This is a genomic window from Escherichia sp. WS3227_2 (genome assembly GCF_046486495.1).
Taxonomy (GTDB): domain Bacteria; phylum Pseudomonadota; class Gammaproteobacteria; order Enterobacterales; family Enterobacteriaceae; genus Escherichia; species Escherichia coli.
This window is the reverse complement of record NZ_JBJQLG010000013.1, coordinates 57,672-115,342: the sequence shown is the minus strand read 5'-3', so window position 1 is coordinate 115,342 and position 57,671 is coordinate 57,672. Positions and strand designations below refer to the sequence as shown.

Here is a 57,671-nt window from a genome sequence, read left to right as displayed (position 1 = left end):
TGAAAAGTAAAACAATTCTCAACAGCAAACCGTCGTAACGGATTACGCGATACGATATAACATCTGGAACTTTATTATTACAACTCAGGCCGTATGAGCACTTTTAAACCACTAAAAACACTCACTTCGCGCCGCCAGGTGCTGAAAGCCGGTTTGGCTGCCCTGACGTTGTCAGGAATGTCGCAAGCCATCGCCAAAGACGAACCTTTAAAAACCAGCAACGGACACAGCAAGCCGAAAGCAAAAAAAAGCGGCGGCAGACGTGTCGTTGTTCTCGATCCAGGCCACGGCGGGATTGATACCGGAGCGATCGGACGCAACGGTTCGAAAGAAAAACATGTGGTGCTGGCGATTGCTAAAAACGTCCGTTCCATTTTGCGTAATCATGGGATTGATGCGCGTTTAACGCGTTCTGGCGATACGTTTATCCCACTTTACGATCGCGTTGAAATCGCCCATAAACATGGCGCAGATCTGTTTATGTCAATTCATGCCGACGGCTTTACCAACCCGAAAGCTGCCGGTGCTTCGGTATTTGCCCTCTCTAACCGCGGTGCAAGTAGCGCAATGGCGAAATACCTGTCTGAACGCGAAAACCGCGCCGATGAAGTTGCTGGTAAAAAGGCGACTGACAAGGATCACCTATTGCAGCAAGTGCTGTTTGATCTGGTGCAAACCGATACTATTAAAAACAGCCTGACACTCGGCTCGCATATTCTGAAGAAGATTAAGCCGGTGCATAAACTGCACAGCCGCAACACCGAACAAGCCGCGTTTGTGGTGTTGAAATCGCCGTCGGTTCCTTCGGTGCTGGTGGAAACCTCGTTTATCACCAACCCGGAAGAAGAGCGGCTGTTAGGCACGGCGGCATTTCGCCAGAAAATCGCCACAGCGATTGCCGAAGGCGTGATCAGTTATTTTCACTGGTTTGACAACCAGAAAGCACACTCGAGAAAGCGGTAAGTGATGAAACCCGACGCACACCAGGTTAAACAGTTTCTGCTCAACCTTCAGGATACAATTTGTCAGCAGCTGAGCGCCGTCGATGGCGCAGAGTTTGTCGAAGATAGCTGGCAGCGCGAAGCTGGCGGCGGCGGACGTAGCCGGGTGTTGCGTAATGGTGGTGTTTTCGAACAGGCGGGCGTCAACTTTTCACATGTCCACGGTGAGGCGATGCCTGCTTCTGCCACCGCTCATCGTCCGGAACTTGCCGGGCGCAGTTTCGAGGCGATGGGCGTTTCACTGGTAGTGCATCCGCATAATCCGTATGTCCCCACCAGCCACGCGAATGTGCGCTTTTTTATTGCCGAAAAGCCGGGTGCAGAGCCCGTCTGGTGGTTTGGCGGCGGCTTCGATTTAACCCCTTTCTATGGTTTTGAAGAAGACGCCATTCACTGGCACCGCACCGCCCGTGACCTGTGCCTGCCATTTGGCGAAGACGTTTATCCGCGTTACAAAAAATGGTGCGACGAATACTTCTACCTCAAACATCGTAACGAACAGCGCGGCATTGGCGGGCTGTTCTTTGATGATCTGAACACGCCAGATTTCGACCACTGTTTTGCCTTTATGCAGGCGGTAGGCAAAGGCTACACCGACGCTTATTTACCAATTGTAGAGCGACGAAAAGCGATGGCCTACGGCGAGCGCGAGCGCAATTTTCAGCTCTACCGTCGCGGTCGTTATGTCGAGTTCAATCTGGTTTGGGATCGCGGCACGCTGTTTGGCCTGCAAACTGGCGGGCGCACCGAGTCGATCCTGATGTCAATGCCGCCACTGGTACGCTGGGAGTATGATTATCAGCCAAAAGATGGCAGCCCGGAAGCGGCTTTAAGTGAGTTTATTAAGGTCAGGGATTGGGTGTAACTCCCTCACCCCCACTCTCGCATCCGCTGATGCAGCGTCAGTGACGGCTTCTCGGCAAACAGTTGCTGATAATCCGTGGCAAATTGCCCAAGATGCCAGAATCCCCACTGCATGGCGGCGTCTTTTACCGTTGTGCTTTGTGACCACGGACTTATGAGTTCGCGGCGCACGGCGTTCAGGCGAATACGTTTCAGCCACGCGTTCGGACCAATGCCCAAAATGGCGTGAAACGCGTTTTGTAGCGTGCGGCGGCTGACATGCAGTTGATTACACAAGTCCAGCACCGTCACCGGTTCGGACATGTTTTCCAGCACATATTCACGGGCGCGGGAAAGCAATCGACGGTAACTCTGATGACTGATGCTTTCCGCCGTCATCATCGGCTGCGCTTCTTCCAGCATCGCCCCCATCGCCATTAGCAAATTATCCCCCAGCACTTTTCGCACTGCAGGCTGATGGAGATTTTCCGGGTTCTCGCAAAACGTCGCCAGCGCCTGTTGGACAAAGCCCCACAGCGCGGCTTTATGCTGCTCTTTCACTTCCAGCGCCGACTGGCTACGCAGCATATGTAATACCCGATCCGGATTATGCAAAAAGTTAGCCTGACGGGTGATGACATCTTCAGAAAGCACTACGCCCAGGATCGTGTAATCGTCCGGCGTACTTAATTCAAACTCGGTTCCTCCAGGGCGCGTCGCAATTTCTGCGCTTCCCAGACATTGCGAACCGATAAATCCCTGCTCACCGCGCGTCGCCGGAATGCCAAACCAGAACGAGTTCGGCCAGACCAGGCACGACTGACGCAGCGCCAGACCGGTGTATTCACGAAAAACCTGAATATCATCGAGTAGAATTTCCGTAAATTCACCATGAAACTTGCCCGGATGCAACTGATCGTAAATCTGCTGCCAGGCGGTAATCGTCAAAGCATGTTCATAGACATCCGTTGTCTGTCGTTGATGAACATTATCCACTTCGACCTTCGGCGTGAGCTTCAGGTTTTCGGGTAAGGGTTCATGATAAAGATGGTGCAAATTGGCTGTACGGGTCTTTTTCATGATGTTAATGCCGGGTGTTGTAGGACACCCGGCACCTCCGACAGGTTAATGGGGCTTGAGACGATAACGACTACTGCGTTTACGTAACGTCCCGGCAGAAAAGAGCTGTTCGAGCGCATTTCTGGCTTTTTCGAGCGGCCAGCCAAAGTGGGCTGCCACTTCTCCTGCCGTCATTCCCTGACGTACTGATGTTAACAGCGCCAACAACTCGTCAGCAGATTCCGCGACGATAACTGGCGCGTCGGGTTCCTTTACGGGTTGCTTCGGCTGGCGGTTAAAGCCAGTAACCAGCCACTGGGTGTCATCGTCTGGCCGACCGATCTCCTTACGGCTGATGACACGCCCGGTACGCATCGCGGCAGCACAACCTGCGTCCAGCGCCGCACGACACGCCGCCAGATCGCCTTCCACCACCAGCGTTAGGCGACCAGGGTCAAGCACTTCGTGACTGAGCAGACGAACGTTAGCTGCTTTGAGCATGGCATCAGCTGCATCTATCGCGGCGACCATGCCGTCCACTTCCAGCAATCCCAGTGCATTGATCATCGGCAACCTCCGTTACGCACGCTGGATTGGATTACGCGCGATTTCCAGCACTGCATCGGTAAAGGCGTTACAGGCTGCTTTACACGCGGCCTGGCTACCGGTTAAAAATGCTGCCGAGTAGTTGGTTTCAGACGGTGGCGGGACATAGGTCACCAGCTGTACGTCGGCAGATTTCAACGCTGCATCAATGCTGTAGGTCGCTTCCAGCGGCGGTGCCACCAGATACGCCATCGGATCGCCAAGCGTGATCCCGGCGGTTGATGAGAGATAAGAACCGGTACGCGAAACTACATGTGCCAGGAATGCCGTATCTTGCGCATCATTAGCCCACTGGAAAGCCGCGCCATTTTCAATATGCGCAACCATCGCATCCAGACCAGCACGCACTTCCGCCGGGTTTGGCCCACCGAGCATAATCAGCACTTCACCGGCAGTCGGTGACGGTCCGTGTGCAGCTCCCGCATACAGCGAGCGACCATATACCACTTCGACCATCGCCTGCTTGGTCGCTTCGTCAGCCGCAATGTAGGTGACGTCATCGGAGTCGGCAGAAATCAGCCCAAGGCTACGAATATGCGGCGGCAATTTCAGTTCACGCGCAAATTCGGCGTTAACAGAGGCAATCACCCGCATGGCGGTTACCGACGGTCGAATCAAATCTAAAGCTGGCATGATGCCTCCTTATCGGGTCATGTTGATGCCGGATGCTTTCTGCTCCAGCATACGTTTCGCCAAATCCACAATGACGGCTGCGGCTTCAACCGGCGGCGTGCCGCCCTGGTGAATGTTAGAGATGCAGGTGCGATCGGCCTCAACGGTGGTCGCCATACGCGGCGAGTAAACGGCGTAGCAGGAGAGACTTTCTGACTGCCCTAATCCCGGGCGTTCCCCCACCAGCAGGATCACTACTTTCGCGCCGAGGATCTCACCGATCTGATCTTCAATCTTCACGCGACCATAACGAACAAAGAATGGCGTACCGACTTTCAGCCCGGCCTGTTTCAGGCCCGCCATCAGCGGTGGCAGGATCTCTTCGTAGTTCACGGTGATCGCATCAGTTGACAGGCCATCAGAAATAACGACCTGCACGTCCGGATTGGCAACACACTGCGCTTTCAGCGCTTCAACAGCTTCTGCACACAGGCGGCGGCCCATATCCGGACGAGTCAGGTAGAGATTTTTGTCGCTGATTTCGGAGCGTACTTCCAGCAAGCCCTGCGCTTTCACCCACTCTTCCGGCACTTCTTTCAGTACGGTATCTTTCGAACGAGAGTGATCGGCCAGGAAACGCAGCAACGCCTGGGTACGCGGACGCGGACCGGCACGACCGGTACAAACGCGGGCCACGGTGCTGCGACGCAGTTCTGTTAATACGTCTGCGCGATGCGGGTTTTCAACACCAATCCACGCTTTTGCTTCCGCAGAGCCTAAGTCCAGCGCGCAGCTTTCCGAGGTCACCGGTGCCGCACAGGTGGTGGTGGCGCACTTTGCTTCTGACGGCGCGGGGGCCGCTTGTCCCATTGACGCCATCACGCTGCGTACAATTTCTTCAATCTGTTTTTGATCCATGATGTGTTATCTCCGCGTCATCAGAAGAACAGTGACGGATCGCCCGCCCGTTTGGTCAGGCGACCGTTTGCCATAATGCCCATGCTTTCCAGCCAGCGTTCAAACTCCGGTGACGGGCGCAGGTTGAGTAACTGACGCACAGTGGCAGTGTCGTGGAATGCGGTGGTCTGATAGTTGAGCATGATGTCATCGCCCAGCGGCATCCCCATGATGTAGTTGCAGCCTGCGGTGGCGAGCAGGATCATGAGGTTTTCGTTGAGGTTCTGGTCAGCGTCAGCGTGGTTGGTGTAGCAGCAGTCACAGCCCATAGAGATGCCGCTCAGCTTACCCATAAAGTGATCTTCTAAGCCCGCACGGATAATCTGGCGGTCGTTGTAGAGATACTCCGGCCCAATAAAGCCGACCACGGTGTTGACGATAAATGGATCGTAATGACGCGCCAGCCCATAGTTACGCGCTTCCATCGTCACCTGGTCTGCGCCGAAGTTAGCGCCAGCGGACAGCGCAGAGCCTTGTCCGGTTTCGAAGTAGAGGCAGTTTTCCCCGGCGATACGGTTGAACTCCGCGCCCACTGCGCGTGCTTCATCGAGCATCGCCAGTTCCACGCCAAACTCTTTCAGCCCTTTTTCGCTGCCGCAGATACTCTGGAAAATCAGCCCGCCTGGTGCGCCACGACGGATCGCTTCAATCTGGGTGGTGACGTGCGCCAGCACGCAGCCCTGGGTCGGAATGTTGAATTTGTCGATCACGCCGTAAATGGTGTCCAACACGCGGCTTAAGTTTTCCACGTCATCCGTCACCGGGTTGACGCCGATCACCGCATCGCCCACCCCGAAGGAAAGCCCTTCGTAGATTTGCGCAGCGATACTTTGCACGTCGTCACGGGTGTCATTTGGCTGCAAACGGGCGCTGAAGGTGCCCGGAATACCGATGGTGGTATTGGCCTTTTTGATTACCGGCATTTTCTTCGCGCCGTAGATCAGGTCCGCGTTGGAGCAAATCTTCGCTACCGCCGCGACCACTTCCGAGGTCAGCCCTTTGCGGGTAAAGGCAATGTCGTCCACGCTGGTTTCATCGCTCAGCACATACTCACGCAGTTCGCTGATGCTCCAGTTTTTAATCTGGTTGTAGGCCGTTTCGTTAACGTCGTCCTGAATCAGCCGCGTCACGCAGTCATCTTCATAGGCAATCACCGGATTATTGCGGATGTCCGCTACGGTCATTTCCGACAACACCTGCTTTGCCGCCACGCGCTCCTGTGAGCTTGCCGCTGCAACGCCCGCCAGCACATCCCCCGAACGCAGTTCGTTGGCTTTAGCCAGCACCTCTTTTACATCCTTAAACTGATATACATTGCCGAACAATGTGGTCTTTAGTTTCATAAGTCGTTCCCTCAGGAAGGAAATGCGAGTGATTTCACCGTCACCGGCACAACCGATCCGCCAAAAAGAGGCGTACCAATGTCGATATAGTCCCCCGCGCGGACAATCACTTCGTCAATGACTGCCAACGGGAGTTGTTGTAGCTGTGGGCGCAACAACATGCCCAGAGCTTTACCAAAGTCCTGCCCGGCCACCACCAGCAGGGGATGCGGATTCGGAAAACGCGCGACGAAATCGACCAACGCGTTGATGACCGTCAGTACCGCGGCGTAACGCACAGGCAGCGAGGCGGGAAGCGCCAGCACGTACGCGTCAGTTTTAGGATCAAGATCCAGCTGAATCAGCGCCTGTTGCCAGGCACTCACCAGATCCGTTTCATCAATCGGGATCGCCACCGGCAAATTGCGCAGCGGCAGTTGTACGCCCTCCAGCCAGATCGTGCTGCCAGAGAGTGAAAGGGTATGTGCACCCGCACCAATCACCGTGGCGCGCACGGTTTGCGCCGGAAACTGCACGTTCATCTCACGCAGGCGCGGATGGTCATGCAGCGCCGTTGCCAGAAGCGGGCCAATATCGGCAAAACAGAACGGGTCGGCGAGCTGGTGGCGATAACATTCGCCCACGCCGCCAGAAAGCGTAATGATTTCGGGCGTAACACCTGCGGGCAGCAAACTGGTTTGCATTAATGCCTGCGCGAGCGGCGAGAGCGTTCCGTCAATCACTTCGACAATCAGCTCTGCCATCCGACGGGTAACCTGCACCAGCTGCGCGCCGGTCAGCGAACGGGCGTCAGTGCCTGCACCGAAGCACTCATCCACTATCATCTGCCCCGGTTTATGAGCGTAAACCACGCGCCCCTGGCTGTCGGTTTCCAGCAGGCGACCACCGACGTTGAGGCAGGCAGTGCCGCTGATTTTTCCGGCATCGAACAGGGCGTAGTTCGCGGTGCCACCGCCGATGTCGATATTCAGTACCCGACACAGCCGTTGTTCAGAAAGGGTTTGCGCCCCGGCACCGTGACCGGCGATCACGGATTCGAGATGCGGCCCGGCGCTGGCGACGACAAAATCGCCCAGCGACTGGGAGAGCGTCATCACCGCCGGGCGAGCGTTGCGGGTTTTCGCGCTTTCACCGGTGATGATGATGGCACCAGAATCAACACTTTCCGGCGCAATGCCCGCAGCCTGATATTGCTCCAGGATTAAGGTTTTCAGTTCCGCTTCTTTTAAACCACCCTGTTTATCGACAGGGGTAAAGAACACCGGGCTTTGCCAGCTAATTTCGCGTTTGATGAATTCGTAGCGCGGCACCTGCGACACCGCCGCACGGTTAACCAGCTCCAGGTGGGAGAAAATCACCTGGGTGGTGGTGGTGCCGATATCGATACCGACGCTCAGTAGCTGGCGAGTGTTCACGATTGTGCCTCCGCTTCGGTTTTAGCCGCGGTCGCATCTTCTTTTGGCACCAGCATCATCGCCACGCCAATTGCCGTTACGCCGCCGATCAACTTGCCGACAATCATCGGGAAAATCATGGCGTTCATGTTGGCAGCGGCGAAGCCTAAGTGGTCACCCAGGGCGAAAGCAGCGGAAACGGCGAAGGCACAGTTGATCACTTTGCCGCGGGTATCCATCTGCTTCATCATGCCGAACATCGGGATGTTGTTGGCAAGCGTTGCCACCATGCCGGCTGCCGCGATGTTGTTCATATTCAGCACTTTACCGACGCTCATCAGCGGTTTTTCAAACCAGCGGGTCAGCAGCAGTACCATCGGATACGCCCCTAACAGAACGCAGGAGATAGAACCGATAACTTCAATGGCGCGCATCACCTCACCGGGTTTATCGCCAGGGGCCATAAAGATAGGGTCCAGACCGGGGATCAGTTCCCAGCCAAGCAGAAACTTAACTACCGCAGCGGCAAGACCGAGGGTGATCAATGCAACGAGGAATTTGGCGAAGATCTGGAAGCCGTTGATCATTTTTTCCGGGATGAATTTCAGCCCCAGCGCAACCAGTACCGCAACGATAAGTACCGGGATCATGTTCATCAGGATGAGCGCAAAGGTGAATTCCACCGGCTGGCCGTTGATCTGTACACCGGAGTACATAGCCACCAGGCCACCGGCGATACAGCCAATTGGAATGGTCACAATGCCCGCCAGCACGCCGAGCGCCAGATAACGACGGTCAGAAGGTTCGATAATGCCGAGCGCCACCGGAATGGAAAACACAATCGTTGGCCCCATCATCGACCCGAGAATTAATCCAGAGTATAGCCACGCTGCTACGTCGCCGCCCGCCAGCTCTTTGGCGAGGAAGAAGCCGCCCATATCGCACGCCAGCAGTGTTCCGGCGAACATTGACGGGTTTGCGCCGAGCATTTCGTAAACCGGGATAATCACCGGTCCGAGTACGTGGGCCAGAACAGGTGCCAGCGCGGTCATACCAACCATCGCCAGGCCCAGTGCGCCCATTGCCATAAAGCCTTCTTCGAACTGCCCGCCGGATCCTTCGATACTTTTACCGAACTTACCGAGGAAACGAGCAGAACCGCCGAACTGCGACAGGATCCTGTCTACGGCAGCTATCAGCATAAAGAACATCATGATGTACATGATGATTTCGTTAATTCCCATCGCCTTTACTCCCTGTTAGTTGTTATTTATTGCCAATGCTGAAAGTGGGTTTTTCCCTCACTCTGGAAGCCGAGGGGCCGGGGTGAGGGTAATTGTTTGCACCGGCGCGACTCTGTTCCCCTCACCCTAACCCTCTCCCCAAAGGGGCGAGGGGACTGTCCGTACACTTTTATTGCGCCGCAGCATACAAACCAATAATCTGCTCCAGGCTGGCGGTACGCGGGTTGCTGCGCAGACAAATATCTTCCAGCGCGGCCTGCGCCCATGCACCGTAATGCGCAGATGTCGCACCAATATCGCCCAGTCGTTTACCAATCCCGACTTCCGCAATCAGCTCACTTACCGCGTTAATAGCGTCACGATCGTCGGATTTTTTAGTTCGCAGCGCCCGACCAATCTGACTAAAGCGTTCACGACAAACCATCCGGTTAAATTCCATCACCGTTGGCAACAACATGGCGTTCGCCAGACCGTGCGGAATATGCAGCGCCGCCCCCGGCTGATGCGCCATCGCGTGGCATAACCCAAGCCCCGCACTGGAAAACGCCATTCCCGCCATGCATGAAGCCAGCAACATGCTCTCGCGCGCGGCAAGGTCATGACCGTAGCCCACCGCTTTCGGCAGTGATTTACCAATCATCGCGATTGCGCCAATCGCCAGGCTGTCGGTAAACGGTGTAGCGTTCAGCGCGCTGTACGCTTCAATAGCATGGGTTAACGCATCAATGCCGGTCATCGCCGTGACATGCGACGGCACGCCTTCGGTCAGCGCAGCGTCGAGAATCGCCACATCCGGCATCAGCGAGGCGTGGGCTAACACCTGCTTGCGCCCGCTCACAGCGTCGATAATCACCGTTACGTTGGTGGTTTCAGAGCCGGTTCCGGCGGTCGTTGGAATGGCAACCAACGGCAGGCGCGGTTGCAGAATGCTGGTTTCTGACATTTCTGCCAGCGTGCTATCGGGATTCGTCACCAGCAACGCCACGGCTTTTGCTGCATCCAGCACCGAGCCGCCGCCAAACGCAATCACCCCGTCACAGCCTGATTCACGCAACTGCGCCACGGCTGCACACACGTCGGTGATGCACGGTTCGCCCACCGGACATGGCCAGAGCGTCATGGCGATACCTTTAACGGCCAGGCTACGCGTCAGCCCGGCGGTCATCCCCGCCTGATGCAAAAAGCTGTCTGCCATCACGAACAGATGTTTCAGCCCACGCGTTTGCGCTTGCTGCCCGCAACTGCTCACCGCGCCCGGACCGCAAAGCGTCACCGGTGGAACGCTAAATGTTTTTACCCGTTGCAGATTCAGGGTATCGAACGCCTGAAAGAGCGCGGCCTGCAATTCATTTTGCATAGATCCCCTCCGCTTTCTCTCGCCCGCTACTGGCGATCGCCAGCGGGGTCATAAACAAACTGTGTTGCGGTAGATGCACCTGTAACGCCGGGAATTGTTTGCAAAACAGTTCCGCCACGCCCGGTTGCATACAGGAGCCGCCCGCCAGCCATAAATCAGTAATGCCCTGCCCTTCAATATGCCGGGCGACAATGTCCGCCATTTTTTCGTACACCGGTTTCACCGCAGGCCAAATCTCGTCACCGTGACCGCGTTTGTACTGCTCTGCCTCTTCCAGCGAAATACGGCGATTTCCGGCGAGAGTCAGAGAGATATGATGTCCGCCGGTGGCTTCATCTGCCGAGTAAGTCACCTTGCCCTTTTTCACGATGGCAATGCCGGTGGTGCCGCCGCCGATATCCACTACACCGGCGTTGTCCAGTTGCAGCAGATCCGCGACTGCGGTTGGCTCATCCAGTACATGGCTCACTTCCAGTCCGGCAGATTCCAGCACGTTGATGGAAATACGCGGGTCCGTACCTGGAGGAAAAGAGGTCGCCGCATGGCTAAAACGGCGACCGAATTGCTGCTCAAGGGTGTCGAGATGGCGACGAACAATGGTGACCGCACCGAAGAAATCCCAGACGATGCCGTCGCGGACCACATCGGCCCAGTCGAGGCATACCGCCACCGGCTGACCGTCGCGGTCGACAACCATCGACACCACATCGCAGGTGCCCAGATCCACCCCCAGCCACAGCGGAGATTCCGTCGCGGCGGGCGTCTGGTTACACAGCGTTGCCGCCGTTTGCAGTCGAGGGGTGAGCCATTGTTCGTCGTGCGCCATCGGTTACTCCTTAAACAATGCGAAACGCATCGACTAATACACAGCGACGCAGACGGACAAACGTCCGCGCGCTGGTTACCCCTTCACCGGTTGGCGTGGTGATGGTCATGGTGGTCCAGCCTTCCCCGCCCAGCCCCAGCCCGGCAATGCACGGTCCGTTCTTAACGAAAATGCTGGTATCAATGGCGTTCGCCATCTGGTTCATGTTCTCGATATTGCGCGAGTGCATTGCCGCCGTGTGGTGGCAACCGCCTTCCAGTTTCACCGCCAGCGCAATGGCATCCGCCACGTTGGCGACGCGCACGACGGGCAGCACCGGCATCATCAGTTCAGTCACGGCAAACGGATGTTCTGCAGTGGTTTCCACAAACAGCAGTCGCGTTTGTTCCGGAACTTTAAGGCCGATTGCCGCCGCGATTTTCGCCGCATCGCGACCAACCCAGTCACGGCTGACGGTGCCTTTTCCGCGCTCGTCGATATTTTTCAGCAACACCGGTTGTAGCTGCTGCGCCTGCTCTGTGGTCAGTTTCACCGCGTGCTGGCCTTCCATCAGACGCATCAGTTCATCGGCTACGCTATCAACAACAATCAGTACTTTTTCATCGGCACAAATGATGTTGTTATCGAAAGATGCGCCTTTGACGATGGACTGAGCTGCACGGGCGAGGTCAGCGGTTTCATCCACCACTACCGGCGGGTTGCCAGCACCTGCGGCAATCAGACGTTTATTGGTGTGTTTACGCGCCGCTTCCACTACCGCTTCGCCGCCGGTCACCACCAGCAGGCCGATACCCGGGAACTTGAACAAACGTTGCGCGGTTTCGATATCCGGATTGGCCACAGTAACCAGTAAGTTTTCCGGCCCGCCTGCGGCAACAATCGCCTGGTTGAGCAGCGTAATCGCCCGCTGGGAGACTTTTTTCGCCGCCGGATGCGGGGCAAAAATGACGCTGTTGCCCGCGGCAATCAGGCTGATGGCGTTGTTAATTACGGTTGCCGCCGGGTTAGTGGAAGGCGTCACCGAAGCCACCACGCCCCAGGGCGCGTTTTCAATTAAAGTCAGGCCGTTGTCGCCCGTCAGCACTTGCGGAGAGAGACACTCAACGCCTGGCGTGCCGCGTGCCTGAGCGACGTTTTTGGCAAATTTATCTTCGACGCGGCCCATGCCGGTTTCACTGACGGCAAGTTCCGCTAAATCTCTGGCGTGTTTTTCGCCTGCTTCACGAATGGCAGCAATGGCTAACTGGCGCATTGCCACGCTCTTTAACCCTTGCTGGGCAATTTTGGCTGCCGCAACGGCGTCATCCAGGGACGCGAAAACGCCCATCTCATGAACGGCGGCGGGCGGCGTGTCACTGCTTTGCATTTTCAGCAGTACCGCTTTCACCACCTGTTCAATATCCTGTTGATTCATGATGTTCTGCCTTATTTGTGGAAAATTACCTGACCGCCAGACACCACCTCATCGACGATGCCAATCACGCACAGATCGACCGGTGACGTTTCGCTTTTATGCGCCTGGCGGGCGGAACTGCCACTCACCAGTAACACCCACTCCCCGGTTCCCGCGCCAATATTGTCGATGGCGACGGCACATTGCCCGTCAGGATTACCTTGTGGATCAATCATTTCCACCATCAGCAATTTGTCATGCGCCAGTCCGTGATGGCGTACGGTACAAACAATTTGTCCAGTGACGACTGCCAGTTTCATACCCGCCTCCGTGGCGTATTTCAGGTAAAAGCTCCCCCTACCCTCCGCGGAAGGTAAAATGAAAAAGGAGAGAGCGTGACGCCCGAATCGACGTCACACAGGGTGATTACAGGTTGCTGCTATCGCCTTTCAGGCCGATCGGGAAGACTTCTTCCAGGTCACCGTGCGGACGCGGGATAACGTGTACAGATACCAGCTCGCCGATACGCTGTGCCGCTGCGGCACCGGCATCGGTCGCGGCTTTACAGGCTGCAACATCACCGCGAACCATGGCAGTACACAGGCCGCCGCCAATCTGCTTAACACCAACCAGCTTGACGCGCGCAGCTTTCACCATCGCGTCAGAAGCCTCAATCAGTGCAACCAGGCCCCGGGTTTCGATCATTCCTAATGCTTCCATTGTGCTTTCCTCTTTATCAGGGTCCAGAACGGGACCGTTCATTCAACCAGTGTTTGTAAACTGCTTTCGCGGTTCACTTCTGTCTGACGCGGCACAGCTGCCACCAGCGCCAGCTCGATAATTTCCTGCACGCTACAACCACGAGAGAGATCGTGCATCGGCGCGGCAAGCCCTTGTATCAATGGCCCGACGGCACGATATCCGCCGAGTCGTTGTGCGATTTTGTAGCCAATATTTCCGGCTTCCAGCGACGGAAAAACCATCACATTGGCCTTGCCTTGTAGCGGGCTGGCAGGCGCTTTTTGCGCCGCCACTTCCGGCACGAAGGCGGCGTCAAACTGCAACTCGCCATCGACTACCAACTGCGGCGCGCGCTCACGGACGATTTCTGTCGCCTGCTGGACGTTGGCAACGCAGGGGTGACGGGCGCTGCCGTTACTGGAAAACGACAACATCGCCACGCGCGGTTCTTCTCCGGTGATGGCCTGCCAGGTTTCGGCGCTGGCAAGCGCGATATCCGCCAACTGCGCCGCCGTCGGCTGTGGCACCACGCTGCAATCGGCAAAACCCAACGCCGGACCGCTGTACTGTGGCAGCATCAGGAAAATGGATGAGAGCGTTTTACAGCCTGGCTGCAAGCCGATAATGCGTAATCCGGCACGCAGCACATTCGCCGTGGAAGAGAGATTGCCCGCGATACAGACATCCGCTTTACCGGCGCTAACCATTGCTGCGGCGAACATCAGCGGGTCGGTAAGTTTTTCCAGCGCATCCGGCGGCGTTTTTTCGCCCGCGCGGGCCAGCCAGCGATGAGCAAATTCTTCCCGCATTGCGAGGTTGCCATGCGGATCAATCACCTGTAGCCCGTCCATCGCTACGCCATGACTGAGCGCAAACTGACGAAGTTCAAACGGATTAGCGACCAGAATGGGCGTTGCCAGACCTTGTTGATGTAAATATTGCGCCGCTTTCAGCACACGCTGATCTAACGCATCCGGAAAAACCACTCTGGCGGGCGCTCGCAACGCCAGTTCACGACAACGTTCAATAATCATTGCGTTTCCCCCAGTCGTTGTTGGATCTGCTTCACCGTTAGCGGCGGCTTCGTTACGCTCAGGATCATCATCACGTAGACCGTGCTGGAAAGGCGGTTCAGCGCCTGCAAGATGTCCGGGCGTAATACTTCAAAACTGCGGGTTATAAACACCTGCGCCGCTACGGTTTCGGTTTCCCGCACTTTGGTGCGTAGCAGATTGAGCAACGCAGCATCGCGCCCGTGGCTGGCTTCCGGCACCAGATGATCGTGGTCGAGATAGCGCAGCGGCTGATGAGAAAGCCGATGCAGATCTTCGTCAGAAAGCCCGACAATCGCCTGGCAGCCCAGCGGTTCCCCCAGCGCATCGGCACGCATAATGTTGCCAAGACGCGAACGGATATCCGCCAGCCACGGCTGCCACGGTTCCGACAGTTCAATTTGCAGCCACACTGCCAGCGCAATGGTGCTGTCGAGAACCGCGCGAAAACCCAGACGCGGATCGCTTTTGGCAACCATTTTTTCCGCCGACAGGTGAGTCAGCGTGTCCGGCTTTTTCGCCACTGGCTGGCGGCACAGTTCGCAGCACGCCTGCGGATGTTCATCACTACTGGTCAGCCCGTGAACGGGCTGCGGCTGCTGCTGTTCATCGTCAACAAACAGGCGGCCCTGCTCGTCAATAAACTTGATGCGCAGATGGCGGCTTTCCAGCAACTCCCGGGCAGAGGGCGTCAGGCGACTGTCCGCAGGGAGATGGATCTCTGCGCCTTCGCTGAGCGTATGGTTCGCTCTTAGCCATGCTTCGGTGATGAAATCTTTCATAGGGATTGCCAGTTAGCCGGCCAGGCGACATACAGGAATTTCACGCTGGATGTCGTACCAAATTCGATGCTGGAGCCTTTCGGGATAAACATCACGTCGCCTGCTTTGGCGATCATGGTTTCGCCTTCGTGGCGAACGTGCAGTTCCCCTTCCAGTACCATGTCGATTTCGTCATAGTTCAGGGTCCACGGGAAGAATGCGTTCTCCCACTGCATAAAACCAGCGGCCATACTGCTGCCGTCGTCTCCGGTGACCAGATCCGTTAATCCGACGCAGTGTGGCTGTGCTCCGTCGAAACGACCAAACTTGACGCTGCTGCCATCAATAACTTTGATGCCGCCTTTGCCGGTCACCGATTTGAAACTCGGCTGCATTGCACCCTGCTCCAGCGACAGTTTTTCCTTCATCACTTTTTCCATCAGCTGCGCGACCAGGCTTTCGGTAAACTGGCCTTCCGGTAGCTGGGCGATGATGGTTTCGCGGATGCGCTGGCTTTCGGTTTTATCGGCTGGCACGCTGGCGGGAACGGACGTCGTTACCGCAGTCGATTCATCACATTCGGTGATGGTAAAACCCAACAGATCCGCCACTTCACGGGCTTCCGGAGTAATAATGCTGGCGCGCAGAACCACGGACATTGCCTGTTCGCCGCGCGCGTGTGCTTCGCGAATATCATTCGCTGTGATGAGTTTTTTCACCTGCTTCCTCCTGTTTGGTGAGAGATGCCAGATAATCCACCAGTTGCTGCACGCTTTGCGGGTCGTGGCTGTTTAGCTCGAAAATCGGCTCTTCGAAGCCCGTCTCAAGCAATAACTTTCGCGTTGCGGCGACGTCAGCATCTGGCATGTCCGTTTTACTGATGACGGTGATTTGCCGTTTGCTGACACCAATATCCAGCAACCCGGCAGGCAACCGACTTTCCGGGTCATTCGCGCCGTGGACATAGATCAGCATGTCCACATCCTGTAGCGTGGTAATTAAGGCGTGATACCAGCGGGGATGGCTAAAATATTCACCCGGCGTATCAATATCGCCCTTATCATTAAATTCCACGGCCTGTGTTTTTCTGGCGAGGGTATAATTCCCCTGCAACGCATTAAATAACGTTGTTTTTCCTGCCCCGACGGTACCCACAAACGCAATTCGTTTCATGAATGCCTCGTATTAACTTTTGGTCATTTCACAAAGCGTATAATTTAATAAGCGACCTAAACCGCTGACGGTTTGTGATAACGCTTCTTCTACTGCACCCACCGAGCCATAAATCACCAATGCACCGCTGAAGCGGTCGAGAAAACCGATATGCACATCGGCGGCTTTCAGCGCTAAATCACCGGCGATCATCGCCGTTTCGCCGGGAGTTAGCGTCATAATGCCGATTGCGCCCGCATCAGGAACGCCGATTTTCTTCGCCAGTTCCTCGCCGGGATGCGCGATGAGATGCGCCAGTGTGACCTGTTTACCGGGCACAAATTCCTGAATGATGCGTTCTTTATCCATGAGTCGCCGCCTTTGAAAAACTTTCGTGTATCGTGACAATTTTTCGTCAGAGTAAATAACAAAATTCGGCAAGCGCGTTTAAAAGGTGAGGTAGATCACTAAGAATGGAGAGATATTTACTGTTATGAATAAACTTTCATATGCGACGCATGAATATAAATAAAATAATATCGAGATATTTCATATACTGCTTTTTTTATTATTCGTAAACTCAGTAATAAGCTTTACTAATATATTTCAGGAAAACCGCTTACCCTGAATATTCAGGGTAAGCGTGAGAGTTAAGAATGAATTACAGCGGTTGGGTTTGCGCTTCAACCACAGCCAGCGCCACCATGTTGACGATACGACGTACCGATGCGATCGGCGTTAACACGTGAACCGGTTTCGCCACACCCATCAGCACCGGGCCGACAGTCACACCTTCCGAGCTGGAAACGCGCAATAAGTTGTAACTAATGCGGGCAGCTTCCATGTTCGGCATCACCAGAATATTAGCGGAACCTTTCAAAGGGCTGTCCGGCATACGGTCATTGCGAATCGCTTCCACCAGCGCTGCATCGCCGTGCATTTCACCATCAATCATCAGTTCTGGTGCACGTTCCCTGACCAGTTCCAGCGCCTGACGCATTTTGCTCGACGACGGGCAGTCAGAAGAACCAAAGTTGGAGTGCGACAACAGAGCCACACGCGGCTCAATACCAAAACGACGAACAGTTTCTGCCGCCATCAAGGTGATCTCCGCCAGCTCTTCTGCGTCTGGTTCGTCATTGACGTATGTATCGGCAATAAAGGTGTTACCACTCGGCAGCAGCAGCGCGTTCATGGCACCTGCGGTGTGAACGCCATCGCGATAACCAAAGACATTTTTCACCACGCTAAAATGTTCATGATAATCGCCCACCGTACCGCAGATCATTGCATCGGCTTCGCCACGCTGAACCATGATTGCGCCGATCACTGTCGGGTTACTGATCAATGCACGCTGCGCCTGTTCCTGAGTGACACCGCGACGCTTCATGATCTGGAAGTATTCAGTCCAGTACTCTTTAAAGCGCGGATCGGATTCGTTATTGACGATCTCAAAATCAACACCCGCTTTGATCTGCAAGCCCAGTTTCTGAATGCGCATTTCGATCACGTTCGGACGACCGATAAGGATCGGTTTCGCCAGCCCCAGCGTTACCAGTTCCTGAGTGGCATGCAGAACGCGCGCCTCTTCACCTTCCGGCAGAACGACGCGCTTCGGCGCTTTGCGAGCCTGGGAAAAAATCGGCTTCATAAACAGGTTGGTTTTGTAAACGAACTCCGTCAGCTTGTCGATGTAGACGTCGAAATCAGCAATCGGACGCGTCGCCACGCCCGACTCCATCGCCGCTTTCGCCACCGCAGGAGCGATCTTGACGATCAAGCGCGGATCAAACGGTTTTGGAATGATGTATTCCGGACCAAAGCTCAGATCCTGATCGCCATAAGCTGAAGCCACCACTTCACTCTGTTCCGCATGGGCCAGTTCTGCAATCGCGCGTACCGCCGCCAGTTTCATCTCTTCGTTGATGGCGGTTGCGCCAACGTCCAGCGCGCCACGGAAGATGAACGGGAAGCAAAGAACGTTGTTCACCTGGTTCGGGTAGTCGGAACGACCGGTGCAGATGATGGCATCCGGACGCACTTCTTTCGCCAGCGGCGGCAGAATTTCCGGTTCCGGATTCGCCAGCGCCAGGATCATTGGCGCACGAGCCATTTTCTTCACCATTTCCTGGGTCAGCACTTTCGGGCCGGAACAGCCGAGGAAAATATCCGCGCCTTCAATCACATCATCGAGGGTACGTTTGCCGTCATCCACCACCGCATATGCGGCTTTGGTTTCCGCCATGTTTGGTTCACGGCCCTGATAGATAACGCCTTTTGAGTCGCAAACCACGATGTTATGTTTTTGCAGACCCAGCGCTACCAGCAGGTTCATACAGGCGATTGCTGCGGCACCCGCGCCGGAAACCACCATCCGCACGTCGGAGATGTTTTTCTCCACCACGCGCAAACCGTTGAGGATGGCGGCAGTGCTGATGATTGCCGTGCCGTGCTGATCGTCGTGGAATACCGGAATATTCATTCGCTCGCGCAGTTTCTGTTCAATATAGAAACATTCTGGCGCTTTAATGTCTTCGAGGTTGATGCCGCCGAAGGTCGGTTCGAGCGCGGCGACGACTTCAATAAATTTGTCCGGGTCGAGTTCATCAACTTCAATGTCAAATACATCAATCCCGGCGAATTTCTTAAACAGAACGCCCTTGCCTTCCATCACCGGTTTGCCTGCCAGCGCGCCAATGTTGCCTAACCCCAGCACCGCCGTACCGTTAGAGATCACCGCCACCAGGTTACCGCGCGCGGTATATTTGTAGGCTTTTAACGGGTCTTTTTCGATTTCAAGACAAGGTGCGGCAACGCCTGGTGAGTAGGCCAGCGCCAGATCGCGCTGCGTTGCCAGAGGCTTGGTTGGAGAAACCTGGATTTTCCCTGGAACTGGAAATTCATGGAAATCAAGTGCACTTTGTTTTAACTGGTCATCCATTTGGTTGTTCCTTTCACGTAACGTTCACAAATAAAGTGTGTGGGCAACAGCCCCTGCCCACAACGTGGCGCACATTATTACCCTGCCGGAGTCTACAGACTTTGAGCAAGTCCAAACTCTCACCATTAATATAATGTTTTGGTAATAATCCTATAACACTGATGTTACCTGCTTAATCCAGCAATACCATGCCTGTCTGCTATGCTTTTTTGATGCGTTTAGCGAAATTTCTCAGAAGTGTGAATTAACGCACTCATCTAACACTTTACTTTTCAAGGAGTATTTCCTATGAACGAGTTAGACGGCATCAAACAGTTCACCACTGTCGTGGCAGACAGCGGCGATATTGAGTCCATTCGCCATTATCATCCCCAGGATGCCACCACCAATCCTTCGCTGTTACTCAAGGCTGCCGGATTATCACAATATGAGCATTTAATAGACGATGCTATCGCCTGGGGTAGAAAAAATGGCAAAACCCAGGAACAACAGGTGGTCGCAGCGTGTGACAAACTGGCGGTCAATTTCGGTGCTGAAATTCTCAAAATCGTACCCGGTCGCGTGTCAACAGAAGTTGATGCACGCCTCTCTTTTGATAAAGAAAAGAGTATTGAGAAGGCGCGCCATCTGGTGGACTTGTATCAGCAACAAGGCGTTGAGAAATCACGCATTCTGATCAAACTGGCTTCGACCTGGGAAGGAATTCGCGCGGCAGAAGAGCTGGAAAAAGAAGGTATTAACTGCAACCTGACGCTGCTGTTTTCTTTTGCACAGGCGCGGGCCTGTGCAGAAGCAGGCGTTTTTCTGATTTCGCCGTTTGTCGGGCGTATTTATGACTGGTATCAGGCACGCAAGCCGATGGACCCGTATGTGGTGGAAGAAGATCCAGGCGTTAAATCAGTACGCAATATCTACGACTACTATAAGCAACACCACTATGAAACCATTGTGATGGGCGCGAGCTTCCGTCGCACCGAACAAATCCTCGCCTTAACCGGCTGCGATCGACTGACTATCGCACCGAATTTGCTGAAGGAGCTGCAGGAAAAAGTTTCGCCAGTGGTACGTAAATTAATCCCACCTTCTCAGACGTTCCCACGCCCAGCTCCCATGAGCGAAGCGGAGTTCCGTTGGGAGCACAATCAGGATGCGATGGCGGTAGAAAAACTGTCTGAAGGCATTCGTCTGTTCGCCGTTGATCAACGCAAACTGGAAGATCTTCTTGCCGCCAAACTATAAACCAGCCACGGAGTGTTATATGTCCCGAAAAGACCTTGCCAATGCGATTCGCGCACTCAGTATGGATGCGGTACAAAAAGCCAATTCTGGTCATCCCGGCGCGCCGATGGGCATGGCTGATATTGCCGAAGTGCTGTGGAACGATTTTCTTAAACATAACCCCACCGACCCAACCTGGTATGATCGCGACCGCTTTATTCTTTCCAACGGCCACGCGTCGATGCTGCTCTACAGTTTGCTGCATCTGACCGGTTACGACCTGCCGCTGGAAGAGCTGAAGAACTTCCGTCAGTTGCATTCAAAAACCCCAGGTCACCCGGAGATTGGTTATACGCCAGGTGTTGAAACCACCACCGGTCCACTTGGACAAGGTTTGGCGAACGCCGTCGGGCTGGCGATAGCAGAGCGTACACTGGCGGCGCAGTTTAACCAGCCGGATCATGAAATTGTCGATCACTTCACCTATGTGTTTATGGGCGACGGCTGTCTGATGGAAGGTATTTCCCACGAAGTCTGTTCGCTGGCGGGCACGCTGGGACTGGGCAAGCTGATTGGTTTTTACGATCACAACGGTATTTCCATCGACGGTGAAACCGAAGGCTGGTTTACCGACGATACAGCAAAACGTTTTGAAGCCTATCACTGGCATGTGATCCATGAAATCGACGGTCACGATCCGCAGGCGGTGAAGAAAGCGATCCTTGAAGCGCAAAGCGTGAAAGATAAGCCGTCGCTGATTATCTGCCGCACAGTAATTGGCTTTGGTTCGCCGAATAAAGCAGGTAAGGAAGAGGCGCACGGCGCACCGCTGGGGGAAGAAGAAGTGGCGCTGGCACGGCAAAAACTGGGCTGGCACCATCCGCCATTTGAGATCCCTAAAGAGATTTATCACGCCTGGGATGCCCGCGAAAAAGGCGAAAAAGCGCAGCAGAGCTGGAATGAGAAGTTTGCCGCCTATAAAAAGGCCCATCCGCAACTGGCAGAAGAGTTTACCCGTCGGATGAGCGGCGGTTTGCCGAAGGACTGGGAGAAAACGACTCAGAAATATATCAATGAATTACAGGCAAATCCGGCGAAAATCGCTACCCGTAAGGCTTCGCAAAATACGCTTAACGCTTACGGGCCGATGCTGCCTGAGTTGCTCGGCGGTTCGGCGGATCTGGCTCCCAGCAACCTGACCATCTGGAAAGGTTCTGTTTCGCTGAAGGAAGATCCGGCGGGCAACTACATTCACTACGGGGTGCGTGAATTTGGCATGACCGCTATCGCCAACGGCATCGCGCACCACGGCGGCTTTGTGCCGTATACCGCGACGTTCCTGATGTTTGTTGAATACGCCCGTAACGCCGCGCGGATGGCGGCACTGATGAAAGCGCGGCAGATTATGGTTTATACCCACGACTCAATTGGCTTAGGGGAAGATGGTCCGACCCACCAGGCCGTTGAGCAACTGGCCAGTCTGCGCTTGACGCCGAATTTCAGCACCTGGCGACCGTGCGATCAGGTGGAAGCGGCGGTAGGCTGGAAGCTTGCGGTTGAGCGCCACAACGGACCGACGGCACTGATCCTCTCAAGGCAGAATCTGGCCCAGGTGGAACGTACGCCGGATCAGGTTAAAGAGATTGCTCGTGGTGGTTATGTGTTGAAAGACAGCGGCGGCAAGCCGGATATTATTCTGATTGCCACCGGTTCAGAGATGGAAATCACCCTGCAAGCGGCAGAGAAATTAGCAGGAGAAGGTCGCAATGTACGCGTAGTTTCGCTGCCCTCGACCGATATTTTCGACGCCCAGGATGAGGAATATCGGGAGTCGGTGTTGCCTTCTAACGTTGCGGCTCGCGTGGCGGTGGAAGCAGGCATCGCCGATTACTGGTACAAATATGTTGGTCTGAAAGGGGCAATTGTCGGGATGACCGGCTATGGGGAATCTGCTCCGGCAGATAAGCTGTTCCCGTTCTTTGGCTTTACCGCCGAGAATATTGTGGCAAAAGCGCATAAGGTGCTGGGAGTGAAAGGTGCCTGATGGTGATCGCCGGATGCTGTATGTTCCCCTCACCCTAACCCTCTCCCCAGAGGGGCGAGGGGACGGTCCGTGCGCTTTTTAGGGGCGCATCTGGGATTTTGTTTAACGGGTGATCCACAACGTGGGCCAGGCGTCTGGCCCATGCCAGTTATCACAGGTGGGTTCTGCGGCGTAACGCACCAGGCGAAAACGCTGACCGTCAAAGCGCCAGCGCGCCTGAATGCCACAATCGCTTAATCCGCGCCCTTTTGCTAAGGTCACCAGTTCACGCGATTTTTCATCGAATGTTGCGTTCATCAGTTCCAGTTCATTCGTCTCCTGACCGCTGTTGAACGGCAAACGTAACCGAACCGGGCGCGAGGCCAGTGGCTTTTTACGCGACACAATCCAGGCCAAATCAATGGTGTTATAGGCCCCTGCCTCACAGCTAATCATCATCAGCGCTTTATCATCGGTCAGCGCAGTGACATTTACCTCTCGACGCAATGGATCAAGCGAGCAGCGCAGACCATTCATCCGCCAGTTTCCATAATCCAGCAAATCGTTGCGTTCTTCGAGTGAGAGTGGCGTCGGCGTTGGGTTAACCACCGCGACCTCTTTCAGCGCAGGCGCGGGCGGTACGCTGAGCGGCGGTTCGTCCCCTTTCTTTATCCACGCGGTTTCACTGCCAACGCGCTTTTGCTGAGCATCAATAAACAACAACGCCGCTTTTAAGCCATTCAGAGAAATGGTCTGATTGCCATCGCGTAAGGTGATTGCCTTCCCTTCCTGAATCAGCTGCAAAAACGCGGTGATGGTTGCCGTATCATCGGTTACTAATAACCATGGTGAAATCCGCCACTTGTCACCACTTAACGCCAACGGCTCACCATCTAACAGCAGCCGTGGCGCTATCTCCCCTTCAGACGCATCCGGCGACTTCAACCCGCCGCGCTCAATACGTAAAACGGCATCGGTATGCGCCCCGGCGCTGCGGCTCAGGGTCATCACCAGTCCGTTATGATCGCCCGTATTACGCGCCACGCAGAAGTTTTGGTTATTACAGGTGACCTGCCAGTCGGAAAACGCCCGTTGCGCTGGTGCCGCCCACACCAAAGACGTCGGCAACAAAGCGAAAAAAAAGAGAAGGAAAATGCGATAGCGCATGGACGGTACGACCCCAGAAGTTCAAACAAACAGCACAAGTCGTATCTTCGTTGCGCAGGTAGCGCGGCTCAATCGGATTTGTCGGATTGAGCCAATAATAAACAACGAAATATTATTGTTATTTTTCAGTCCATTAAATGTGACATTTGCAAATAGTTAAGCAATAACACCGTCTTACCGTCACGTATCTCGCCAGTTTTGATCATCTCCAGCGCCTTGTTGAACGGCAGCTCGAGCACTTCAATATCTTCATCTTCGACACCACCGCCGGCGTTAGCGCGCTGGCTGTCACTGTATTCGGCGATAAAGAAGTGGATTAGCTCAGTCACACCGCCTGGCGACATATACAGTTCAAATAATTTGCGCACTTCGCCCACTTCATAGCCCGTCTCTTCAATCGCTTCTTTACGAATACACACTTCCGGTTCGTCGTTATCCAGCAGCCCGGCGCAGGTTTCAATCAGCTGCCCGCTTTCATTGCCATTAACCCAGGTAGCGACGCGGAACTGACGAATCAGAACCACGGTCTTTTTCTTCGCGTTGTACAGGAGGATCGTTGCACCATTACCGCGATCGTAAACTTCACGTTTATGGCGGATAACTTCGCCATCTTTGCGCGTGAGATCGTAAGTAATGTTGTGCAGGGTGAAATAGTTATCGGAGAGAATTTTGTCTTTAATGAGGGTGATTTGTTGCGTCATACCGACTCCACAGCGCGAAATGAACAATTATCTTACGCTGTGAAGTCGGGTTTGTCTGCGCAGGCTATCAGTGAGATTTGACTGATTTTACCCCCAGCCAGTCAATAATCCCCTGTGCCGCATGACGTCCTTCTGCCATTGCGGTAACCACCAGATCCGCACCACGCACGGCGTCACCACCGGCGAAGATTTTCGGATTCGTGGTCTGATAACGGTACTGGCTTTCCACATCCGCGATGATGCGGCCCCATTTGTCTACCGTTACACCGTGCGACTCCAGCCACGGCATCCCGTGCGGATTGAAGCCAAACGCCATAATCACCGCGTCGGCTGGCATGACAAATTCACTGCCTTCCACCGGTACTGGACGCCGACGCCCCTGGGCATCCGGCTCGCCAAGACGCGTACGCAGGAAACGAATCCCGCAAACGTGACCTTGTTCATTCAGCTCAAGCGCCACCGGCTGGACGTTAAATTCGAAGTTGGCCCCCTCTTCGCGGGCGTTCTTCACCTCTTTCTTCGAGCCTGGCATGTTAGCTTCATCACGACGATAAGCGCAGGTGACGTTACTCGCGCCGTGGCGCAGCGCAGTACGCACACAGTCCATCGCGGTGTCGCCGCCGCCCAGTACCACGACGTTAAGTCCGGCGGTATTGATAAACGGCTCTTCCGGTAGCTCTTCGAGCCCCATCACCTGTTTAGTGTTGGCGATGAGGAACGGCAGCGCGTCATAAACGCCCGGCGCATCTTCATTGGGTAAACCCGCTTTCATGGAACGGTAAGTGCCTACGCCAACGAAGACCGCGTCGTATTGTTCCAAAAGCGAATCCAAAGAGACATCTTTACCCACTTCACAATTGAGTTCGAAGTGAATCCCCATCGCGCTGAAGATTTCCCGACGGCGTGCCAGCAGGGATTTATCCAGTTTGAAAGAAGGAATGCCGAAAGTGAGCAAGCCACCGATTTCTGGATGGCGATCGTACACCGTCACCTCTACGCCATTGCGGGTCAGAACATCCGCACAGGCCAGCCCTGCCGGACCCGCACCGATAATCGCCACCCGCTTGTCCACTTTGGTGACATGGCTTAAGTCAGGACGCCAACCTTTCGCCAACGCCTGATCTGAAATGTAGCGTTCAATGTTGCCGATAGTTACTGCACCATGCTCATCGCGAATAGTACAGGCTCCTTCACACAAACGGTCTTGCGGACAAACGCGTCCGGTAATTTCCGGCAGGGTGTTGGTCTGGTGAGAAAGCTCGACGGCGGCGTCGATGTTTCCGGCTTTCACCAGTTCAATCCACTGCGGAATATGGTTATGCAGCGGGCAGGTCCATTCACAAATGCTGTGCTCGCCGCACTTAAGGCAGCGCGAGGCTTCCCGTTGTGCCTGATCGGCACGGAATGGCAGATAAATTTCATCAAAACCGGTTTTACGCGCTTCAATCGCCAGTTTGTCCGGCTCGCCACGCGCGGGCGTTGCCTGCATTTGCTCGACTTTACTCATTACCGGCATTTCTTGCGCCGCGGTACTGGCATGCCACGGTTGATGTTCCTGACGTGCGGTACGCAAGCGGCGGGATTTCGCCATGCCTGAGAGTGCGGCGTCAGTGACCAGTTGCAGCGCGTCCGCCGGGCAATTCTCGACACAGGCAGGACCGTTTTCGCGCCCTGCACAAAGGTCGCATTTATGCGCCGTGGCTTTTACTTTGCCCGCCGCGACGGGTGTCAGGACGATTTGCATCGTACCAAACGGACAGGCCACCACGCAGGATTTACAGCCAATACACTTTTGCTGATTGACCTGAATGCTGTCATCAACGTGGCTGATTGCGCCATTAGGGCAGCTACGGGCGCAGGGCGCATCTTCACAATGGTGACAGGTCACTGCACTACGTTGCTGCTGATGTTTGATAACCGTAATTCGGGGATGAAAATGGTGTTGGCTCAGGACATGTTGCTCATCATTGTGAGCCATGACACAGGCGATTTCACAAGCATGACAACCCAGACATTGCTGACTGTTGGCCATAATAAAACGATTCATAACGACCTTCTTTTTTGGTTGTAAAAACCTTATTCTTTATATGAGTGTTGTTATTACCCGACTTACAGGGGAATCGGCAATGTTCATGTGCCCAGAATAAGTAACTATTTCGCTATAAACTGTGGCAGATCAAATAATCCCATCACTGACTAAATTGCGTTTCAGCGAACTGGAACATTAATGATTTTTTGTGGAGAAGACGCGTGTGATTGTTAAACGACCCGTCTCGGCCAGTCTGGCCCGGGCCTTTTTTTACATTGTCCTGCTGTCGATTCTTTCCACGGGTATCGCTCTGCTAACTCTGGCGAGCAGTTTGCGCGACGCTGAGGCTATCAATATTGCCGGATCGCTGCGTATGCAGAGTTACCGCCTGGGCTACGACTTGCAAAGTGGCAGTCCACAACTCAATGCACATCGCCAGTTATTTCAGCAGGCACTGCATTCACCGGTATTAACCAATCTCAACGTCTGGTATGTGCCAGAAGCAGTAAAAACCCGCTATGCGCATCTGAATGCCAACTGGCTGGAGATGAATAATCGGCTCAGCAAGGGTGATTTGCCGTGGTATCAGGCCAATATTAATAATTATGTTAATCAGATAGACCTGTTCGTACTGGCTTTACAGCACTACGCTGAACGCAAAATGCTGCTGGTGGTGGCGATTTCCCTGGCTGGCGGCATCGGTATTTTCACGCTGGTCTTTTTTACTTTGCGCCGCATACGCCATCAGGTGGTTGCCCCGCTGAATCAGCTGGTTACCGCCAGTCAGCGTATTGAACACGGACAGTTCGACTCGCCGCCGCTGGATACCAGCCTGCCGAATGAGCTTGGCCTGCTTGCCAAAACCTTTAACCAGATGTCGAGCGAGCTGCATAAATTGTACCGTTCGCTGGAGGCGTCAGTAGAAGAAAAGACCCGCGACCTCCACGAGGCCAAGCGTCGCCTGGAGGTGTTGTATCAGTGTTCGCAGGCGCTGAACACCAGCCAGATTGATGTGCATTGTTTCCGCCATATTTTGCAGATTGTTCGCGACAACGAAGCGGCTGAATATCTGGAGTTAAATGTCGGTGACAACTGGCGGATTAGCGAAGGGCAGCCAAACCCGGAATTGCCGATGCAGATTTTACCGGTGACAATGCAAGAGACGGTTTACGGCGAACTGCACTGGCAAAATAGTCACGTTTCATCATCAGAACCGCTGCTTAACAGCGTTTCGTCGATGCTGGGACGCGGTTTGTACTTTAATCAGGCGCAGAAGCATTTTCAGCAGTTATTGTTGATGGAAGAACGTGCGACCATCGCCCGCGAATTGCACGACTCGCTGGCTCAGGTACTTTCTTACTTACGTATCCAGTTGACGTTACTGAAGCGTTCGATACCGGAAGATAATGCCACCGCACAAAGTATCATGGCCGATTTTTCCCAGGCGTTGAATGATGCTTATCGGCAGTTACGCGAGCTGTTAACTACTTTCCGCCTGACGCTGCAGCAGGCAGATCTCCCCTCCGCGTTGAGGGAAATGCTGGATACGTTACAAAATCAAACCAGCGCTAAACTGACCCTCGACTGCCGCCTGCCAACCCTGGCGCTGGATGCGCAAATGCAGGTGCATTTGTTGCAAATTATTCGCGAAGCGGTGCTGAATGCGATGAAGCACGCCAACGCCAGCGAAATCGCCGTCAGTTGCGTCACCGCGCCGGACGGCAATCACACGGTCTATATCCGTGATAACGGAATTGGCATCGGTGAACCGAAAGAACCCGAAGGTCATTATGGCCTGAATATCATGCGCGAGCGCGCGGAACGGCTGGGTGGGACGCTGACTTTTTCACAACCTTCCGGCGGCGGCACGTTAGTGAGTATTAGCTTTCGCTCCGCGGAGGGTGAGGAAAGTCAGCTGATGTAATGCCTCCGACTGACCAAAGAATACTGGCCCTTAAAGTTCAGTATAAAAGGGCATGATAATTTACATTAACTCCTTTTTTTCTCCACGATTGGCTCGTACCTTGCCGCTACAGTGAAGCAAGTCAAGCCTACAACGATACGCAGAAACACGAGGTCCTCTTTTAATGGCGAATTTCTTTATTGATCGCCCCATTTTTGCCTGGGTGCTGGCAATCCTGTTGTGTCTGACAGGTACCCTGGCGATTTTTTCATTGCCCGTTGAACAATACCCCGATCTCGCGCCACCGAATGTGCGAGTGACCGCTAACTATCCCGGCGCATCGGCCCAGACGCTGGAAAACACCGTGACCCAGGTTATCGAGCAAAATATGACCGGCCTCGATAATCTGATGTATATGTCGTCTCAGAGCAGTGGCACCGGCCAGGCATCTGTCACTTTAAGTTTTAAAGCAGGCACCGATCCGGACGAAGCCGTGCAGCAAGTACAAAACCAGCTGCAATCAGCCATGCGAAAGTTACCGCAGGCGGTGCAAAATCAGGGCGTGACGGTGCGTAAAACCGGCGATACCAATATTCTGACCATTGCCTTCGTCTCTACCGATGGTTCGATGGATAAACAGGATATTGCCGATTATGTTGCCAGTAATATTCAGGACCCGTTAAGCCGCGTGAATGGCGTCGGGGATATCGATGCCTATGGTTCGCAATATTCCATGCGTATCTGGCTGGACCCGGCGAAACTCAACAGTTTCCAGATGACGGCTAAAGATGTCACCGATGCCATTGAATCACAGAATGCGCAGATTGCGGTTGGGCAACTTGGTGGTACGCCTTCCGTCGATAAGCAGGCGCTCAACGCCACCATTAACGCCCAGTCACTGCTGCAAACACCAGAACAGTTCCGCGATATCACCTTGCGGGTGAATCAGGACGGCTCAGAGGTAAGGCTGGGCGATGTCGCCACCGTCGAAATGGGGGCGGAGAAATACGATTATCTTAGCCGCTTCAATGGTAAGCCAGCCTCCGGGTTGGGGGTAAAACTGGCCTCCGGCGCGAACGAAATGGCGACAGCGGAGCTGGTGCTCAATCGTCTTGACGAGCTGGCGCAGTATTTCCCGCATGGACTGGAATACAAGGTGGCGTATGAAACCACCTCGTTTGTTAAAGCCTCCATTGAAGACGTGGTGAAAACGCTGCTGGAAGCTATCGCTCTGGTTTTCCTCGTTATGTATCTGTTCCTGCAAAACTTCCGCGCCACGCTGATACCAACTATCGCCGTGCCGGTGGTGTTGATGGGAACCTTCTCCGTACTTTATGCCTTCGGTTACAGCGTCAACACCTTAACCATGTTCGCGATGGTGCTGGCGATCGGTCTGCTGGTGGATGACGCCATCGTGGTGGTGGAAAACGTCGAACGTATTATGAGTGAGGAAGGACTCACTCCTCGCGAAGCCACACGTAAATCGATGGGGCAGATCCAGGGGGCACTGGTCGGGATTGCGATGGTGCTTTCGGCGGTATTTGTACCAATGGCCTTCTTCGGCGGCACCACCGGTGCCATCTATCGCCAGTTCTCTATTACCATTGTTGCGGCGATGGTGCTGTCAGTATTGGTAGCGATGATCCTCACTCCGGCTCTGTGTGCCACGCTACTTAAGCCACTGAAAAAGGGTGAGCATCACGGGCAAAAAGGCTTTTTTGCCTGGTTTAACCAGATGTTTAACCGCAACGCCGAACGCTACGAAAAAGGGGTGGCGAAAATTCTCCACCGTAGCCTGCGCTGGATTGTGATTTATGTCCTGCTGCTTGGCGGCATGGTGTTCCTGTTCCTGCGTTTGCCGACGTCGTTCTTGCCACTGGAAGACCGGGGCATGTTTACTACCTCGGTACAGTTGCCCAGCGGTTCAACCCAACAACAGACCCTGAAAGTCGTTGAGCAAATCGAGAAATACTACTTCACCCATGAAAAAGACAACATCATGTCGGTGTTTGCCACTGTTGGTTCTGGCCCTGGGGGTAACGGGCAAAACGTGGCGAGAATGTTTATCCGCCTGAAAGACTGGAGCGAACGCGACAGTAAGACCGGCACCTCGTTTGCCATTATCGAGCGTGCAACGAAGGCGTTTAACAAGATTAAAGAAGCTCGCGTTATCGCCAGCAGCCCGCCAGCAATTAGCGGTCTTGGTAGTTCTGCAGGTTTTGATATGGAGTTGCAGGACCACGCTGGAGCGGGTCACGATGCGCTGATGGCAGCACGTAACCAGTTGCTGGCGCTGGCGGCGGAAAACCCGGAGCTAACCCGTGTGCGCCATAACGGCCTCGACGACAGTCCGCAGTTGCAGATTGATATCGACCAGCGTAAAGCTCAGGCGCTGGGCGTTGCTATCGACGATATTAACGACACACTGCAAACCGCCTGGGGTTCGAGCTATGTGAATGACTTTATGGATCGCGGTCGCGTGAAGAAAGTCTATGTGCAGGCAGCTGCGCCATATCGCATGCTGCCAGATGACATCAATCTCTGGTATGTCCGAAATAAAGATGGCGGCATGGTGCCCTTCTCTGCTTTCGCGACCTCACGCTGGGAGACAGGCTCGCCGCGTCTGGAACGCTATAACGGTTATTCTGCGGTTGAGATTGTTGGGGAAGCCGCACCGGGGGTCAGTACCGGTACGGCGATGGATATTATGGAATCGTTAGTGAAGCAGCTGCCAAACGGCTTTGGTCTGGAGTGGACGGCGATGTCGTATCAGGAGCGACTTTCCGGCGCGCAGGCTCCGGCGCTGTACGCTATTTCCTTGCTGGTGGTATTCCTGTGTCTGGCGGCGCTGTATGAAAGCTGGTCGGTGCCGTTCTCGGTAATGCTGGTCGTGCCGCTGGGGGTTATCGGCGCGCTGCTGGCAACCTGGATGCGCGGGCTGGAAAACGACGTTTACTTCCAGGTGGGGCTGTTAACGGTCATTGGTTTATCGGCGAAAAACGCCATCCTGATCGTCGAGTTTGCTAACGAGATGAACCAAAAAGGCCACGACCTGTTTGAAGCGACGCTCCACGCCTGCCGTCAGCGTTTACGCCCGATTCTGATGACCTCGCTGGCATTTATCTTCGGCGTATTGCCAATGGCAACCAGCACGGGTGCCGGTTCCGGTGGTCAGCATGCGGTGGGTACTGGCGTAATGGGCGGGATGATTTCGGCCACTATTCTGGCTATTTACTTCGTGCCGCTGTTCTTTGTGCTGGTGCGCCGCCGCTTCCCGCTGAAGCCGCGCCCGGAATAAGCAATAAAAAAGGCGACATGCCAATGTGTCGCCCTTTTCAACTTTCCGATTAAGAACCTGCTCAGCGGGTTCTTGCTGTTTGTACTTTGTCTCAGGAATTACTTACGAAGCATAACTTCGATAAAGTCTTTCCAGTTCCCCAGTTCACGTTCAATCATAACAACCTCTCTTATAATTATGGGTATTCTACGGAAACAATATACCGTGGTGAAGCTAATTTACTCGATTGCTGCGATGACTACCTCCGGGGGACAAACCTTATGTAAATACTATGGTCCTGCGGTGATGATTTGTATGTGATACACAGCAACATTTCGAGATATTCATACGGCATCTAATACTGATTTAATTCTGGTTAAAATACAGACAGATAACAAGATGAATATTCTTAATGTTTACGTTAAAAATGTTTAATATTATTTAATAGTTGTTAATTTGAATACTTCGATAATGTTATATTTCCTGATAATCATTTGCAGGCAAAATGTTTTCACTCTTAAATGAGTATTTATTCTCATAAATCGAAAAAGGATTCATTATGGTTACACTTTACGGTATCAAAAATTGTGACACCATTAAAAAGGCTCGCCGTTGGCTGGAAGCCAATAACATCGACTATCGTTTTCATGATTACCGCGTCGATGGGCTGGACAGCGAATTATTGAACGGTTTTATCAACGAATTAGGCTGGGAAGCGTTACTCAACACCCGTGGTACAACCTGGCGTAAACTGGACGAAACCACCCGCAATAAAATCACTGATGCGGCCTCTGCGGCGGCATTAATGACTGAAATGCCTGCAATTATCAAACGTCCATTGCTCTGCGCGCCTGGTAAGCCTATGCTGCTGGGTTTTAGTGATTCCAGTTATCAGCAATTTTTCCATGAGGTGTAGTCTATGTCGTGCCCGGTTATTGAGCTGACACAACAGCTTATTCGCCGCCCTTCCCTGAGTCCTGATGACGCAGGATGTCAGGCTTTGTTGATTGAACGTTTGCAGGCGATCGGTTTTACCGTTGAACGCATGGATTTTGCCGATACGCAGAATTTTTGGGCATGGCGTGGGCAAGGTGAAACGTTGGCCTTTGCCGGGCATACCGACGTGGTGCCGCCTGGCGACGCCGATCGTTGGATCAATCCGCCGTTTGAACCCACCATTCGTGATGGCATGTTATTCGGGCGCGGTGCGGCAGATATGAAAGGCTCGCTGGCAGCGATGGTGGTAGCGGCAGAACGCTTTGTCGCACAACATCCCAACCATGCAGGTCGACTGGCATTTCTGATCACTTCTGATGAAGAAGCCAGTGCCCATAACGGTACGGTAAAAGTCGTCGAAGCGTTGATGGCACGTAATGAGCGTCTCGATTACTGCCTGGTTGGCGAACCGTCGAGTATCGAAGTGGTAGGTGATGTGGTGAAAAATGGTCGTCGCGGATCGTTAACCTGCAACCTCACCATTCATGGCGTGCAGGGGCATGTTGCCTACCCACATCTGGCTGACAATCCGGTACATCGCGCAGCACCTTTCCTTAATGAATTAGTGGCTATTGAGTGGGATCAGGGCAATGAATTCTTCCCGGCGACCAGTATGCAGATTGCCAATATTCAGGCGGGAACGGGCAGTAACAACGTTATTCCGGGTGAACTGTTTGTGCAGTTTAACTTCCGCTTCAGCACCGAACTGACTGATGAGATGATCAAAGCGCAGGTACTTGCCCTGCTTGAAAAACATCAACTGCGTTATACGGTGGAATGGTGGCTTTCCGGGCAGCCATTTTTGACCGCGCGCGGTAAACTGGTGGATGCGGTCGTTAACGCGGTTGAGCACTATAATGAAATTAAACCGCAGCTACTGACCACAGGCGGAACGTCCGACGGGCGCTTTATTGCCCGCATGGGGGCGCAGGTGGTGGAACTCGGGCCGGTCAATGCCACTATTCATAAAATTAATGAATGTGTGAACGCTGCCGACCTGCAGCTACTTGCCCGTATGTATCAACGTATCATGGAACAGCTCGTCGCCTGATGAGTGGTTCTGCAAGAGGAAATAAGCATGGACTGGCTGGCTAAATATTGGTGGATTCTGGTGATTGTCTTTTTGGTAGGCGTCCTGCTGAACGTGATTAAAGATCTCAAGCGCGTCGACCATAAGAAATTTCTCGCCAACAAGCCGGAGCTTCCCCCGCATCGTGATTTCAACGATAAGTGGGACGATGACGACGACTGGCCGAAAAAGGATCAACCGAAGAAGTAAGCTGAGCGGCCGGATAAGGCGTTCACGCCACATCCGGCCATGATGCCTGATACAGTCTTATCAGGCCTACCCGGTTATTATTACATCATTTCAATCACATCATCATTGCCAGGCTTACCGCCACTTAGCGCTTCGTCGAAATAATGTTTCGGAATGGTATAACGCAAGTGATCCAGGGCAAATTGCATACTGCGATTGTCGATCGCATGGCCTAAATCCTCCACGATATCCAGCGTCACGTCACCACCGGCACTGATTAACGCTTCCTGCGCCGCAACCGCATGCGCCAGATCGATAACCGGATCTTCACCGCCATGAATCAGGTGAATTGTCGTGGCTGTAGACGCGGTTTCCGGCAGGCTGGCATAGCGTCCGTTAAAGGCAATGACGCGTGAGGCAAGGCCCGGTTTGGCTTTAATGCTCTCCAGCGCCATAATCGCGCCTTGAGAGAAACCGATTAGCGCCGTGGCGTTAGCCCCTACTCCGCTCTGTTTCTGCCAGTAGCGCACCGTTTCAATAAACGTCGGCATGATGGCATCCACACGCTCCTGGCGATTATCTTCCGTAATACCCTGCACCGAAAACCACTGACGCCCCGCCGGATTACCGCTCGGCTCCGCGCCACCGACACTCACCACCAGCGCATCAGGAAACAGCGGTGCAAACCAGCTACCTATTTCCCCCATTGCCACCGGGTTATCCCCGACACCGTGGAAAAGCAGTAACAACTGTTGCGCAGGTTTATCCGGGCTTTGAACAACAAAATGGTCATGTTTCATGGCGAACTCCTTAACTGATGTCATTAATTTTACGCCGCTGACTCACAATGACCATGGGAGAAAATTGAAGGAGTCAGTGAAAAAATTACCATTGCGTTATGCGATCGCGCAAACGCTCAGTGCGAACATCATCAAGTGCGAACAGCGCCTGCGCGGCTTCTTCGCGTTGACGGACCAGTAACAGCTTACGGCCTGAAAGTTTAAGTGTGGTACATAACTGCGCGTCACTGGCGTTTTTCTGTAAACGCCCACGCAGCGCCGGTAATGCCAGTTCGCTGGTTTGTAACAGACGCATTAAGCAACCTAACGACGTTAATAGCGGACGATGAGCGAAAGCAAAACCGGCCAGTTCAAGCCAGTCGTCGTCAGAAAGGACGGCATCGTTTCGTGGATCAACAGGGAGCGTTTCGCCATTCCACTGCGCGAGAGCTTGCGCATCGCGACGTAAACGGTAATGCTCACGTTCAGCCAGCTGTTTACCCGCATCACTCATCGGTAACAGCGCCATCGCCGTATAGCAACCGCTGCTGGCTTCACGATGATTACCCATTCGCACCAGCACAAAACCGCAGCGTTGCCAGAAACGCCATAACTCCCTGGTGTAACCAAAACTCACTGAAAGATAGTCGAGGTCATGCGTATATTGCAAAGCACCAGCAATAAGTTGCCGCCCTGTGCCTTCCCGCTGACGAGCCGGATGAACTGCTATCCGGCTGACCCGCCTTCCGCGCAATGTCGCCGCTAGAGGATTGCTGCCGTGCGCCGCCAGCGACTGGGCCACCAGATTACCCCGCGGGCGACGAAAACCCGCCCATACCGCCTGACTGAGTTCTTGAGATAATCCGCCCTCATCCACCAGCCACAGCGCTCCGGCAATCTCGTTTTCGCCAGCCGCCTGTAAAAAATGTTGACCTGGTGCATCCATCATGCGGCGTAAATCCAGCGGCGAAGTCCGGTAGTGCGCACCAGACAATAATTGATAAACCTTTAACGGCGTTTCTGGCTCACTTCGCCATAACGTCTGTTCAAATGCGGCAATGACGATATTGCCTTGTGGTGTATGGGTGAAGTTTTCATCGTCAAACACCAGTGCCTCACTAACCATTTTTTCCAGCGGGCATCCCTGCGCCCAGCGGATCGGCTGTTGTAGTTCAAAACGGTGTAAATGCGGAAAGCGAGCGCAAAATTTCAGCAAAAAACCACGTCCGGTGCCTTCGTAGCCCTGCACCGTAGTGGTTAACAACGTTCGAGGAAAACGCGATACCAGTTGATGCAACAACGGCGCAGGTATAGCTGCGGCTTCATCGACCACCAGCCAGTCGGCTTGCTCATCGCTGGCTAACAAGGCATCCGGCGCAATAAAGCGAAACTTCTCGCCCGCAAATTGTGCCAGTACATCCGTTGCCGCTTTTGCGGGCGCGGTGACAATCGCACTGCCCGCAATACGAGAAATGAGTTGCCCTGCCAACGCCGATTTACCGCGCCCACGCGCAGCCGTTACCGCTGCCACGCCCGGCGGCATGGTCAGTAACTGCTGTAAGAGTTGCTGTTGTTCTGGTTGTGGTGCGCCGGTCGCGGGGTGCCAGTCAGTACGGGGAGTAAAATGCGCCAACGAGAACGGCTGGTTCTGCCGCCAGAGGATAGCGTCGTTATTCGCCGTAAGTACGCGTTTGAGATGCTGGACAAAATGCGGCGTCGCAATAGGGTCAGGGCAATCACTCCAGCGCAGCGAGTCGGCATCAGGTTGGTTTTCCCACTCTTCCCATACAGGGAGTAACAACACCAGCCAGCTTCCCGCTTTCAACGTTCCGCTAAGTGCTGCAAAGGCAGCGGCATCAAAGCCGTGGCGGGCGTCGAATACCGCATGCCGGAATTCGCGCCCAAGTAAAGTTTGTAGCGCCGAGGGAAAACAGTGGTTTTCAGCGACTGGCTGCGGCGAAATCCACAGCCAGTCGCCAGGTAAGGCATCACGCAACTTAAGCGCATGATCAAAACACCAACCCTCTTCCCCGCTCAACACCAGCAAGCGGCGGATCCCTTCACGTTTCATTTGCGCTGTTAATGTGTGAAGCGCAGTCAGTTCAGCCATCCCTGCCCCGGAAGTTAAATGCTTTTACCAAAAGTATTGCATTGTGCCGGATCGCCGCTGTCGAAACCACGTTTAAACCAGCTGTAGCGTTGCTGAGAAGTACCATGAGTGAAACTGTCTGGTACTACTCGCCCCTGACTTTGCTGTTGTAAACGGTCATCGCCGATGGCCTGCGCCGCGTTCAGCGCCTCTTCCAGATCGCCGGTTTCCAGAACACCTTGCTGCTGCATACTATGCCCCCAGACACCGGCAAAACAGTCGGCCTGGAGTTCCATACGCACAGATAAGCGGTTCACTTCCGCCTGCGTCGCGTTTTGTTGCAGTTGACGAACTTTCGGCTCGATGCCTAACAGTTTCTGCACATGATGACCGACTTCATGGGCGATAACGTACCCCTGGGCAAAATCGCCATCCGCGCCAAGTTTGTCTTTCATGTCATCATAGAAGGAGAGATCGATATAAACCGTGCCATCCGCCGGGCAATAGAACGGTCCCATAATGGACTGGCCCGCCCCGCAGCCGGTGCGCGTCATTCCACGGTACATGACCAGCTTCGGTTGCTGATAGGTTTTACCCATCTTCTCGAATTGCTGTCCCCAGGTGTCTTCCGTGGTTGCCAGAATCACCGAAGTGAATTTTGCGGCTTCGTCTTCATTAGGACTAATTGACCGTGTTGATTGCTGTTGAGAAACCGGCTGTCCGGTCATCAACCCGGTTAAATCAACGCCATAGTAGCCTGCAACCAGCACGACTATCAGTAAAATCAGCCCGCCTTTACCGCTTGGCAGGCGAAAACCTGGACCGCCCATTGACGGACCACCAGAGCTGTTGCGCCTGTCTTCAACATTGTCACTTTCACGTCGCCCTTGCCAACGCATAGATACCTCAACAATATATTCATTATAGAAATGATCGTAGGTGGTTCAGAGGAAGATTACCACAGGAAAGCGGGATGAAATGGCGGAGGAATGAGCGTTCAATGCACATCTGCCGAGAGCGGTTGTCTTGCCGTGCCAGCTGCACGGCAAGATGATGAACAGAAAAATCAGTCCAGCTGTACACCCAGGCGGCGGGCGACGGCTTCATAGGCTTCGATCAGGCCACCGAGGCTCTGGCGGAAACGGTCTTTGTCCATTTTCTCCAGCGTTTCTTTGTCCCACAGGCGGCTGCCGTCCGGGGAGAACTCATCGCCCAGTACCACTTCACCTTTGTACAGGCCAAACTCCAGTTTAAAGTCGACCAAAATCAGACCAGCATCATCGAACAGTTTTTTCAGCACGTCGTTCGCTTTGTAGGTCAGCTCTTTCATACGCGCCAGGTTCTCTTTACTTACCCAGCCAAAGGTTTCGCAGTAAGATTCGTTGACCATCGGATCGTGCATGGCGTCGTTTTTCAGGAACAGATCGAACAGCGGCGGGTTCAGCTCAATACCTTCTTCGATTCCAAGTCGTTTCACCAGAGAGCCAGCAGCACGGTTACGCACGACACACTCAACCGGCACCATATCCAGCTTTTTCACCAGACATTCGGTATCGGAGAGCAGACGCTCCATTTGAGTCGGGATACCCGCTTCAGCCAGTTTGCTCATAATGAAGTAGTTGAACTTGTTGTTCACCATACCTTTGCGATCAAACTGCTCAATGCGCGCGCCATCCCCTGCTGACGTATCATTGCGGAATTCGAGCACCAACAGGTCCGGGTTTTCCGTGCTGTATACGGTTTTCGCTTTACCACGATACAACTCAGCTTGCTTTTGCATCTTTATCACTCCTGGGTGTGAATTAACGTTTTAAAATCTTTTGCTGTCTGGTGTGCCGGATGTTTTGTCAGATGCGGCAAGAACGCCTTATCCGACCTACGTCCGACAAACAAATTTAGTGCGAATTACCGCTAAAATCGCGTTTTCCTGCCGACGCACACGTTTGCGTATCATATCAGAAAAAAGGGCCGGATGACTCCAGCCCTGTATTTTTACTTGCTAAACGCAGCCTGGAAGACAGCTACCAGCGCGTCGTTCTGACTCTGAGTCAGAGTATGACCTTTCGGATCGATGAACTGTAGGCTGCTGCGGTTATCTAAATCGCCAACCTGCAGTTTATAGTCACCGGATGCCAGGCCTGGATCGCTCGCGCCCAGTTCCTGCCAGTCGCTGTCAGACAGCGGCTTGTAAGTTACGGCCATGTTGCCCTGCGAACGGGTGCTGTCGGTCACTTTCATGCCCACTTTTTCCAGCGCCGCTGGCAGACGTTGCCAAACCACATTGAACGGCCCGCGTACGACCAGCATTGGTAAACCGGTGTCATCAGCTGCACTTTGTACGTCCATAGTGGTGGAGGCACGATTTTGCGCAGCGTTCGCGGCGTCAGTGGCAGATTTATCCAGACCGGCGGAAATAACGTTCATCATCTCCGTGCTGTAACGCTGCATGGAAGCCGCGTCTGCAACCGGTTTGCCCGCCTGTTCCAGGTTCAGCAGTTTAACCGTAACCGCCTGCTGATAACCCTGCGGCTTAACAGAGATTTGATAACGACCACGATACTGCTCGTCTTCGTCCAGACGGTTCCATTGTACCCAATCGGTGGTCAGTGTCTGACCAGCATCATCACGTTGGGTGATGGTGTAGTTTTTCGCCTGCAGCACGCTAACCACCTGCGGCCACAGAGTATTGCCACGACCATTTTCCACCAGCAATGAAGCGGTATCGCCCGTGAACTGGGTACGCGCGCCAGAAACCAGTGCCAGCGGCTGGGCTGGTGGACGAATGTCCAGCGCCTTACCGACAGCACCACTACCGTTGGTCACCGGGATTGCATAATCACCGGAGGTCACCGGCAAAATCATTCCAGCCGGGGCATGAAGCTCCGCAAGCGGTGCCGCTTCCAGGTAGGCTTCATCACCACTGACCTGACGCTTATAGCGTGAGTCAGAACTACAGGCAGCGAGTAATAAAACAAGCGAAACACCCGCAACCTTTGCCAGGCGCGACTTTTGAACAGAGTAAGCCATCAAATCTCCCTAAACTTTACAGCAAACCGGCATGCTTAAGCGCCGCTCTGACCGTCTCACGACCACTGTCGGTGATAGGTGTCATTGGCAGGCGCAGCGTATCGGTCGCCACAAGACCCAGTTCCTTACATGCCCATTTCACCGGGATTGGATTGGGTTCGACAAATAGTTTGTTGTGTAATGGCATCAGACGCTGATTAATAACGCGTGCCTCGGCAAAATGCCCTTCTGCTGCCAGTTTGCACATCTGGGCCATATCACGCGCTGCGACGTTAGCCGTAACGGAAATAACCCCATGACCGCCTAATTGCATGAAGTCCAGCGCGCTCGCATCATCGCCGCTCAGCAGAAAAAAATCATCTGAAACCAGCTCTTTGATCTGGTTTACACGCGTTAAGTTCCCTGTTGCCTCTTTGATTCCGATAATATTTTTTACTTTCGCCAGACGGCCCACCGTTTCCGGGAGCAGATCGCAGCCAGTACGGGACGGCACATTATACAGAATTTGCGGCAGGTCAGTATGTTCAGCGATGGCTTTGAAATGCTGATACAAACCTTCTTGCGACGGACGATTGTAGTAAGGGGTTACCGTCAGGCAGCCGACGATACCACTGTCATTGAAGCGCTGCGTCAGGCTAATGGCTTCCGCAGTAGCGTTAGCGCCGGTCCCGGCAATCACCGGAATGCGCCCGTCAGCCAGCTCCAGCGTCATCATCACCACATCAGCATGTTCGTCATGATTTAAGGTAGCGGACTCGCCAGTGGTGCCAACAGAAACGATCGCCGAAGTACCGCTGGCGACATGATAATCAATCAGTTTTTTCAAGCTAGCCCGACAGACATTACCTTTTTCATCCATCGGAGTAACAATCGCGACAATACTTCCCGTGAACATGGGCCATCCTCTGTGCAAACAAGTGTCTCAATGGTACGTTTGGTATGGCATTAAAAGCAAGCAGACAGAACCGTTCTGATTGTTGTATGCATGTTTTTTTTATGCTTTCCTTAAGAACAACTCACCCCTTAAAGGAATAACCAGTTTGACACTGTCATCGCAACATTATCTGGTGATCACTGCGTTGGGTGCCGATCGCCCTGGAATTGTGAACACCATCACCCGTCATGTCAGTAGTTGCGGCTGTAATATTGAAGACAGTCGCCTGGCGATGCTGGGAGAAGAGTTCACGTTTATCATGCTGCTTTCCGGTTCATGGAATGCCATTACTCTGATTGAATCAACGTTACCGTTGAAAGGTGCCGAGCTGGATCTTTTAATCGTGATGAAGCGCACGACGGCGCGTCCGCGTCCGCCAATGCCAGCATCTGTCTGGGTTCAGGTCGATGTGGCAGACTCCCCGCATTTAATTGAACGCTTCACAGCACTTTTCGACGCGCATCATATGAACATTGCGGAGCTGGTGTCGCGCACGCAACCTGCTGAAAATGAACGGGCTGCGCAGTTGCATATTCAGATAACCGCCCACAGCCCCGCATCTGCGGACGCAGCAAATATTGAGCAAGCATTCAAAGCCCTATGTACAGAACTCAATGCACAAGGCAGTATTAACGTCGTCAATTATTCCCAACATGATGAACAGGATGGAGTTAAGTAATGAATCCACTGAAAGCCGGTGATATCGCACCGAAATTTAGCTTGCCGGATCAAGACGGAGAACAAGTTAATTTGACCGACTTCCAGGGACAGCGTGTTCTGGTTTATTTCTACCCGAAAGCCATGACCCCCGGCTGTACCGTACAGGCCTGCGGCTTACGCGATAACATGGATGAGTTGAAAAAAGCGGGCGTTGATGTGCTGGGTATCAGCACCGATAAACCCGAAAAACTCTCCCGTTTTGCGGAAAAAGAGCTGCTTAACTTTACGCTCCTGTCTGATGAGGACCACCAGGTGTGCGAACAATTCGGCGTCTGGGGTGAAAAGTCCTTCATGGGCAAAACCTACGATGGTATTCATCGCATCAGCTTCCTGATTGACGCTGATGGCAAAATCGAACATGTCTTTGACGATTTCAAAACCAGCAATCACCACGACGTTGTGCTGAACTGGCTGAAAGAACACGCCTGATTACTTTGCTCCATTCCGTGCTGGCTGCGCTTGCGGTCAGCACACCTCACTTCTCGTGATCAAGATCACATTCTTGCTTTCCCCTGCGACACGGGTGTCGAATTCATTTTTTGCTGAACGTTAATGACCATCATTTTTGTACCGTTCAGAATACAGTTAATTCATAACTTATTGAATATATTAAATTAATAAGACTGGCATCCTTTATGCAATATGAAATGCAATGTTTCATATCATTTTCAAGGAGCCGACATGAACCGCTTTGTGGTGGCCGAACCACTGTGGTGTACAGGATGTAATACCTGTCTCGCTGCCTGTTCGGACGTGCATAAAACGCAAGGTTTACAGCAACACCCGCGCCTGGCCCTGGCGAAGACGTCAACACTCACTGCCCCTGTCGTGTGTCATCACTGTGAGGAAGCCCCTTGCCTGCAGGTCTGCCCGGTCAATGCCATCTCCCAGAGGGATGATGCGATCCAACTCAACGAAAGCCTCTGTATTGGCTGCAAGCTTTGTGCCGTGGTCTGCCCATTTGGCGCAATCAGCGCTTCAGGAAGCCGTCCGGTAAATGCCCCTGCGCAATATGTTTTTCAGGCTGAGGGCTCACTCAAAGACGGCGAAGTAAACGTGTCGACCCAACATGCTTTGCTGCGCTGGGAACCGGGTGTCCAGACCGTCGCGGTGAAATGCGACCTGTGTGATTTCTTGCCAGAAGGTCCGGCCTGCGTTCGCGCTTGCCCGAATCATGCGTTACGGCTGATCACCGACGATAGCCTGCAACGTCAGATGAAAGAAAAACAGCGCCTTGCCGCAAGCTGGTTTGCCAATGGCGGGGAGGATCCCCTTTCCCTCACTCAGGAGCAACGCTAATGGATGCCCTGCAATTATTAACCTGGTCGCTGATCCTCTATCTGTTTGCCAGTCTGGCTTCGCTGTTTTTACTCGGTCTGGACAGACTGGCTATTAAGCTTTCCGGCATCACATCGCTGGTGGGTGGCGTGATTGGCATCATCAGCGGAATTACGCAATTACATGCAGGCGTAACTTTAGTCGCCCGTTTTGCCACCCCTTTTGACTTTGCCGATTTAACCCTGCGAATGGATAGCCTCTCGGCATTTATGGTGCTGGTTATCTCCTTGCTGGTGGTGGTTTGTTCGCTCTATTCATTGACTTATATGCGCGAATACGAGGGCAAAGGCGCGGCGGCAATGGGCTTCTTTATGAATCTTTTCATCGCATCGATGGTTGCCCTGCTGGTGATGGACAACGCTTTTTGGTTCATCGTGCTGTTTGAAATGATGTCGCTGTCTTCCTGGTTTCTGGTCATTGCCAGGCAGGATAAAACGTCAATCAACGCTGGCATGCTCTACTTTTTTATCGCCCACGCCGGATCGGTGCTGATTATGATCGCCTTCTTGCTGATGTGGCGCGAAAGCGGCAGCCTCGATTTTGCCAGTTTCCGCACGCTTTCACTTTCTCCGGGGCTGGCGTCGGCGGTGTTCCTGCTGGCCTTCTTCGGTTTTGGCGCGAAAGCCGGGATGATGCCGTTGCACAGCTGGTTGCCACGCGCTCACCCTGCCGCACCATCGCACGCTTCGGCGTTGATGTCTGGCGTAATGGTCAAAATCGGTATTTTCGGCATCCTGAAAGTAGCGATGGACCTGCTGGCGCAAACGGGTTTGCCGCTGTGGTGGGGCATTCTGGTGATGGCGATCGGCGCAATCTCCGCGCTCCTGGGCGTGCTGTATGCGCTGGCGGAACAGGATATCAAACGGCTGCTGGCCTGGAGTACCGTCGAAAACGTCGGCATTATTTTGCTGGCGGTCGGTGTGGCGATGGTCGGTCTGTCACTGCACGACCCGCTGCTCACCGTTGTTGGACTGCTCGGCGCGCTGTTTCATCTGCTCAACCATGCGCTGTTCAAAGGGCTGCTGTTTCTCGGCGCGGGTGCGATTATTTCGCGTTTGCATACCCACGACATGGAAAAAATGGGGGCACTGGCGAAACGTATGCCGTGGACAGCCGCAGCATGCCTGATTGGTTGCCTCGCGATATCAGCCATTCCTCCGCTGAATGGTTTTATCAGCGAATGGTACACCTGGCAGTCGCTGTTCTCACTAAGTCGTGTGGAAGCCGTAGCGCTACAACTTGCGGGTCCTATTGCTATGGTGATGCTGGCAGTCACTGGTGGGCTGGCAGTAATGTGCTTCGTCAAAATGTACGGTATTACTTTTTGTGGAGCGCCGCGCAGTACACACGCTGAAGAGGCACAGGAAGTGCCAAATACGATGATCGTCGCCATGCTACTGCTCGCGGCACTCTGCGTATTCATTGCGCTTAGTGCCAGTTGGCTGGCACCGAAGATAATGCATATTGCCCATGCGTTTACCAATACCCCTCCCGTCACTGTCGCCAGCGGAATAGCACTTGTACCCGGCACGTTTCATACACGGGTCACTCCCTCATTACTGTTGCTGTTACTACTGGCGATGCCTTTGCTGCCTGGCCTTTACTGGCTGTGGTGTCGTTCGCGCCGCGCAGCGTTTCGTCGCACAGGAGATGCCTGGGCATGCGGCTACGGCTGGGAAAATGCGATGGCCCCGTCAGGCAATGGCGTGATGCAGCCGCTGCGTGTGGTCTTTTGTGCGCTATTTCGTCTACGACAACAGCTCGACCCTACGCTGAGGCTAAATAAAGGTCTTGCGCACGTCACCGCCAGGGCTCAGAGCACAGAATCCTTCTGGGATGAGCGGGTGATCCGCCCCATCGTGAGCGCCACCCAACGGCTGGCCAAAGAAATACAGCATCTGCAAAGCGGCGACTTTCGTCTCTATTGCCTGTATGTGGTTGCCGCACTGGTTGTGCTGCTAATCGCTATTGCCGTCTAAGGAAATCACCATGAGACAAACTCTTTGCGACGGATATCTGGTCATTTTTGCGTTAGCACAGGCCGTGATTCTGCTGATGCTAACCCCGCTTTTTACGGGTATTTCCCGGCAGATACGCGCGCGAATGCACTCCCGCCGCGGACCGGGGATCTGGCAGGATTATCGCGATATCCACAAACTGTTTAAACGCCAGGAAGTTGCGCCGACATCTTCAGGTCTGATGTTCCGCCTGATGCCGTGGGTATTAATCAGCAGCATGCTGGTGCTGGCGATGGCCCTACCACTATTTATTACTGTTTCCCCTTTTGCGGGCGGCGGCGATCTGATCACCCTTATCTATCTTCTTGCCCTGTTTCGTTTTTTCTTTGCTCTTTCAGGGCTGGATACCGGAAACCCGTTTGCGGGAGTCGGTGCCAGTCGCGAGTTGACGCTCGGCATTCTGGTCGAACCCATGCTCATTCTCTCACTGCTGGTATTGGCGCTGATAGCGGATTCCACGCATATCGAGATGATCAGCAATACGCTGGCGACGGGCTGGAACTCGCCGCTAACCACCGTACTGGCGTTACTGGCCTGTGGTTTTGCCTGCTTCATTGAGATGGGAAAAATTCCCTTTGATGTTGCTGAAGCAGAACAGGAATTACAAGAAGGCCCGCTGACCGAATATTCCGGTGCCGGGCTGGCGCTGGCGAAGTTGGGGCTGGGGCTGAAACAGGTCGTGATGGCATCACTGTTTGTGGCCCTGTTTCTGCCCTTTGGGCGCGCGCAAGAGCTTTCTCTCGCCTGCCTGCTGACTTCACTTGTCGTTACGCTGCTCAAGGTTTTGCTGATTTTTGTACTGGCCTCAATCGCAGAAAACACGCTGGCACGCGGGCGATTTTTACTCATTCACCATGTGACCTGGCTTGGCTTCAGCCTTGCTGCGCTTGCATGGGTCTTCTGGTTAACCGGTCTGTAAGGAGCACTGACGGAATATGGAAAATCTTGCTCTGACGACGTTATTGCTGCCTTTTATCGGCGCACTGGTCGTTTCGTTTTCGCCACAACGTCGGGCCGCCGAATGGGGGGTTTTGTTCGCCGCGCTGACCACGCTGTGCATGTTGTCACTGATCTCCGCGTTTTATCAGGCCGATAAAGTTGCCGTCACGTTGACGTTGGTCAACGTGGGGGATGTGGCGTTGTTTGGCCTGGTCATTGATCGCGTGAGTACGCTGATTCTGTTTGTGGTGGTGTTTCTCGGTTTGCTGGTCACGATCTACTCCACGGGTTATCTGACGGATAAAAATCGCGAACACCCGCATAACGGCACGAATCGTTATTACGCATTTTTGCTGGTGTTTATCGGCGCGATGGCGGGACTGGTACTCTCCTCGACGCTGCTCGGTCAGTTGTTGTTTTTTGAAATTACGGGCGGCTGCTCCTGGGCGTTGATCAGTTATTACCAGAGCGATAAAGCGCAGCGTTCAGCACTAAAAGCGTTACTTATCACTCATATCGGTTCGCTGGGGTTGTATCTTGCCGCCGCCACGCTGTTTTTGCAGACCGGAACGTTTGCGCTTAGCGCGATGAGCGAGTTACACGGCGACGCACGTTATCTGGTTTATGGCGGCATCCTGTTTGCCGCGTGGGGGAAATCGGCCCAGCTACCGATGCAAGCGTGGCTACCGGATGCAATGGAAGCGCCAACACCGATCAGCGCCTATCTCCACGCCGCATCGATGGTGAAAGTGGGCGTTTACATTTTTGCCCGGGCCATTATCGACGGCGGCAATATCCCGCATGTGATTGGCGGCGTTGGCATGGTTATGGCACTGGTCACCATTCTTTATGGCTTCCTGATGTATTTGCCACAGCAGGATATGAAGCGGTTGCTGGCCTGGTCGACCATCACTCAACTTGGCTGGATGTTTTTCGGCTTGTCGCTCTCCATCTTCGGTTCGCGGCTGGCGCTGGAGGGCAGCATCGCCTACATCGTCAACCACGCGTTCGCTAAAAGCCTGTTTTTCCTTGTAGCAGGTGCGCTGAGTTACAGCTGCGGCACGCGCTTGTTGCCGCGTCTGCGTGGCGTATTGCACACCCTGCCGTTGCCAGGCGTGGGTTTCTGCGTGGCAGCGCTGGCGATTACCGGCGTACCGCCGTTCAACGGCTTCTTCAGTAAATTCCCGCTGTTTGCCGCCGGTTTTGCGTTGTCAGTGGAGTACTGGATCCTGCTGCCCGCCATGATTCTGCTGATGATTGAATCGGTCGCCAGTTTCGCCTGGTTTATTCGCTGGTTTGGTCGCGTCGTGCCTGGCAAACCGAGCGAGGCCGTCGCCGATGCCGCACCGCTGCCAGGATCAATGCGCCTGGTGTTGATTGTACTGATTGTGATGTCGCTGATTTCCAGCGTAATCGCCGCGACCTGGTTGCAGTAAGGAGATGATGAATGACCGGTTCTACGATCGTAAATAATCTGGCGGGACTGATGATGCTGACATCGCTGTTTGTGATTAGCGTCAAAAGCTATCGCCTGTCATGCGGATTTTACGCCTGCCAGTCGCTGGTGCTGGTGTCTATTTTCGCCACTCTCTCGTGCCTGTTCGCCGCAGAGCAACTGCTGATCTGGTCCGCCAGCGCCTTTATCACCAAAGTGCTGCTGGTACCGTTAATCATGACTTACGCTGCACGAAATATTCCCCAGAACATCCCGGAAAAAGCGTTATTCGGTCCGGCAATGATGACACTGCTCGCGGCGTTAATTGTCCTGCTTTGCGCATTTGTCGTTCAGCCCGTGAAGCTACCGATGGCTACCGGGCTGAAACCGGCGCTGGCGGTGGCGTTAGGTCATTTTCTGCTTGGCCTGCTGTGCATTGTCAGCCAGCGCAATATCCTGCGGCAAATTTTTGGTTACTGCCTGATGGAAAACGGCTCCCATCTGGTGCTGGCGCTTCTTGCCTGGCGTGCACCGGAACTTGTGGAAATTGGTATCGCTACCGATGCCATCTTCGCCGTCATTGTAATGGTGTTACTGGCAAGAAAAATATGGCGTACCCACGGCACGCTGGACGTGAACAACTTGACCGCGCTGAAGGGATAATGAGATGAGTTATTCTGTGATGTTCGCTTTACTCCTGCTCACGCCGCTGCTTTTTTCGCTGCTCTGTTTTGCCTGCCGGAAACGGGGGCACTCTGCGACTTGCGCGGTGACAGTATTACATAGCTTAGGGATCACACTGCTGCTGATTCTGGCACTCTGGGTGGTCCAAACTGCCGCTGATGCGGGAGAAATATTCGCTGCGGGACTGTGGCTTCATATTGATGGTCTGGGCGGTTTGTTCCTCGCCATTCTTGGTGTGATTGGCTTTCTCACCGGTGTTTACTCGATTGGCTACATGCGTCATGAAGTGGAGCACGGCGAGCTTTCACCCGTTACGCTGTGCGATTACTACGGTTTCTTCCATCTGTTTTTGTTCACCATGCTGCTGGTTGTTACCAGCAATAACCTGATTGTGATGTGGGCGGCGATCGAAGCCACCACCTTAAGCTCGGCGTTTCTGGTAGGCATTTACGGTCAGCGTTCATCGCTGGAAGCTGCATGGAAGTACATCATTATTTGTACTGTTGGTGTCGCTTTTGGTCTGTTCGGTACCGTGCTGGTATACGCCAACGCCGCCAGCGTTATGCCGCAGGCAGAAATGGCGATATTCTGGAGCGAGGTTCTTAAGCAATCGTCCTTGCTTGATCCAACATTAATGCTGTTGGCCTTTGTGTTTGTGCTAATTGGCTTTGGTACCAAAACCGGGCTATTTCCCATGCACGCCTGGCTGCCGGATGCTCACAGTGAAGCGCCGAGTCCGGTCAGCGCCCTGCTCTCCGCCGTATTGCTGAACTGCGCGCTGTTGGTGCTGATTCGCTATTACATCATTATTTGCCAGGCCATCGGCAGCGATTTCCCCAACCGGTTGTTGCTCATCTTCGGCATGTTGTCGGTTGCCGTGGCGGCATTTTTCATTCTGGTACAGCGGGACATTAAGCGTCTGCTGGCGTACTCCAGCGTGGAGAACATGGGACTGGTCGCGGTGGCGCTAGGCATTGGCGGGCCGCTAGGAATTTTTGCTGCGCTGCTGCACACCTTAAACCACAGTCTGGCAAAAACGCTGCTGTTCTGCGGTTCCGGCAATGTACTGCTCAAGTACGGCACGCGCGATCTCAACGTCGTCTGCGGAATGCTCAAAATCATGCCATTTACCGCCGTGCTGTTTGGCGGCGGTGCGCTGGCGCTGGCCGGGATGCCGCCCTTCAACATTTTTCTTAGCGAATTTATGACCGTTACCGCCGGACTGGCTCGTAATCACCTGTTGATTATCGTCCTACTGTTATTGCTGTTAACGCTGGTGCTGGCGGGCCTGGTACGGATGGCTGCGCGGGTGTTAATGGCGAAACCGCCGCAGGCCGTTAACCGGGGTGAACTTGGCTGGTTGACCACCTCGCCAATGGTGATTCTGCTGGTCATGATGCTGGCGATGGGAACGCATATTCCACAACCTGTCATCAGGATCCTGGCGGGCGCTTCCACTATAGTCCTCTCAGGGACGCACGACCTGCCTGCACAACGTAGCACCTGGCATGATTTTTTGCCTTCAGGCACCGCATCTGTTTCGGAGAAACACAGTGAACGTTAATTCATCGTCAAATCGTGGCGAAGCGATTCTCGCCGCCCTGAAAACGCAGTTCCCCGGCGCGGTGCTGGATGAAGAGCGACAAACGCCTGAACAGGTCACCATTACGGTGAAAATCAATCTGCTGCCTGACGTTGTGCATTATCTTTATTATCAACATGATGGCTGGCTTCCAGTCCTGTTTGGCAACGACGAGCGGACACTTAACGGTCATTACGCGGTTTATTATGCCCTTTCTATGGAAGGGGCCGAAAAATGCTGGATCGTGGTGAAGGCACTGGTCGATGCCGACAGTCGGGAGTTTCCGTCAGTCACACCGCGCGTCCCTGCCGCGGTCTGGGGCGAGCGAGAAATTCGCGATATGTACGGGCTGATTCCGGTTGGCCTGCCGGATCAGCGTCGCCTGGTGTTGCCCGATGACTGGCCGGAAGATATGCATCCGCTGCGCAAAGACGCGATGGATTATCGACTGCGCCCTGAACCGACGACTGATACCGAAACGTATCCGTTTATCAACGAGGGCAACAGCGATGCGCGGGTGATCCCTGTCGGTCCGCTGCATATCACCTCCGATGAACCAGGTCACTTCCGCTTGTTTGTGGATGGCGAGCAAATTGTCGATGCTGATTACCGCCTGTTTTATGTCCATCGCGGCATGGAGAAACTGGCAGAAACGCGGATGGGCTACAACGAAGTGACCTTCTTATCCGACCGCGTGTGTGGGATTTGCGGTTTTGCCCACAGTGTGGCCTATACCAACTCGGTTGAAAATGCACTGGGGATTGAGGTGCCGCAACGAGCGCATACTATTCGCTCGATTCTGCTGGAAGTCGAACGTCTGCACAGTCATTTGCTCAACCTTGGCCTCTCCTGCCATTTTGTTGGATTTGATACCGGCTTTATGCAATTTTTCCGCGTGCGGGAAAAGTCGATGACGATGGCGGAATTGCTGACCGGGTCGCGTAAAACCTACGGTCTGAATCTGATTGGTGGTGTTCGCCGCGATATTCTCAAAGAGCAACGTCTGCAAACGCTGAAACTGGTGCGCGAGATGCGCGCCGACGTGTCGGAGCTGGTAGAGATGCTGCTTGCCACGCCGAATATGGAACAACGCACTCAGGGCATTGGCATTCTCGACCGACAAATCGCCCGTGATTATAGCCCTGTCGGGCCGCTGATCCGCGGCAGTGGTTTTGCCCGTGATTTGCGCTTTGATCACCCCTACGCCGACTACGGCAATATTCCCAAAACGCTGTTTACCTTTACCGGCGGCGATGTCTTCTCCCGCGTGATGGTCCGTGTCAAAGAGACGTTTGATTCGCTGGCAATGCTGGAATTTGCCCTCGACAACATGCCGGATACCCCACTGCTGACCGAAGGCTTTAGCTATAAACCTCACGCATTCGCGCTGGGCTTTGTTGAAGCGCCACGTGGTGAAGACGTGCACTGGAGCATGCTCGGTGATAACCAAAAATTGTTCCGCTGGCGCTGTCGTGCCGCCACCTACGCCAACTGGCCAGTGCTGCGTTACATGCTGCGCGGCAATACCGTTTCTGACGCACCGCTGATTATCGGTAGCCTTGATCCCTGCTACTCCTGTACCGACCGTGTGACGCTGGTTGATGTGCGCAAGCGCCAGTCAAAAACCGTGCCGTATAAAGAGATCGAACGCTACGGCATTGATCGTAACCGTTCGCCGCTGAAGTAAGGACAGAAGATGCTGAAGTTACTGAAAACTATTATGCGCGCCGGAACCGCGACGGTGAAATATCCCTTCGCGCCACTGGAGGTCAGCCCAGGCTTTCGCGGGAAACCGGACCTGATGCCCAGCCAATGTATTGCCTGCGGTGCCTGCGCTTGTGCTTGTCCGGCAAATGCGCTGACTATCCAGACCGACGACCAGCAAAATACGCGCACCTGGCAGCTCTATCTGGGGCGTTGTATTTACTGCGGACGTTGTGAAGAAGTGTGCCCGACCAGAGCCATTCAGCTTACCAATAACTTTGAACTGACCGTCACCAATAAAGCCGATCTCTATACCCGCGCGACGTTCCATCTACAACGTTGCAGCCGTTGCGAACGCCCGTTTGCCCCGCAAAAAACCGTCGCACTGGCTGCAGAACTGTTGGCACAGCAACAAAATGCACCACAAAACCGCGAAATGTTACGGGCGCAAGCGAGCGTCTGCCCGGAATGCAAACAGCGCGCGACGCTGATCAACGACGACACAGATGAACCGCTGGTGGCTAAGGAGCAGCTATGAGTCCAGTGCTTACGCAACATGTCAGCCAGCCCATCACGCTGGACGAGCAAACGCAAAAGATGAAGCAGCATTTGCTACAGGATATCCGTCGCTCGGCTTACGTTTATCGCGTCGATTGCGGCGGCTGTAACGCCTGCGAAATCGAAATTTTTGCCGCCATCACACCCGTATTCGACGCAGAACGTTTTGGCATTAAGGTTGTTTCATCACCGCGTCACGCCGATATTTTGTTATTTACTGGCGCAGTCACCCGGGCGATGCGTATGCCTGCACTTCGGGCATATGAGTCTGCCCCCGATCATAAAATCTGTGTTTCCTACGGCGCGTGTGGTGTCGGCGGCGGTATTTTCCACGATCTCTACAGCGTCTGGGGCGGCAGCGACACCATTGTCCCCATTGATGTTTGGATCCCCGGCTGCCCGCCAACACCGGCCGCCACCATTCACGGTTTCGCCGTGGCGCTCGGTTTGCTGCAACAGAAGATTCACGCTGTGGATTATCGCGATCCCACCGGGGTGACCATGCAACCGCTATGGCCGCAGATCCCGCCATCACAGCGTATCGCCATTGAGCGAGAAGCGAGGCGGCTGGCGGGCTATCGTCAGGGGCGAGAAATTTGCGATCGGCTCCTGCGCCATTTAAGCGACGATCCTACAGGAAATCGAGTTAACACCTGGTTGCGCGAAGCCGACGATCCGCGTCTCAATAGTATCGTTCAGCAACTCTTTCGCGTTCTCCGGGGGTTACATGGCTGAGGAGTGCGGGGAAATTGTTTTCTGGACGCTGCGAAAAAAATTTGTCGCCAGTAGCGACGAGATGCCGGAACACAGCTCCCAGGTAATGTATTACTCGTTGGCTATCGGTCATCACGTTGGCGTGATTGATTGTCTGAATGTCGCCTTCCGCTGCCCACAGACGGAATACGAAGATTGGCTTGCACAGGTCGAAGAGGAGCAAGCCCGACGTAAGATGCTGGGGGTGATGACCTTTGGTGAGATTGTTATTGACGCCAGCCACACCGCCCTGTTGACCCGGGCATTCGCGCCACTGGCAGATGACGCGACGTCGGCGTGGCAGGCGCGTAGCATTCAATTCATTCATCTGTTGGATGAAATTGTGCAGGAACCGGCCATCTATCTGATGGCCAGAAAAATTGCGTGAGAAGGATTTCTCATTAATAAGGACTGTTGATGGCTATGTCAGACGAGGCGATGTTTGCCCCGCCACAAGGAATAACAATTGAAGCGGTAAACGGAATGCTCGCGGAGCGGTTAGCACAGAAACACGGCAAGGCGTCTTTATTACGCGCCTTCATCCCGCTGCCGCCGCCGTTCAGCCCGGTACAACTTATTGAACTGCATGTTCTCAAAAGCAACTTCTATTACCGCTACCATGATGATGGCAGCGATGTGACGGCAACAACAGAGTATCAGGGCGAGATGGTCGATTATTCGCGTCACGCCGTCCTTCTCGGCAGTAGTGGAATGGCGGAGCTACGCTTTATTCGTACCCACGGCAGGCGTTTTACTCCCCAGGATTGCACACTGTTTAACTGGCTGGCACGCATTATCACCCCGGTTCTGCAATCATGGCTCAATGATGAAGAACAACAGGTGGCGCTGCGTTTGCTGGAGAAAGATCGCGATCATCATCGGGTACTGGTGGATATCACTAATGCAGTGCTGTCACATCTTGATCTCGACGATCTGATCGCTGACGTCGCTCGTGAGATCCATCATTTTTTCGGTCTGGCTTCAGTCAGTATGGTACTGGGCGATCATCGAAAGAACGAGAAGTTCAGCCTGTGGTGCAGCGATCTTTCTGCCTCACATTGTGCGTGTCTGCCACGCTGTATGCCTGGCGAAAGTGTATTGCTGACACAAACGCTACAAACCCGACAACCGACCTTGACGCACCGTGCAGACGATCTGTTTCTCTGGCAACGCGACCCGTTATTACACTTACTTGCATCTAACGGCTGCGAATCTGCGCTCCTTATACCGCTCACCTTTGGCAACCATACACCGGGCGCATTGTTGCTGGCGCATACCTCTTCCACTCTCTTTAGTGAGGAAAACTGCCAGCTACTACAACATATTGCCGATCGCATCGCTATTGCCGTTGGCAATGCCGATGCCTGGCGCAGCATGACCGATTTGCAGGAAAGCTTGCAGCAAGAAAACCACCAGCTTAGCGAGCAGCTCCTTTCGAATCTGGGCGTCGGTGACATTATCTATCAAAGCCAGGCAATGGAAGATTTGCTCCAGCAGGTAGATATTGTGGCGAAGAGCGACAGTACGGTGTTGATTTGTGGTGAAACCGGAACCGGCAAAGAGGTGATCGCCAGAGCGATCCATCAACTTAGCCCACGACGCGACAAGCCACTGGTCAAAATCAACTGCGCTGCCATCCCCGCCAGTCTTCTGGAAAGTGAGTTATTCGGTCATGACAAAGGGGCATTTACTGGTGCGATTAATACCCATCGTGGTCGTTTTGAAATTGCCGATGGCGGCACGTTGTTTCTCGATGAAATTGGCGATCTGCCGTTAGAACTTCAGCCTAAACTGCTGCGCGTATTGCAGGAACGGGAGATTGAGCGTCTCGGCGGGAGTAGAACGATCCCGGTAAATGTCAGAGTCATTGCCGCCACCAACCGTGATTTGTGGCAAATGGTTGAAGATCGCCAGTTTCGCAGCGATCTCTTTTATCGCCTGAATGTCTTCCCACTGGAACTGCCGCCACTGCGCGACCGTCCGGAAGATATCCCTCTTTTAGCAAAGCATTTCACGCAAAAAATGGCGCGCCATATGAATCGCGCAATTGACGCCATCCCGACCGAGGCGCTACGCCAGTTGATGTCGTGGGACTGGCCGGGCAACGTGCGCGAGCTGGAAAACGTGATTGAGCGAGCGGTACTACTGACTCGCGGTAACAGTCTGAATTTACATCTTAATGTCCGACAAAGCCGTTTACTGCCGACGCTAAATGAAGATTCAGCGCTTCGCAGTTCAATGGCGCAGTTGCTGCACCCGACGACGCCAGAGAATGACGAAGAAGAACGTCAGCGCATTGTTCAGGTATTGCGAGAAACCAATGGCATTGTTGCCGGGCCCCGTGGCGCGGCGACGCGATTAGGGATGAAGCGCACCACGCTGCTGTCACGAATGCAGCGGCTGGGGATCTCGGTTCGCGAGGTGTTGTAATCTGTTTTTGCAGGAGTATGCATGAGAAACAAACTCTCTTTCGACTTGCAGTTGAGCGCCAGAAAAGCGGCAATCGCTGAACGGATTGCCGCCCATAAAATTACCCGCAGCAAAGTGTCGGTCTTTTTAATGGCGATGTCCGCAGGCGTGTTTATGGCGATCGGATTTACTTTTTACCTTTCCGTTATCGCCGATGCCCCGTCTTCACAGGCATTAACCCATCTGGTGGGTGGCCTTTGCTTTACACTCGGCTTTATTTTGCTGGCGGTTTGCGGCACCAGCCTGTTCACCTCGTCGGTAATGACGGTGATGGCAAAAAGTCGGGGCGTTATTAGTTGGCGAACTTGGCTGATTAACGCACTTCTGGTGGCCTGCGGTAATCTGGCAGGTATTGCCTGTTTCAGTTTGTTAATCTGGTTTTCCGGGCTGGTGATGAGTGAAAACGCGATGTGGGGAGTCGCGGTTTTACACTGCGCCGAGGGCAAAATGCATCATACATTTACTGAATCAGTCAGCCTCGGCATTATGTGCAATCTGATGGTTTGTCTGGCGCTGTGGATGAGTTATTGCGGACGTTCGTTATGCGACAAAATCGTCGCCATGATTTTGCCCATCATCCTGTTTGTCGCCAGTGGTTTTGAGCACTGTATCGCCAATTTGTTTGTGATTCCGTTCGCCATTGCCATTCGCCATTTCGCCCCTACCTCCTTCTGGCAACTGGCGCACAGTAGCGCAGACCATTTTCCGGCACTGACGGTCAGCCATTTTATTACCGCCAATCTGCTCCCGGTGATGCTGGGTAATATTATCGGCGGTGCAGTGCTGGTGAGTATTTGTTATCGGGCTATTTATTTACGTCAGGAATCCTGAAAAATCAGCCCGGCGAAACAGTTCGTCGGGCTGAAGATTATTCTTGCGCTATTTGCCCATCGGGCCAGGCATGAATCACGGCTTTGATCAGCGTCGCCAACGGAATGGCGAAGAATACGCCCCAGAATCCCCACAAACCACCGAAGATCACCACCGATAAAATAATCACCAACGGATGCAGGTTAACCGCTTCGGAGAACAACACAGGTACTAACAGGTTGCCGTCCAGCGCCTGAATGATCAGATACACCGCGAAGCAGCTCCAGAATTCCGTGCCAGCACCAAACTGGAATAGCGCCACGCCAACCACCGGAATGGTCACCACAAATGCGCCAATGTACGGAATAAGTACCGAGAAGCCGACCAGCACAGCCAGCAGCAGCGAATAGTTCAGCCCGAAGAGTAAGAATCCCAGCCAGGTGGCGATCCCCACCACGATCATCTCCAGCACTTTGCCGCGGATATAGTTGGTGATTTGTTGATTCATCTCCTTCCACACCTGTCCTGCCAGTCCGCGGTTACGCGGTAGCACCCGACGAACGGCGTTCAGCATCTGCTCTTTGTCTTTCAGCAGGAAGAAGACCATCAATGGCACCAGCACCAGATAGACGGCTATGGTCAGCAAACCGACCAGCGAGGCGAGGGAAATTTTCACCACCGAATCGCCCATGGTCAGCATCCGACTGCGCATATTTTCGGCCATTGCATCAATAATGCCCGCATCCATCAACGCCGGATAGCGGCGCGGCAACGTGGCGGCAAAGTCAGAAAGCTTATTGAGCATCCCCGGCATATCGCGAATTAAGTAGATGCCCTGCTGCCAGGCGATAGGCAATACCACGAACGCCATCAGTAGCAATATCCCGACGAAAACCACCAATACAATCGACGTCGCCCAGCGGCGGGAGCAGCCAATAGATTGCAGGCGCACGGTTGGCCATTCCAGCAAATAGGCCAGCACAATAGCCACCAGCAACGGAGCAAGCAGGCCACTAAAGAAAAAGATAATGCCAAATCCGGCAACTAAAATAACCAGCAAGGCAATCGCTTCCGGGTCGCTAAAACGGCGGCGATACCATTGCATCAACATTTCGAGCATAAAGACCTTCCCTGAACCTCAAGAGCGGGATTGCGATCCGCAATTGTATCGAAATGTCACAAAAAAGACTTCGCTTTTTATGACGGATTCAGGAAACTGAAAAGTCATTTGAGTGGGCTAATCTTCGCCGTTACACTCAAAGGCGGCGCGGTGGGAACGATATTTCACAGTATCGGTCAAATGACTATCTTCAGAAATACAGGATAGAGGTTATGTTCAGGCAGTTGAAAAAAAACCTGGTTGCAACCCTCATTGCTGCTATGACCATTGGTCAGGTAGCCCCGGCGTTTGCCGACAGCGCAGACACCTTGCCGGATATGGGAACCTCCGCAGGAAGCACGCTTTCCATTGGCCAGGAAATGCAGATGGGCGACTATTATGTCCGCCAGCTACGCGGCAGCGCGCCGTTAATTAATGACCCGCTGTTAACGCAATATATTAATTCGCTGGGTATGCGTCTGGTTTCGCATGCCAATTCGGTTAAGACACCGTTTCATTTCTTTCTGATCAACAACGACGAAATTAACGCCTTTGCTTTCTTTGGCGGCAACGTGGTGCTGCACTCTGCCCTGTTCCGTTATTCCGATAACGAAAGCCAACTGGCTTCAGTTATGGCGCACGAAATCTCCCACGTCACCCAACGTCACCTGGCGCGAGCGATGGAAGATCAACAGCGCAGCGCGCCGCTGACCTGGGTCGGCGCGTTAGGTTCTATTTTACTGGCGATGGCCAGTCCGCAGGCGGGGATGGCGGCGCTGACCGGTACACTGGCGGGAACGCGCCAGGGGATGATCAGTTTCACCCAGCAAAATGAACAGGAAGCGGATCGCATTGGTATTCAGGTGCTGCAACGCTCAG

Annotated in this window: 53 protein-coding genes (1 of these 53 only partly in view); 24 read left to right on the top strand and 29 right to left on the bottom strand. The window is 53.8% G+C overall.

Features of this window, described 5'->3' with window-relative positions; translation table 11 throughout:
• The first annotated feature begins 93 nt into the window (after positions 1-93).
• Together amiA and hemF are read left to right on the top strand one after the other, a co-directional pair.
• Positions 94-963 (top strand): N-acetylmuramoyl-L-alanine amidase AmiA, encoded by an 870-nt coding sequence (gene amiA, locus ACJHXB_RS18380; protein ID WP_000102899.1) that lies wholly within the window; start codon positions 94-96, stop codon positions 961-963.
• 3 nt (positions 964-966) lie between these two features.
• Positions 967-1,866, top strand: a complete 900-nt coding sequence (gene hemF, locus ACJHXB_RS18375) for an oxygen-dependent coproporphyrinogen oxidase (RefSeq protein ID WP_001298446.1) — start codon at positions 967-969, stop codon at positions 1,864-1,866.
• Between the two features lie 5 nt (positions 1,867-1,871).
• On the opposite strand, the gene eutR is transcribed toward hemF, so the two are convergent.
• The 18 genes from eutR to maeB all read right to left on the bottom strand — a co-directional run bounded on the left by eutR (position 1,872) and on the right by maeB (position 19,282).
• Positions 1,872-2,924, bottom strand: a complete 1,053-nt coding sequence (eutR, locus tag ACJHXB_RS18370; RefSeq protein WP_000753705.1) for an HTH-type transcriptional regulator EutR — start codon at positions 2,922-2,924, stop codon at positions 1,872-1,874.
• 45 nt (positions 2,925-2,969) lie between these two features.
• Positions 2,970-3,470: an ethanolamine utilization microcompartment protein EutK gene (gene eutK, locus ACJHXB_RS18365; protein WP_001295463.1), complete on the bottom strand. Its 501-nt coding sequence runs from the start codon at positions 3,468-3,470 to the stop codon at positions 2,970-2,972.
• 12 nt (positions 3,471-3,482) lie between these two features.
• Entirely contained in the window at positions 3,483-4,142 is a 660-nt protein-coding gene (eutL, locus tag ACJHXB_RS18360) for an ethanolamine utilization microcompartment protein EutL (RefSeq protein ID WP_001111044.1), read from the bottom strand.
• Between the two features lie 9 nt (positions 4,143-4,151).
• Positions 4,152-5,039 (bottom strand): ethanolamine ammonia-lyase subunit beta, encoded by an 888-nt coding sequence (eutC, locus tag ACJHXB_RS18355; protein ID WP_000372321.1) that lies wholly within the window; start codon positions 5,037-5,039, stop codon positions 4,152-4,154.
• A gap of 20 nt (positions 5,040-5,059) precedes the next feature.
• Positions 5,060-6,421 (bottom strand): ethanolamine ammonia-lyase subunit alpha, encoded by a 1,362-nt coding sequence (gene eutB / locus ACJHXB_RS18350; protein ID WP_000769961.1) that lies wholly within the window; start codon positions 6,419-6,421, stop codon positions 5,060-5,062.
• An 11-nt stretch (positions 6,422-6,432) separates the two neighbouring features.
• Positions 6,433-7,836, bottom strand: a complete 1,404-nt coding sequence (gene eutA, locus ACJHXB_RS18345; protein ID WP_001097500.1) for an ethanolamine ammonia-lyase reactivating factor EutA — start codon at positions 7,834-7,836, stop codon at positions 6,433-6,435.
• Positions 7,833-9,059 carry an ethanolamine utilization protein EutH gene (gene eutH / locus ACJHXB_RS18340; RefSeq protein WP_000512386.1) on the bottom strand — a complete coding sequence of 409 codons (1,227 nt, stop codon included), beginning with the start codon at positions 9,057-9,059 and terminating at the stop codon, positions 7,833-7,835. Before eutH ends, eutA begins: the two co-directional genes overlap by 4 nt.
• 169 nt (positions 9,060-9,228) lie before the next feature.
• Positions 9,229-10,416: an ethanolamine utilization ethanol dehydrogenase EutG gene (gene eutG / locus ACJHXB_RS18335; RefSeq protein WP_001178765.1), complete on the bottom strand. Its 1,188-nt coding sequence runs from the start codon at positions 10,414-10,416 to the stop codon at positions 9,229-9,231.
• Positions 10,406-11,242 (bottom strand): ethanolamine utilization protein EutJ, encoded by an 837-nt coding sequence (gene eutJ / locus ACJHXB_RS18330; RefSeq protein ID WP_000929723.1) that lies wholly within the window; start codon positions 11,240-11,242, stop codon positions 10,406-10,408. The genes eutG and eutJ overlap by 11 nt, the downstream gene beginning before the upstream one ends.
• Positions 11,243-11,252: 10 nt before the next feature.
• On the bottom strand, positions 11,253-12,656 hold the full coding sequence (locus ACJHXB_RS18325; RefSeq protein WP_410233525.1) for an aldehyde dehydrogenase family protein: 1,404 nt from the start codon (positions 12,654-12,656) through the stop codon (positions 11,253-11,255).
• Positions 12,657-12,667: 11 nt separating this feature from the next.
• Complete coding sequence (gene eutN / locus ACJHXB_RS18320; protein ID WP_000762196.1) at positions 12,668-12,955, bottom strand: ethanolamine utilization microcompartment protein EutN; 288 nt, start codon at positions 12,953-12,955, stop codon at positions 12,668-12,670.
• 106 nt (positions 12,956-13,061) lie between these two features.
• Entirely contained in the window at positions 13,062-13,355 is a 294-nt protein-coding gene (gene eutM, locus ACJHXB_RS18315) for an ethanolamine utilization microcompartment protein EutM (protein WP_000387713.1), read from the bottom strand.
• 38 nt (positions 13,356-13,393) lie between these two features.
• Positions 13,394-14,410 (bottom strand): phosphate acetyltransferase, encoded by a 1,017-nt coding sequence (gene pta, locus ACJHXB_RS18310; RefSeq protein WP_000582969.1) that lies wholly within the window; start codon positions 14,408-14,410, stop codon positions 13,394-13,396.
• The gene (eutT, locus tag ACJHXB_RS18305) at positions 14,407-15,210 is read right to left on the bottom strand and encodes an ethanolamine utilization cob(I)yrinic acid a,c-diamide adenosyltransferase EutT (protein WP_000651310.1); all 804 of its coding nucleotides are present in this window, start codon (positions 15,208-15,210) and stop codon (positions 14,407-14,409) included. Before eutT ends, pta begins: the two co-directional genes overlap by 4 nt.
• Positions 15,207-15,908 (bottom strand): ethanolamine utilization acetate kinase EutQ, encoded by a 702-nt coding sequence (gene eutQ, locus ACJHXB_RS18300; protein ID WP_000733920.1) that lies wholly within the window; start codon positions 15,906-15,908, stop codon positions 15,207-15,209. The genes eutT and eutQ overlap by 4 nt, the downstream gene beginning before the upstream one ends.
• Positions 15,883-16,362, bottom strand: coding sequence for an ethanolamine utilization acetate kinase EutP (gene eutP, locus ACJHXB_RS18295; RefSeq protein ID WP_000820783.1), 480 nt, complete (start codon positions 16,360-16,362; stop codon positions 15,883-15,885). Before eutP ends, eutQ begins: the two co-directional genes overlap by 26 nt.
• Positions 16,363-16,374: 12 nt before the next feature.
• Positions 16,375-16,710 carry an ethanolamine utilization microcompartment protein EutS gene (gene eutS, locus ACJHXB_RS18290; protein WP_000356956.1) on the bottom strand — a complete coding sequence of 112 codons (336 nt, stop codon included), beginning with the start codon at positions 16,708-16,710 and terminating at the stop codon, positions 16,375-16,377.
• Positions 16,711-17,002: 292 nt separating this feature from the next.
• Entirely contained in the window at positions 17,003-19,282 is a 2,280-nt protein-coding gene (gene maeB, locus ACJHXB_RS18285; RefSeq protein WP_000342643.1) for an NADP-dependent oxaloacetate-decarboxylating malate dehydrogenase, read from the bottom strand.
• 288 nt (positions 19,283-19,570) lie between these two features.
• Here maeB and tal point away from each other — a divergent pair, with 288 nt between their 5' ends.
• Complete coding sequence (gene tal, locus ACJHXB_RS18280; RefSeq protein WP_001003734.1) at positions 19,571-20,521, top strand: transaldolase; 951 nt, start codon at positions 19,571-19,573, stop codon at positions 20,519-20,521.
• 19 nt (positions 20,522-20,540) lie between these two features.
• Positions 20,541-22,544 carry a transketolase gene (tkt, locus tag ACJHXB_RS18275; protein WP_000087309.1) on the top strand — a complete coding sequence of 668 codons (2,004 nt, stop codon included), beginning with the start codon at positions 20,541-20,543 and terminating at the stop codon, positions 22,542-22,544.
• Between the two features lie 102 nt (positions 22,545-22,646).
• Here tkt and ACJHXB_RS18270 read toward each other — a convergent pair whose 3' ends face one another.
• From ACJHXB_RS18270 to aegA, 3 genes are all read right to left on the bottom strand, one after another.
• Positions 22,647-23,690: a DUF1176 domain-containing protein gene (locus ACJHXB_RS18270; RefSeq protein ID WP_001604700.1), complete on the bottom strand. Its 1,044-nt coding sequence runs from the start codon at positions 23,688-23,690 to the stop codon at positions 22,647-22,649.
• Between the two features lie 125 nt (positions 23,691-23,815).
• Positions 23,816-24,391, bottom strand: a complete 576-nt coding sequence (gene nudK, locus ACJHXB_RS18265; RefSeq protein ID WP_001389740.1) for a GDP-mannose pyrophosphatase NudK — start codon at positions 24,389-24,391, stop codon at positions 23,816-23,818.
• A gap of 67 nt (positions 24,392-24,458) precedes the next feature.
• Positions 24,459-26,438 carry a formate-dependent uric acid utilization protein AegA gene (gene aegA / locus ACJHXB_RS18260; protein WP_001078834.1) on the bottom strand — a complete coding sequence of 660 codons (1,980 nt, stop codon included), beginning with the start codon at positions 26,436-26,438 and terminating at the stop codon, positions 24,459-24,461.
• Positions 26,439-26,643: 205 nt separating this feature from the next.
• Between aegA and narQ the strand changes: the two genes are divergently transcribed.
• Positions 26,644-28,344, top strand: coding sequence for a nitrate/nitrite two-component system sensor histidine kinase NarQ (gene narQ, locus ACJHXB_RS18255; protein WP_001296285.1), 1,701 nt, complete (start codon positions 26,644-26,646; stop codon positions 28,342-28,344).
• A gap of 163 nt (positions 28,345-28,507) precedes the next feature.
• Entirely contained in the window at positions 28,508-31,621 is a 3,114-nt protein-coding gene (acrD, locus tag ACJHXB_RS18250) for a multidrug efflux RND transporter permease AcrD (protein WP_001273136.1), read from the top strand.
• Between the two features lie 98 nt (positions 31,622-31,719).
• On the opposite strand, the gene ypfM is transcribed toward acrD, so the two are convergent.
• Positions 31,720-31,779, bottom strand: coding sequence for a protein YpfM (ypfM, locus tag ACJHXB_RS18245; RefSeq protein WP_001386977.1), 60 nt, complete (start codon positions 31,777-31,779; stop codon positions 31,720-31,722).
• A 380-nt stretch (positions 31,780-32,159) separates the two neighbouring features.
• Here ypfM and ACJHXB_RS18240 point away from each other — a divergent pair, with 380 nt between their 5' ends.
• Genes ACJHXB_RS18240 through ACJHXB_RS18230 form a run of 3 tightly spaced genes read left to right on the top strand, consistent with a single transcriptional unit; the run spans position 32,160 to position 33,875 of the window.
• Positions 32,160-32,516, top strand: coding sequence for an ArsC family reductase (locus ACJHXB_RS18240; protein WP_000258247.1), 357 nt, complete (start codon positions 32,160-32,162; stop codon positions 32,514-32,516).
• Positions 32,517-32,519: 3 nt separating this feature from the next.
• Positions 32,520-33,647, top strand: a complete 1,128-nt coding sequence (gene dapE / locus ACJHXB_RS18235; RefSeq protein WP_001277792.1) for a succinyl-diaminopimelate desuccinylase — start codon at positions 32,520-32,522, stop codon at positions 33,645-33,647.
• A gap of 27 nt (positions 33,648-33,674) precedes the next feature.
• On the top strand, positions 33,675-33,875 hold the full coding sequence (locus ACJHXB_RS18230) for a YpfN family protein (RefSeq protein ID WP_000383836.1): 201 nt from the start codon (positions 33,675-33,677) through the stop codon (positions 33,873-33,875).
• A gap of 80 nt (positions 33,876-33,955) precedes the next feature.
• On the opposite strand, the gene ypfH is transcribed toward ACJHXB_RS18230, so the two are convergent.
• The 6 genes from ypfH to dapA form a co-directional block, all read right to left on the bottom strand.
• Positions 33,956-34,654 (bottom strand): esterase, encoded by a 699-nt coding sequence (gene ypfH, locus ACJHXB_RS18225; RefSeq protein ID WP_000679833.1) that lies wholly within the window; start codon positions 34,652-34,654, stop codon positions 33,956-33,958.
• An 85-nt stretch (positions 34,655-34,739) separates the two neighbouring features.
• Positions 34,740-36,743 carry a tRNA cytosine(34) acetyltransferase TmcA gene (gene tmcA, locus ACJHXB_RS18220; protein ID WP_000829347.1) on the bottom strand — a complete coding sequence of 668 codons (2,004 nt, stop codon included), beginning with the start codon at positions 36,741-36,743 and terminating at the stop codon, positions 34,740-34,742.
• Between the two features lie 14 nt (positions 36,744-36,757).
• On the bottom strand, positions 36,758-37,621 hold the full coding sequence (locus tag ACJHXB_RS18215) for a neutral zinc metallopeptidase (RefSeq protein ID WP_001267498.1): 864 nt from the start codon (positions 37,619-37,621) through the stop codon (positions 36,758-36,760).
• 167 nt (positions 37,622-37,788) lie between these two features.
• Positions 37,789-38,502: a phosphoribosylaminoimidazolesuccinocarboxamide synthase gene (purC, locus tag ACJHXB_RS18210; protein ID WP_001295467.1), complete on the bottom strand. Its 714-nt coding sequence runs from the start codon at positions 38,500-38,502 to the stop codon at positions 37,789-37,791.
• Between the two features lie 212 nt (positions 38,503-38,714).
• A complete protein-coding gene (gene bamC, locus ACJHXB_RS18205) occupies positions 38,715-39,749 on the bottom strand; it encodes an outer membrane protein assembly factor BamC (RefSeq protein WP_001297320.1) in 1,035 nt (344 codons plus the stop codon).
• Positions 39,750-39,765: 16 nt separating this feature from the next.
• Positions 39,766-40,644, bottom strand: a complete 879-nt coding sequence (gene dapA / locus ACJHXB_RS18200; protein WP_001314926.1) for a 4-hydroxy-tetrahydrodipicolinate synthase — start codon at positions 40,642-40,644, stop codon at positions 39,766-39,768.
• Positions 40,645-40,789: 145 nt separating this feature from the next.
• On the opposite strand from dapA, the gene ACJHXB_RS18195 reads away from it, so the two are divergent.
• From ACJHXB_RS18195 to focB, 14 genes are all read left to right on the top strand, one after another.
• On the top strand, positions 40,790-41,362 hold the full coding sequence (locus ACJHXB_RS18195) for a glycine cleavage system transcriptional repressor (RefSeq protein WP_000176187.1): 573 nt from the start codon (positions 40,790-40,792) through the stop codon (positions 41,360-41,362).
• Positions 41,362-41,832, top strand: a complete 471-nt coding sequence (gene bcp / locus ACJHXB_RS18190; protein ID WP_001068682.1) for a thioredoxin-dependent thiol peroxidase — start codon at positions 41,362-41,364, stop codon at positions 41,830-41,832. The genes ACJHXB_RS18195 and bcp overlap by 1 nt, the downstream gene beginning before the upstream one ends.
• A 252-nt stretch (positions 41,833-42,084) precedes the next feature.
• Positions 42,085-42,702, top strand: coding sequence for a hydrogenase 4 subunit HyfA (gene hyfA / locus ACJHXB_RS18185; RefSeq protein WP_001559575.1), 618 nt, complete (start codon positions 42,085-42,087; stop codon positions 42,700-42,702).
• Entirely contained in the window at positions 42,702-44,720 is a 2,019-nt protein-coding gene (gene hyfB, locus ACJHXB_RS18180) for a hydrogenase 4 subunit B (RefSeq protein WP_097446943.1), read from the top strand. The genes hyfA and hyfB overlap by 1 nt, the downstream gene beginning before the upstream one ends.
• A 10-nt stretch (positions 44,721-44,730) precedes the next feature.
• Entirely contained in the window at positions 44,731-45,678 is a 948-nt protein-coding gene (hyfC, locus tag ACJHXB_RS18175) for a hydrogenase 4 subunit HyfC (protein WP_410233524.1), read from the top strand.
• Between the two features lie 16 nt (positions 45,679-45,694).
• Complete coding sequence (hyfD, locus tag ACJHXB_RS18170; RefSeq protein WP_000429104.1) at positions 45,695-47,134, top strand: hydrogenase 4 subunit HyfD; 1,440 nt, start codon at positions 45,695-45,697, stop codon at positions 47,132-47,134.
• Positions 47,135-47,145: 11 nt separating this feature from the next.
• Positions 47,146-47,796 (top strand): hydrogenase 4 membrane subunit, encoded by a 651-nt coding sequence (gene hyfE / locus ACJHXB_RS18165; protein WP_087891232.1) that lies wholly within the window; start codon positions 47,146-47,148, stop codon positions 47,794-47,796.
• A 4-nt stretch (positions 47,797-47,800) separates the two neighbouring features.
• Positions 47,801-49,381 carry a hydrogenase 4 subunit F gene (hyfF, locus tag ACJHXB_RS18160; protein ID WP_042002986.1) on the top strand — a complete coding sequence of 527 codons (1,581 nt, stop codon included), beginning with the start codon at positions 47,801-47,803 and terminating at the stop codon, positions 49,379-49,381.
• Positions 49,371-51,086, top strand: coding sequence for a hydrogenase 4 catalytic subunit HyfG (hyfG, locus tag ACJHXB_RS18155; RefSeq protein ID WP_001102312.1), 1,716 nt, complete (start codon positions 49,371-49,373; stop codon positions 51,084-51,086). Before hyfF ends, hyfG begins: the two co-directional genes overlap by 11 nt.
• A gap of 9 nt (positions 51,087-51,095) precedes the next feature.
• Positions 51,096-51,641, top strand: a complete 546-nt coding sequence (gene hyfH / locus ACJHXB_RS18150; RefSeq protein WP_000916072.1) for a hydrogenase 4 subunit H — start codon at positions 51,096-51,098, stop codon at positions 51,639-51,641.
• Positions 51,638-52,396, top strand: coding sequence for a hydrogenase 4 catalytic subunit HyfI (gene hyfI / locus ACJHXB_RS18145; RefSeq protein WP_000075547.1), 759 nt, complete (start codon positions 51,638-51,640; stop codon positions 52,394-52,396). The genes hyfH and hyfI overlap by 4 nt, the downstream gene beginning before the upstream one ends.
• Positions 52,389-52,802 (top strand): hydrogenase 4 assembly chaperone HyfJ, encoded by a 414-nt coding sequence (gene hyfJ, locus ACJHXB_RS18140; protein ID WP_000796790.1) that lies wholly within the window; start codon positions 52,389-52,391, stop codon positions 52,800-52,802. Before hyfI ends, hyfJ begins: the two co-directional genes overlap by 8 nt.
• Positions 52,803-52,831: 29 nt before the next feature.
• On the top strand, positions 52,832-54,844 hold the full coding sequence (gene hyfR, locus ACJHXB_RS18135; protein WP_042028722.1) for a DNA-binding transcriptional regulator HyfR: 2,013 nt from the start codon (positions 52,832-52,834) through the stop codon (positions 54,842-54,844).
• Positions 54,845-54,865: 21 nt separating this feature from the next.
• Positions 54,866-55,714, top strand: coding sequence for a formate transporter FocB (focB, locus tag ACJHXB_RS18130; RefSeq protein ID WP_097446942.1), 849 nt, complete (start codon positions 54,866-54,868; stop codon positions 55,712-55,714).
• A 37-nt stretch (positions 55,715-55,751) separates the two neighbouring features.
• Here the strand turns inward: focB and ACJHXB_RS18125 are convergent, their stop codons facing one another.
• On the bottom strand, positions 55,752-56,813 hold the full coding sequence (locus ACJHXB_RS18125) for an AI-2E family transporter (RefSeq protein ID WP_000892044.1): 1,062 nt from the start codon (positions 56,811-56,813) through the stop codon (positions 55,752-55,754).
• A gap of 212 nt (positions 56,814-57,025) precedes the next feature.
• On the opposite strand from ACJHXB_RS18125, the gene bepA reads away from it, so the two are divergent.
• Positions 57,026-57,671: the 5' portion of a beta-barrel assembly-enhancing protease gene (gene bepA, locus ACJHXB_RS18120; RefSeq protein WP_000489667.1), read on the top strand. Its footprint extends 818 nt past the window's final position; 646 of the gene's 1,464 nt are visible here — the first part of the coding sequence; it begins with the start codon at positions 57,026-57,028; its stop codon lies beyond the right edge, outside the window.

Excerpts from the sequence above, each read along its gene's own strand:
- amiA (WP_000102899.1), top strand. The coding sequence starts at position 94 with ATGAGCACTTTTAAACCACTAAAAACACTCACTTCGCGCCGCCAGGTG.
- hemF (WP_001298446.1), top strand. The coding sequence starts at position 967 with ATGAAACCCGACGCACACCAGGTTAAACAGTTTCTGCTCAACCTTCAG.
- eutR (WP_000753705.1), bottom strand. The coding sequence starts at position 2,924 with ATGAAAAAGACCCGTACAGCCAATTTGCACCATCTTTATCATGAACCC.
- eutK (WP_001295463.1), bottom strand. The coding sequence starts at position 3,470 with ATGATCAATGCACTGGGATTGCTGGAAGTGGACGGCATGGTCGCCGCG.
- eutL (WP_001111044.1), bottom strand. The coding sequence starts at position 4,142 with ATGCCAGCTTTAGATTTGATTCGACCGTCGGTAACCGCCATGCGGGTG.
- eutC (WP_000372321.1), bottom strand. The coding sequence starts at position 5,039 with ATGGATCAAAAACAGATTGAAGAAATTGTACGCAGCGTGATGGCGTCA.
- eutB (WP_000769961.1), bottom strand. The coding sequence starts at position 6,421 with ATGAAACTAAAGACCACATTGTTCGGCAATGTATATCAGTTTAAGGAT.
- eutH (WP_000512386.1), bottom strand. The coding sequence starts at position 9,059 with ATGGGAATTAACGAAATCATCATGTACATCATGATGTTCTTTATGCTG.
- eutG (WP_001178765.1), bottom strand. The coding sequence starts at position 10,416 with ATGCAAAATGAATTGCAGGCCGCGCTCTTTCAGGCGTTCGATACCCTG.
- eutJ (WP_000929723.1), bottom strand. The coding sequence starts at position 11,242 with ATGGCGCACGACGAACAATGGCTCACCCCTCGACTGCAAACGGCGGCA.
- ACJHXB_RS18325 (WP_410233525.1), bottom strand. The coding sequence starts at position 12,656 with ATGAATCAACAGGATATTGAACAGGTGGTGAAAGCGGTACTGCTGAAA.
- eutN (WP_000762196.1), bottom strand. The coding sequence starts at position 12,955 with ATGAAACTGGCAGTCGTCACTGGACAAATTGTTTGTACCGTACGCCAT.
- eutM (WP_000387713.1), bottom strand. The coding sequence starts at position 13,355 with ATGGAAGCATTAGGAATGATCGAAACCCGGGGCCTGGTTGCACTGATT.
- pta (WP_000582969.1), bottom strand. The coding sequence starts at position 14,410 with ATGATTATTGAACGTTGTCGTGAACTGGCGTTGCGAGCGCCCGCCAGA.
- eutT (WP_000651310.1), bottom strand. The coding sequence starts at position 15,210 with ATGAAAGATTTCATCACCGAAGCATGGCTAAGAGCGAACCATACGCTC.
- eutP (WP_000820783.1), bottom strand. The coding sequence starts at position 16,362 with ATGAAACGAATTGCGTTTGTGGGTACCGTCGGGGCAGGAAAAACAACG.
- eutS (WP_000356956.1), bottom strand. The coding sequence starts at position 16,710 with ATGGATAAAGAACGCATCATTCAGGAATTTGTGCCCGGTAAACAGGTC.
- maeB (WP_000342643.1), bottom strand. The coding sequence starts at position 19,282 with ATGGATGACCAGTTAAAACAAAGTGCACTTGATTTCCATGAATTTCCA.
- tal (WP_001003734.1), top strand. The coding sequence starts at position 19,571 with ATGAACGAGTTAGACGGCATCAAACAGTTCACCACTGTCGTGGCAGAC.
- tkt (WP_000087309.1), top strand. The coding sequence starts at position 20,541 with ATGTCCCGAAAAGACCTTGCCAATGCGATTCGCGCACTCAGTATGGAT.
- ACJHXB_RS18270 (WP_001604700.1), bottom strand. The coding sequence starts at position 23,690 with ATGCGCTATCGCATTTTCCTTCTCTTTTTTTTCGCTTTGTTGCCGACG.
- nudK (WP_001389740.1), bottom strand. The coding sequence starts at position 24,391 with ATGACGCAACAAATCACCCTCATTAAAGACAAAATTCTCTCCGATAAC.
- aegA (WP_001078834.1), bottom strand. The coding sequence starts at position 26,438 with ATGAATCGTTTTATTATGGCCAACAGTCAGCAATGTCTGGGTTGTCAT.
- acrD (WP_001273136.1), top strand. The coding sequence starts at position 28,508 with ATGGCGAATTTCTTTATTGATCGCCCCATTTTTGCCTGGGTGCTGGCA.
- ACJHXB_RS18240 (WP_000258247.1), top strand. The coding sequence starts at position 32,160 with ATGGTTACACTTTACGGTATCAAAAATTGTGACACCATTAAAAAGGCT.
- dapE (WP_001277792.1), top strand. The coding sequence starts at position 32,520 with ATGTCGTGCCCGGTTATTGAGCTGACACAACAGCTTATTCGCCGCCCT.
- ACJHXB_RS18230 (WP_000383836.1), top strand. The coding sequence starts at position 33,675 with ATGGACTGGCTGGCTAAATATTGGTGGATTCTGGTGATTGTCTTTTTG.
- ypfH (WP_000679833.1), bottom strand. The coding sequence starts at position 34,654 with ATGAAACATGACCATTTTGTTGTTCAAAGCCCGGATAAACCTGCGCAA.
- tmcA (WP_000829347.1), bottom strand. The coding sequence starts at position 36,743 with ATGGCTGAACTGACTGCGCTTCACACATTAACAGCGCAAATGAAACGT.
- ACJHXB_RS18215 (WP_001267498.1), bottom strand. The coding sequence starts at position 37,621 with ATGCGTTGGCAAGGGCGACGTGAAAGTGACAATGTTGAAGACAGGCGC.
- purC (WP_001295467.1), bottom strand. The coding sequence starts at position 38,502 with ATGCAAAAGCAAGCTGAGTTGTATCGTGGTAAAGCGAAAACCGTATAC.
- bamC (WP_001297320.1), bottom strand. The coding sequence starts at position 39,749 with ATGGCTTACTCTGTTCAAAAGTCGCGCCTGGCAAAGGTTGCGGGTGTT.
- dapA (WP_001314926.1), bottom strand. The coding sequence starts at position 40,644 with ATGTTCACGGGAAGTATTGTCGCGATTGTTACTCCGATGGATGAAAAA.
- bcp (WP_001068682.1), top strand. The coding sequence starts at position 41,362 with ATGAATCCACTGAAAGCCGGTGATATCGCACCGAAATTTAGCTTGCCG.
- hyfA (WP_001559575.1), top strand. The coding sequence starts at position 42,085 with ATGAACCGCTTTGTGGTGGCCGAACCACTGTGGTGTACAGGATGTAAT.
- hyfB (WP_097446943.1), top strand. The coding sequence starts at position 42,702 with ATGGATGCCCTGCAATTATTAACCTGGTCGCTGATCCTCTATCTGTTT.
- hyfC (WP_410233524.1), top strand. The coding sequence starts at position 44,731 with ATGAGACAAACTCTTTGCGACGGATATCTGGTCATTTTTGCGTTAGCA.
- hyfD (WP_000429104.1), top strand. The coding sequence starts at position 45,695 with ATGGAAAATCTTGCTCTGACGACGTTATTGCTGCCTTTTATCGGCGCA.
- hyfE (WP_087891232.1), top strand. The coding sequence starts at position 47,146 with ATGACCGGTTCTACGATCGTAAATAATCTGGCGGGACTGATGATGCTG.
- hyfF (WP_042002986.1), top strand. The coding sequence starts at position 47,801 with ATGAGTTATTCTGTGATGTTCGCTTTACTCCTGCTCACGCCGCTGCTT.
- hyfH (WP_000916072.1), top strand. The coding sequence starts at position 51,096 with ATGCTGAAGTTACTGAAAACTATTATGCGCGCCGGAACCGCGACGGTG.
- hyfI (WP_000075547.1), top strand. The coding sequence starts at position 51,638 with ATGAGTCCAGTGCTTACGCAACATGTCAGCCAGCCCATCACGCTGGAC.
- hyfJ (WP_000796790.1), top strand. The coding sequence starts at position 52,389 with ATGGCTGAGGAGTGCGGGGAAATTGTTTTCTGGACGCTGCGAAAAAAA.
- hyfR (WP_042028722.1), top strand. The coding sequence starts at position 52,832 with ATGGCTATGTCAGACGAGGCGATGTTTGCCCCGCCACAAGGAATAACA.
- focB (WP_097446942.1), top strand. The coding sequence starts at position 54,866 with ATGAGAAACAAACTCTCTTTCGACTTGCAGTTGAGCGCCAGAAAAGCG.
- ACJHXB_RS18125 (WP_000892044.1), bottom strand. The coding sequence starts at position 56,813 with ATGCTCGAAATGTTGATGCAATGGTATCGCCGCCGTTTTAGCGACCCG.